The sequence below is a fragment of the Pseudomonas sp. AU12215 genome, assembly GCF_001675465.2.
Taxonomy (GTDB): domain Bacteria; phylum Pseudomonadota; class Gammaproteobacteria; order Pseudomonadales; family Pseudomonadaceae; genus Pseudomonas; species Pseudomonas nitroreducens.
This window is the reverse complement of sequence record NZ_MACM02000160.1, coordinates 56167-109804: the sequence shown is the minus strand read 5'-3', so window position 1 is coordinate 109804 and position 53638 is coordinate 56167. Positions and strand designations below refer to the sequence as shown.

The window sequence follows — 53638 nt, the reverse complement described above, 5'->3', positions numbered from 1 at the left end:
TTCCTCACTGAGGAGGATCTGGAACCTGCTCCACCGGTACTGGTTCCGGCCTTCTACGTGCAGGGCAGTGGCTGGGTTAAAGCGCAGGATATCGAGGGCGCTCGATTGATGGCGGGTTTGTAGCTAGGAATCCCCCGGCATAGTGCCGGGGTGTTTCCTGAGATCCCACTCCAATGCTTTCAGCATTGGAATGCGATTTCCACGTCAGGGGGGAGCCCCGCCACAGGGACGAATTGGCAAGTAAGTCCTTTGTTTAGGGCCTAGGCTCGCTTCCATCTATTAACGCCCCTGAGGATGCGAGCCGATGAGTGAAAAATGTGCTGTGTGTGAATTGAACAAGCCTTTCAAACTGTGGACCAAGAAACAGAAAATTGGTCTGGCTATTACCGCTGCCTTCCTTGTTCTATTTCTGTTCCTTCTGGACAGCAATGGTCCCTTGATGAAATGGGCGAGATCCGTTGACCGTGAGCAGCAAATCGAACAGATCGGCGCTCAGATGAGCGACCTAGCGGCTCAAGGTAAGCCTGACGCCATCGTCTGGATGGCCGTGAACCATCCAGGTGACCCGGAACGCCTCAAGGCGCTGGAAGCGTTAGCTGAGTCGGGAAATGGTGAAGCAATGATGACTCTCGCAACCATTAAGCATCGCTCTGACCCGTACCTCGCCAAGGTCCTAGTTAACAAGGCTGCAGCAGCGGGGCATCCCGACGCCGTCTTGGCAGTTGTTCGGCACCCCGATACCTACAAGCTGTAAGCCCAAGTCGAAATGGCCCCATCGGGGCCATTTTCGCATCTGGCATTCAAAGATTCGTACCACTTGCGGGGGCAAACTCGGGTTTATCCACTTGCTCGGTCAGAGATTATGAATCTCCCGCCGCGTCAGGATAGTTGTCGTGTGAGTTGATTCGATGAGTCTTGGTCGGTGGGCGGAAGTGAGAGCCGTGTGGCGCGTTATTCGATAGAGCATCGGGAGTGGGTGGTGCGGCAGATGATGCCGCCCTTGAACCGGACGGTGCCGGAGCTGGTGGAAGCGACAGGCATTACTGATGCCACCCTGTATGCTTGGCGCAAACAGGCCAGAGCAGCGGGAGCAGTGGTGCCGGGAGATGGACAGCAGGCCGACCAGTGGTCGAGCCAGGACAAGTTTCGGGTGGTGCTGGAAAGCGCCAGCCTCAATGCGGCTGAGCTGGCGGAGTACTGCCGGCGCAAAGGCCTGTATGTCGAGCAGATCAACGCCTGGCGCGAAGCCTGCGAGCAGGCCAACAGCCTGGCTCAGCCGATCAAGACCCGGCGCGAACGCGAAGAGGAAAAGGCCGCGAAGAAGCGCATCAAGCAGCTGGAGCGTGAACTGCGGCGCAAGGATGCGGCGCTGGCAGAAACCGCGGCTCTGCTGGTGTTACGAAAAAAAGCCGAGGCGCTCTGGGGGAAGGACGAGGACGAATGATCAGCGCCCCGGATCGCCGTGAAACGCTGCAGTTGATCGAGGACGCCGTGGCGGCGGGAGCGCGGCGGGCGCAGGCCTGCGCCGAACTGGGCCTGTCGCTGCGCAGCCTGCAGCGCTGGCAGCACTGCCCGGAGGATCGGCGTCCTTCGGCACAGCGAGCTGAGCCGGCCAACAAGCTGACCCCGCAAGAGCGCCGCCGCGTGCTGGAGGTCGCCAACCAGCCCGAGTTTGCCAGCCTGCCGCCGCAGCAGATCGTGGCGCGGCTGGCCGATCAGGGCACCTGGCTGGCCTCGGAGTCGACCTTTTACCGGTTGCTGAAGGACGCCGAACAGCAGCATCCGCGCGGCCGTAGCCGCCCACCGGTGAAACGAGCGCTGACGACCCATGTGGCCGACGGCCCGAACCAGCTGTGGTGCTGGGACATCACCTGGCTGCCGACCACGGTCAAGGGCCGTTACTTCTACTGGTACATGATCAAGGACGTCTACAGCCGGAAGCTGGTGGCCAACGAGGTGCATGAAAGTGAAAGCGCCGAGCAGGCCGCCCAGCTGCTACGCCAGGCCTGCCTACGTGAACAGCGGGCAGGCCAGCCGCTGGTACTGCACTCGGACAACGGCAGCGCGATGAAGGGCTCGACCATGCTGGCGGCCATGCAGAACCTGGGTGTGATGCCCTCGTTCAGCCGCCCGCGGGTGAGCAATGACAACGCCTATGCCGAGGCCTTGTTCCGCACGGCGAAGTACTGCCCGCTGTGGCCGGAGCGGCCCTTCGACACGCTGGAGCAGGCCAGGAACTGGGTGAACAGCTTCGTGGCCTGGTACAACCATGAACATCGCCACAGCGCCCTGAAGTTCGTGACCCCGGCGCAGCGACATACTGGCCAGGCGGAAGAGTTGCTGCGCAAGCGTATCGAGCTGTACGAGGCGGCGCGTGCACGGCACCCGGAGCGCTGGAGCGGCAACATCAGGAACTGGGTGCTGGCACCAATCGTGTGCCTGAACCCGGAGCGGGAAGCGGTACTGCAGCAAACATCAAAGGCAGCGTGACACGCTCACGCGACAACTACCTTGAAAATCGCCGATCTCAAGCATGACTAGAGCAGGCGAGAACTGTGGACGCACGAGAAAAGCTAACCAAGAGCGAATTCACCATGCTTCGCTCGTTGGGTAAGCAAGGGGGCTACATGCGGTATGACGCCCCGTTGTGGAGGATTGGCCGCCGCTGGGACACCGACCATAACTTCGAGATCGAGGCCCGCGATGCTTGTGAGTCGCTACTCAAGAAGGGCTTGGTGATCGGGCAGAGACTGCATTGCTGCAACTACCACATCAGCATGGGCGAAGAGGCCTTCTACGTGCTATCGGCACGAGGGAAGGCTTTTCTCGAAAGAGCCAACCTGCCTCGCACAATCAGCGTTTTACAACCTGAAGTTTCCCAAATCATCCCTCCCTCGCAGGCAGCCATGCCGGCCTAGATGCGATCCCTTTCCACCTGGTGGACAGGGCTATATAGGGGCTCATCTTCCAACCAAACTCAGCAAACCCCAGCGAAAGGATAATGCGATGAACAATATCAACGCCGCGACCGATGTGAGAGACCTCGTCGGCGCTTCACCTGAAATTGGCGCTGCGATCGTAGCAAATACCACTACGCGGATCCTGCTGAGCAAAGAGCATCTCAGTCAAGCCGAAGGTCAACTTGTTGAGTCGCTGCTGAACCCGCGGAGGGACGTGCTGGTCAGCCTCAAGTTCCCATCCCTGTCCGGCCATTTCAATGTTGACCTCACAGAGGACCGACCTGTAGGGCTGCTTGTGGGCGTAAGCGGTTCCGGTAAGTCAGTCGCAGCCATGGCCCTTGCTCAGCAGTACTTGGGCGAATCAGGTGGTGAGGTGGTCTTGGTCACTTGCTATGCCCCGGCGGTTCGCCATGAAACCGATTTGGGCGCCAAGATTTGGCAGAAGTGTAACGATGAGCACCCCGACCGCATCCATCTGGCCCTGATCGAGGGCTTTCGGGACGTCGCTAAGTACAACTTCCCCAAGGGGAGCCTTGTGATTGTCGACGAATTTCGAGCCCGTACAGAGGGCCTGGCTGACCTGGTAAATCGGGTAAAAGAGTGCGGGGCAGTGTTGGTGATCCTCGTGCAGACTTTTTCTGATCTGGCCGACGTACAGACCATGCTGGTGCCCAGCGTTTCCTTCTTTGCGAAGAGCGATAGAGGGCGAGGGAAATTCTGGGTTGTTCAGTCCGACGGGAGTCTTGGTAATGCTGACTTTACTGGGGTGCCCCAGTAGTTCCTGAGCCTCAGCTGCTGGCGCCCCATCTGTCACAACTGGGTCGCCACTGCAGCTCGAAGTATCTTCGTCCTCCATTACTTGCGATGACCTGGTGTCCTGCCGGATCTTGCGCTTTCGCATCCTATGAGAGCATCAGCGAAACTCTTGATCCTGGTGTTCGCATGAAAACCCTCCTTGTAAAAATTCCCGGCGACACTCGTTACTACGCGCGACTGCAAATTGGCAAACGGGAGCTAAGAGCTAAGCGGCTCAATTCCGACTCGTCAGGACCTGGATTGTTTCGCGGGTACTGGTACGGAAGAAATCCGCACAGCATAGACAGCTACGGGAAACTGATTGGGCCGCGGCGGGGGCGTGCGCACCCTCACAAGGTCGTAGGGGTTGTTAGGAGTCACTGGGGAGCAAATCGCTTCCTTCGTTAGCGACTTAAAGCGTTAAAATCTTGGATGATCCCAAAACAAAAAACCGGCCAAGAGGCCGGTTTTTTTATGCACTGCTCGTTTAGCCGCCCATCTCTTTGAGCGCCTTCGGATCGACTGTGAGCCAAAGGCTTCGTCCATCGACCTTCGTGCAAACCTTAGTGGTGCTCTCACCCATCTTGAGCAGTTCACCCTGCTCATAGACGTAGCTGGCGTAAACACATTGCCCCTGCTTAAGGTCCTGGACGTTGCGGGTGAAGGGGCGTTCCCCCGCGGTTGCCAAACAGCTCGTTGCCAGGACAAGACCCGCAGCGGCCATGTGGGGCATGATATTGCGCATATCGACATCCTTCTGTTGGTTTACGGCATCCGGTCGGACGGGACGCGTAGAGCGTCGTTAGGAGGCGTTATCGCCGGAACGCGTCCAGCTGCCCGTAGAAGTCAGCCCAGGCAGATACCAGGCCCTTAAGCCGCATGGCCTCGTCGACGAACCACTCCCGGCCAGTCGCGAGCTCAGCCATGCCTTTTTTGCCCAGGCCGTTGATCTTGGCTACCAGCTTGGCAGAGCCGGATTTGGAGTATTCCTCGATCTTCTTGCCAGTCTTTTCAAGGCTGAGTTTGTAGTCAGCGACCTTCACGAGAAGAGGCCGCACAGATCCGGCGAAGTAGGTGGAGAGGATTACTGAAAACAGGGCTTCGGCTATCTCATTCTCACGGCCCTCAATGGCCAGGTTGTAGCCGGGCCTAACCATGTCTTCAGGGGCTTCGTAAGGATGAGCTGCGAAGAAGATGCCGCCCTCGGTGATGAACATTTTCAACTCATCATGCATTTCGAGGGCGCTTTTCGTCAGGAAGTCCTGGTGAATAGCGTTGAACTCCATTGCCACAGGGCTTCCGCTGGCGGCGGCAATGGCCAGTACATCCAGGCGCTGGATGATCTCGTTGGTAACCTGGTCGGGGTACATCGGGAAGGTGTAGGCCTTCAGGCTGGTTGAGGTCTCCTCCAGCACCTCGCCGGGCACCAGTGTCCAGATGTCAGTGCCTTCCTGAAAATCTGAGCTGCTTACGCCGTGGAAGAGGCATGGCCAATCGAAGCAACTGGCCACCTCAGGCGAGGTAACTGCTACCAGAATGCCAAGGCGAGCAGGAAGGGAGCGAACGATGCAGGTGATAAGGAGCTTGCCAACCAGAGTTTCCGCATCAGGCAGATTCGAGCCAGGCCTGATTGTCTGGATTAGGCAAGCCAGGCCGAGGAGGTGTTGGCTGGTACTGCGACGGAAAGCCCCTTTTTCATGCAATGCCTTCATGAACGGGAATTCGCCCTCAACCATCTTCGCCAACTCTGGGGCAGGGGCAGCCATAGCCAGGCGATAGATCTGTTGGCAGTTGGCTGCGCCAATCTGGCGCTGCAGTGCGGCGTCCAAGTGAAGCAGGGGCATCATTTCCTGGGTGTGTAGTTTGAAAGCTACGGCTCCGCCAGTGCCGGAGTGAGCTAGGTCGGCCGCCAGCCGCATTTGGTCGAGATCAAGACGTTTTGCGAGGCGTGTAAACGGCGACATCTCCTCGAGCTTCTGTGAGTAGGAGATCTCAAGGTCGGAGAGTCTGCGGCTGGAGAGGTTTGCAGCTTTGCGGGCGTCCTTGTGAGAGCCGTACCACAGTGCCCAAGCGGCTTCCCCATTCTGGTTGCTGAGCATGTCTCCGGGGATCGCGTACGGCATCATCAGCGGACCATACATGCGCTCATCTTCGTCGTCTTTCCGGCAAGTCGACCAGTAGTCTGTGTCGCCGGTGAACAGCTCGGCTCTGGTGACTCGTGGGGTTGAAGCAATGCTGGCCTGTTGATGGGCATGCATGGAGGTAGTCCTCTGTTTCAGATGTGGCGTCCTTGAGCATATTCACTGAATTCCTCAAGTACGGTTCGTAGATCTGTACCCTGAGAGGGAGCAGTTAGGGCCTTCTAGGTACCATTGAAAGGCGACATTGCAACTGGTGAGGGCCCAATCTCACAGGGCATTGGGTGTGATCGCGCAAAGCCGCTAAGCGATGCGGGGTCGCGCTTGGGTGGCATATATTTCGGTGACAGATACACTGACCCTGCCTCCGAGGCAGCCATACCTGGTATGGCGTTGATTTTTATTGTTGAGATGAGTTCGTGAAAGAAACTGTCCTTTACCTACCGATGCTCCAGTCCCAAGCAGAGGCTCTGAGGGACACTAAAGACTCGATAGTCGATCTCCTCGCCCAGTGGGATGTGGCTCAGATTGCGTCAGCCGTCGTTATCCAGAATCTACCGAGCCTGAATGGCCGACCCAAAAGAGATGGTCTGATAGAGCTCGGGCTCGCAGAAATGATTGCCTTGGGGGTTCGTCTTAAGAGAAAGACACCGCCAGAGAGCTTTGCCAGCCTGGTTTTCGAAAAATTTGACCGGGATGCCTTCGAGCAAGGTCTCTCCCTGATGCATAAGGTAGGGATACGTTTTCTGGATGAAAAAGCTCTTGAGTCTCAGGAGTATTTGACCCTTGACGGACTATGGAACCGGAAATTCTTGGGTTTACATTCCAAAGCGATAGATCCGTTGAAGCATGAATTTTATTCAGCGAAGTCGTCATTTTCGTTAACAGACCAGCAAGCACGTGCCTTTCGTGTGCTCCAGGCGGAACCAGATGAGAGTTTGCATATTGAAGGTCGAGCAGGAACTGGCAAAACACATCTCATCACTCGGTTAATCGAGTCATTACACTCTTGTAAGCCACTGCTGCTTGCATTTACGGCTGTTCAGCTTCATGCGCTTATGGAGAGACTGGGAGCGGTCAACTCCTCTCTAAAGGGTGCTACATTTGGTGATCTTGCAAAGGATCTATTGGAGAGTTATCCAGGTTATAGGAAGCCGGGGAAACGTGGCCTTGCACGTCATCAGGTCTCGCCAAGAGAGGTGGCGTCTCGTTTAGGGTTTCTAGCAATTGGCAAGTTCAGTCCTGGACAAGTAGCGTCGATATGCGCTCAAGCAGTTGCTGCCTTTTGCCAGACTACTGACCGTGAGGTTGGTATTCAGCATATACCAAGGCGAATTTCGTTAGGCGTTGTGGATCAAAGCGTTCTTTTGCAGTACGCGAATGAGCTTTGGAGGCAGACCATTGAGCCTACATCTCCACACTATGATCTGCCCGTACGTATTTATCACCGGATCAAGCATATGACTCTGTTTTGTGAGCCTGTGATTGGTGGGGGCTATACGCATATTATCGTCGACGAAGCCCACGATTTACCTAGGCCACTGGCTGATTTCCTTGATCGGTGCACTCAGCCAATAATCACGCTGGGTGATGCATATCAGAAGCTTGATGGACGCTACTTTGAGCGTTCAGGAGCCCTTAGGAAGCAAGAGATTAACTCATCGGTCCGTGCCGGACGCCAGATTGAGAGTGTAATAAATCCTTTAATTGAGAATCACCCGGTACTTCATGCGGGAGTAATTGAGGGTAATTCCAGTTTTGACACAAGAGTGATTTTTTACGATAGGCCAGAGATACCCAAGGGAAAGGTCACGATCTTGGTTGACTCTGAATGGGGGCTCTTTGAGTGGTTCCAGCGGCTGGGGCATGCTGGTGCTAGATTCAGTCTGCTACAAGGCGCTGTCAGTTCCTTTAGACTGTTCATTACAGAATGCATTACTCTGTACCATAAAGGTGTCCGGCCAACCCACAGTGCCCTATATCGCTTTGCAAGCTGGAGTGCTCTTCAATCGGAAATGGCGAGTAATACAAGTTTCCAGAGAATTGATAGGATGCTGAGCCAGAATTATCAAATTGAAGATTTCGAATGTTCGCTTGAGAAGCTGGATCTATCTGGCGAGGCTCCGCTCAAGCTTGGGCGAGTTATGGATGCTCGAAATAGTGAAATTGATTCTGTCATGCTGGCGCCTGACCTCCTTGGCGATATCGTCTCAGGGGATCGTGTCGCCGCCAGCGTGGCATTTTCGGCGCTTTACACCGGCGGGACTCGCGCGAAGTACAGGCTGATCGTTCCTGGATACCTCCGCGACTGGGCTAGTGACGTATCCAAGATGGTTAAGGCTGAGTAAGGTCTGCTGGAAATAAAAAAGGCCCGCATCGCGGGCCTTTATTTTTGAAGAAACGAGTAGAGTAAAATTTGCAAACCTCTGCTGGCTCTTTATGAGGCTCTTAGCTCGTTATCTGCCAGCCAGGCAGCCATCTCCTCCGCTGTCGCAAACACCGGAGAAACTGGGCATCCTTCTCCTGTAACGGCCCACATCTGGTAGCCGTTTCCAGCCGGAGGTTCTGTTCTTCGCCAGGCCTGACTGGCAGCTTTGACTTCGGGAGAGGGCCAGATTTTACCGTCTTCGCAATGCTCGCATTCAAAAGAAGCCCCAAGACGGTGGCACTCAGCTTTACAGCAGATCCAGCAGTTTGAGGCGTCGTGCCCAGACGTCTCGATGTTCCAGATATTGACCTGCTCCGGAGTTGGGGCAACGTAGTTCTCTTTTGGAACATTCCCTTTTCCTGGCACGAACTCTCGGGTGAACGCCCAAAGCCTGTCGGCCTTTAGAAGGGCTGCAACATCATCAGAGTTGAGATGATTAATCCAACTGCTATTCCAAAGCGTGCAAAGTCGATTGGCTTCACGCTCGATGGCAGCCTCTCCCGTTCCGTAGTAACCACTCTCACTGAGGTTTACTAACCTTGAAGCACGTTCCCTAACATGTGGATCTGAAGGCTTTAATGGGACGCTTCCACGGTCTTCAGGGCGGAATGCAGCTTGCCCGTACCACATGGCTTCGAGTCGCCGAGCTGTGGATGAGAGCCCGGTGGCGTCGCATACCGAACAGTCTTGGGCAGATTTTTCATGTTCGTTGATAAAGCCTTCCCAAGGCTTATGAAGTGGCCAACAGAAGGATGCTGGTACGCGTTTCAAAATGAAATTCATTGGGTCTTATCTCTGCAGGGACGTGACTGCGGCCAGTTCGGTATTTGAAACGCAAATTTGGCATAGGAATCTTTGTCGCACGGCCGCATCTGTCCCTGGTTTGGGTATGAATGGCGGATCTACGGATCAGCCATCACTGAAGAGCGATTGTCCTGGCTGGGCTTCTTGGTCGTCGGGCATTCGCCAGTGAATGGCCTGATGGATTCGCTCAGCTTTCTTTGGGCCAAGCCCTGGAATCAGCCGTAGCTCATCTGCTGTAGCATTCATGAAAGCATGCACAGAGCGGAAATGATTGAGCACCTTGGTGGCGGTTGAAGGACCTACTCCGGGTGTTCCTTCGATCAGGAAAAGCGCTTCTCCGCGGCCTGGCGCGACCTTGCCTCGTCGGAAGGCAACGTCATACCCGAGGCCTTCCTGTGCATGCTTGGCCATTCTGTAAATCAAGCCTGCAGCAGCGAACTGATCTCGGACGTGCATGATGTTGCAGCCTTCGATGGCCACCAGGAAGGAGAGGGCGCCGTCGATGGCTTCGCGAGCGATCGCTGAGCGGGTGTTGTAGACGTCGCCCTCGATCAAAAATACGGGCCTGGCGAAGTTGAGTCGCATCTTCCCCGTCTGATTGAACAGTCGACCGTCGATAATTGAAGCCACGAAGTCAATGGCGGTTTTTCGCTCAACGACTAGATCGCCGCTTAGTACATAGTCACCGGTCTCCAACTCACCGACCTGGATCTTTGCACCAAGGTCTTGAAGCTTTTGAATGATGCCTGAACGCGACTCACGCATGTCGCATAAGATATTTACGTCCGTCATGGTTTTCCTATGAGCCGGTGGCTGCCAACCTTTTTTCTAATTAGGACATGGTTGTGCTCAAGCGCAACAGCTTTCTGAAGGGGCTGTGCAGGTTGCATATTCCCGCCCTATGCGAGAATTAGTTCATCGAGCTATGGAGTACTTGCTCCGGGTTTGGCCTGGCTTAAAGGGAATGTGATGGCTACCGAAAGAAAATTCCACCGCTACGAAGGGTGTGACAGAGCTGATGACAAGGTGCGCATGACCAGGGACACACTGGATGCGAAGGTCTTGCGGTTAAGTATTGGAGAGCTTGTAGGGCAATTCGAGCGCTTCCTGAACAACGAGGGCAGTGGTCCTGCGATGTACCCTTGGGCGACACGCTTCGTGTTGGGCTTCCCGCTTCCATCGTGGCAGCGCCCGCTGTGCTGGACGGCCGAGCAGAAAACCAGGTTCATTGAGTCGATATGGGCCGGCGTGGATATTGGGTCGTACCTGGTAAATGAAGCTTGGGAATACCAGGAAGACTCTCGTGGCGCCAGCGTATACAGGGAGTTCAGCGAGGTGCTTCTCGATGGGCAGCAGAGACTCACTGCGATTGAGGATTACCTGCTTGGAAAGATAGCTGTCCCTGATGATTCTGGAACGCCCAGGCTCTGGACTGACCTTCCACAGGTTGAACGTCGAAGGTTCTGCCAAATGACTTTCGCTAAGGCCTGTATCCAGTCTTGGGACGAACAGCTTCTGAGGAAGGTGTACGATCTGCGTGCATTTGGGGGTACCGCCCATACCGAGGACCAGCGTGCCTCGTGATCTCAAAGCTAACTCAAAAAGAAAAGGCCCCTGCGTATGCGCAAGGGCCTTTGTTTTTATGCGGCAACCAATGCCTCAACAGGCATCCAAAGTCTAACCGCCTGAGCGGGATTATCGGGGCCAAAGCACAGCCCATTCAGCCCTTGGTACCGTCGGGAGCGATGGTGCTCGTAGACGGACTGTCTGGCGAAGTTTTCCCCTTTATCGATATGAAGCACCTCGTCACCAGGTGATGGTAAGCAATCCGGTATAGAAACGGGATGCCAGGCCTTACTCTCGTTGGAGGTGGGCACCAGTACGAATTTCTCGATAACCGCCCCGAAAGGAATTCGAGATGACTGGAAGTAGTATTGGTGCGGAATGTCGACCCGAGTCCGGCTTACGCACCAGGTGGCGAGCAGCCAAAGCCCTCCAACCAGCACCAAGTATTGGCGACCCTCGAGAAGTGGAGGTGAGTCCGCAAAGTCGATGGTGGCCCATTCCTGGGGAGTCAGCGGGTCGATAGTCGAGCCGGTAGGATTTCCATCCGCCTTGGTCTCACTAAGCGACAGTGCGCCATCGAGCATTTGCGGCACGAAGGAGCGAGGTCCACAGGTGCTGTTGAACTTGTAATGGGAGCGAAGGATAAGTTGGTGAAGCATGGGGATTCTCCGGCAAGGAGGCCACCACGCCCCCTTAGGGCCGTGAGTGACCCTAAGGTTTTGAATTGCTGCGAACAGCTGTTCCAGGGCGCTCATTGCGCCACTGTCAGAATCGCGAATTTAGCATACTGCCGGCGGGGGAGGGATAGAGCTGTCTAGAGCGTCGACTGCTTCAGCTGTCGTGCGCGAGTTGCAGCAGAAGCGTCTTCGACCTCGCCTCGAGACGATCACCAGTGAACCGCCGAAGAATCTCGGTATTGAAGGACTCCTTAGGTTCATCCATCCCCGGTGGCGCGAGGGTGCTTACGGCATATCCTGCAGGAGCACCATGCAGAATCTCGCCTATCAGATCTGAAACGTCCCTTCGTGTGAGGTATCCCTTTTCTAGCCGCTGATTGATCTTTGTTTGAGCTGCGGGGGAGGCTAAGGGGTACTCGCGGACAAGAATGCCGTACCCGTTCGCAGTGGCTTCTCCTTCCATGACCCAGTTGGATGTCGCGGGGGTGAAAAGGACCCATACAGTGAAGGCGATGAACGCGATAGGCAGGATCGGTAATGACTTAAGAATTCTGGAGGCTTTCATGCTGCTGCAGGTTCCGGTCTGAATACGCAATTGCAATCGTCGAAGTGGGCAAGGACTTTGCCATCCTGGTCGAAGTACTTCACTTTCCAGGTGGGATGGCAGTTGTGAACGTGCTTGCCGAGCTTCAACCGATTTGTGAAGCGGACATCGAGATTGGCGCTGCTGTTCATCCCTTCGATTGTTCCGATATTGCCGTCTACCTCAACCATCATGCCGATGCGGGCAAACTCGATCCCGCGGTGCTTGATCATGTCTGCGATAAAGCGCTCTGCCTTGCTCTGTTTACGTTCTGCCATGGGCTTCTCCGGGGTTGCTAATGCTTTACGGTTCAATTGGTGCGTTCGCGCTATCTGCTGAGAGCGAGCAAGGCTGGAGCAATGAGATCTCGATATGTGCGAGCTTCCTGAACGGATTCGAGTATGTCATCCAGTGCCCGGTGGCTTCTGCGTTTCGGCGGCTCGAAGCCGCTGGAGATGGTCTTGATAAATTCCTTCACTGCGCTGATATCGAGGTTCCGGTAGTGGAGGTAAGCATTCAGTTCCGGCAGCTGGGCCTCAATGAACATTCTGTCGAAGTGAATGCCATTGCCGCACAGAGGTGAGGTGCCTGGTTCTACGCAGTTGTCGATCAGGAACGCAATGACCTGCTTCTCCGCCGTTTTGAGATCAGTGGTTGCTTTGGCGACCTCTTCAAATAGGCCATTATCAGTATGCATCTGCCTGACATTCTCGTCGCAGAGGGCAATAGCCTCGTCAACGGGATGGCGAACAACAATGTTGTGCTGAGCAACGACATTGAAGTCGCCATCGGTAACCAGTACACCAATCTCAAGGATCAGCTGCTTGTAAATGAGCTGTCGGTGCAGTTCGGTGTAGCCGGTCGTTTCCAGGTCGATCCAGGCGAGACGACGCTTTGAAGGTAAAGGGATGATGCTCACGGGTCTGTCCTCGTGTTGCTGAGGTTCCGATTATCTCATCGCTTGGTAATGCGCAAGGCGGAGTCGCACCCTGGGTTGGGGAGGTAATTTGCCAGGGGCGTGCGTTCCGGGCCGTAGATGCCCGCGATTGCATGGAAGGGTGTGAACATCACTGCTGAGCAGCTTTTAAAGTCGCTTGGAGCCTGGTAGGAGTCAACGCAGGTAGCCACGATGGTTGAGAGAAGCTCGTGGTACGGCGCCCCAGCGCGGTGCTCCTGAAGACGATAGAGACCGGCAAACAGAGCTGCCCTCTCCTTGGGAGGAAGTAACTTCGAGATATCACCAAGACCGAGGGCAAAAGTAAGGAGTTGCTTTTCTTCTTCCGACACGAGCCGAAAGGCTTCAAGGAACTTTCGCTCATCCTCTTGATTCGGATCTAGTGACGTGTCGCCAGTCCCAGTGGTCAACCACTGCATCGAGACCTGAAGCTGCTCCGTGACCACTGTCAGCATGTCCAGAGTGTAGGGAATCAGCCCAGCTGCCAGATCCACAGCGACCTGGTGAGGAATTTGAAGGATATGGCTAAGCCGATCTTCCAAGGGCAAGCCAGGGAGCGATGCTGCAGAGGCTGACAAAATGCGCCGGTTTACTTGAGCTCTCGAGCTGTCACGCTTCGCAGGTTCAAGAGAAAGAAAAGCCATGTGGCCACGGTTTGTGATTTCTGTAGGTTGAGCTTTCTTTCGTGCCATGGGCAGAGTCACTTCCCATCTTTGTTTAGTGGTTTGGATCTAGCGCTTTGGAGCGCCAGGCGGGCCTTCTCGCGTGCCGGGCCAATGAGCTGAGGCAGTGCGGATTCAAGTGCGGCAAAAAGCGCTGGAGATGCGGCCATCAGCGTTGCGTTTGCAACAGCGGTGCCTTCTTCACCTTCGGCTGAGTTGTAAACGGTTTCTACAAGTTGGCCGTCGGCTGAGTAGATGGCGTAGTCATCGCCCACGCTGACTAGTTCCCAAGGTCCTTCAGCCCATGGCGTGCTGCTCATGCGACTCCTTTATTGCGTCGAGTGGTTTGGTGGCATTCAGTTCAGATCCCTCAGCGAAGGCAGGTCCTGGGTGAAGAATCTCGATGTAGTGCCGAACGTACGACCGGCCATGCGTTTCTGCCAGGTCGTATGTGACCCCCCTGCGAATGACAAACCAATGTGCGTCGGTGGAAATGATATAGGTCTTCTGAGGGTCCAGCTGCTTCTTGAAGCGAGCAAGCGTGACTCTGTAGCCGGCAGACAGCATTTGGGTAATTTGGCATCCGAAGTCCTTCAAAAGCAGCCATGCGCCGACAGGATGGATGCCATTCACTTCATCCCACCCTCGAATGTTTTTGGCTTGAGCCAATACCTCTTCGTAAGCTTTTCCAGTGACTATGTGGACGGCATAGGGAACGCAGTCGCTCATCAGTGACAGCCATGTTGTGTGTGTCCTGGCATTTTCTCAGGATCTTCTGGAATGCAACTTGGCGGGGTTACCCTGTGACAGGTTCAGATGGGAGCGAAGCGCCTACCATCGAGAAACATGCCATCGCATACGCCATGCATGTGGAGGATGGCACTCGTACTCTACCGTTCCCCTTGGGTCGTCCCTGACAATGCGAAAAGCGAGATGGTTGCTACTGGAGCGGTTCGCCTCCAGGTGCTTCTTGCAGGCCGACTTTGCCTTTTCTTCGGATGGCCACGGTCCGGCCTGAATGCGTACCCATTCGGCTTTGATGCCATCTTCCCCGGTAAGCTGATACTCGCTAAACCACCGTTTGATCTGTTGCGTCATTTTCTCTTCCTGCCGGCGCCTATTAGCCTGCGCTCTGCGTGATTTTGGCTAACAGGGTATTGTGGATTTCCACCATGTACGCAGCCAGGGCCGCGTCCCCTTGGAAGTGCCCTATACGCACCCCGTCCTCTGCGCCTGTATCAAGGAAAATCTGGCCAGCGCAATCAGACCGCCATGGCACGCAGATCTCTGGCTCAAGCTTTGCCATAAGGGCTTTTGCCGTAGGCGGCTTTATGGCATCTACAAGTTCAGATTGGAGCCTTTCAATTTCACACCCGGCGCAGGGCGAGTACCCTCGCGCTGGATCATTTGCATGCTTCCCACAGGTGGCCATCAAGAACTCTCTGAGCAGTGAGTGGTTTGAGCGATAGGTTCTCACGGGGCGAGTAAATTGCAACGCAGTGGCACAGGCTTACCAGGCTTGATCGGCTACGACACTCGGCCGTAACCGATTGAATAGGTAGTCGTAGATGGAGTCTCTCCACTCTGAATGAAAAAGCCGGCCCTAGTGGCCGGCTTTTTTTGCCCGTCAATTCTCTGGTTCTGCCTGGTCGAACCCAAAATGCTCTTTCAGGATCGAGCACATGAAGCTGTACGCCTCGGGGCTACATTCGGCCATTCTTGCTAGTCCTGTCCCCAGTCCTGCCGCAGGGAACACCACAGTGTTGGTGAGGGCGATGCGGTAGAGCTGTCGAAGGGCTATCGCGATAGCGTTGATCTCATCATCACGGTCGGAAAAGAACGCTGATCGCTCCATCGAGGGTGCGCGCTTAGTGGGAACCCCAAAAGCGTTTGGCTCGAAACGAATTACAGCCTGGCCGGCTGTGCCTTTGCGCAGAAGGTTGTCGCCGAACACGAAAATCCTTTCAGGCTTGCTTCTCAGAAGGCCTGGTGTGTAGAGGTCATGGGTGACCTCCACTCGAACTAGGGGGTGCTCGGCCATTGATCAACTCAGCCCGTATTTGTCTTGAATCTCGACAATCCGCGCAGAGCGTTGCTGATCCTCCGTAGCCATTTGTTCTGTAGGGCTGACATGCCCGTTGAACACTGCTGCGTTGTACTGCTCGCTCTTGCGGACAAGCTCGATCAGCTCTTTCAGATCCCTTCTGATGTCGTCGAAAACCATTTCTCTCTCCTTTGCCTTGGGTGTGCATTAGTACTCTCCCACAGCACGGACATACTGCAAGCTAACAATTCAGTCGAGCAGTTCTGGAAGCAACGCTGGGCTCCAGCCTGGTGATGCTCTACGTCGACGACATCCAGCACACCCATCCCGAGTTTCTGCAGAAATTCATCTCCCTCTGCGACGGCACCCGGCGCATCGAGGGCGTGTGGAAGGGCCGCACCAAGACCTACGACATGCGCGGCAAGAAATTCTGCGTGGTGATGAGCGGCAACCCGTACACCGAGTCCGGCGACGTGTTCAAGATCCCCGACATGCTCGCCAACCGCGCCGACATCTACAACCTGGGCGACACACTGGGCGGCATGCAGGAGGCCTTCGCGCTGTCCTACATCGAGAACAGCCTGACCTCCAACCCGGTGCTGGCGCCGCTGGCCACCCGCGACATGGCTGACGTCTATCGCTTCGTCGCCAAGGCCGAGGGCAAGCCGTTCTCCGCCAATGAGCTGTCGCACACCTACAGCGCCGCCGAGATCAACGAGATCACCTCGACGCTCGAACGCCTGATGCAGGTGCGCGACGTGGTCGGCCGGGTCAACCAGCAGTACATCGTCAGTGCCGCGCAGGCCGATGCCTACCGCACTGAACCGCCGTTCAAGCTGCAGGGCAGCTACCGCAACATGAACAAGATGGCGGAGAAGATCAGCTCGGTGATGAACGACGCCGAGCTGCTGCAGCTGATCGCCGACCACTACCAGGGCGAGTCGCAACTGCTCACCACCGGCGCCGAGGAGAACCTGCTCAAGCTCGCCGAACTGCGCGGCAACCAGACCCCCGAGCAGGCCGAACGCTGGACGCAGATCAAGCGCGACTTCATGCGCAACAAGGCCATGGGCGGCAGCGACAGCGATGTCGGTGGGCGGGTGGTGGCGCAACTCAATGACCTTGTCGAGAGCGTACGTGGTCTTAGCGCCGGCAAGCCGGCCGGTGAGGTGCCGTGTGTTCCCTGGGAGCAGTTGCTGGCCGGACTGGACAACCTCGGCAAGGTGCAACCTCAGGTAGAGGTATCCGTTCAGCCAACTCCCCAAAAGGGCGTCCAGGAAGTTCTCATTCGGTTGGCTGATACCCTGGAGAACAGCTTTGTTCCTCTAATGCGGGCTATGGATAAGAAGATCGATATTGACCTGGGTACAAATCGAAAGATGAACGAAATGGCTGATCAGCTTCGTGGTCTTGGCCATTTGCTCGGGGCCCCTCATGGAGCGCCTGAGGTAAGCCAGGAATGAGGACATGGCTCAGGCCACGACTTAACACCATCGCATGCATTGCAGGTGTGATGGTGTTGCTTCAACTGCTGAACAGCGTTACGGGGAGCGCCCTGAATGGATGGGGCGTTGTTCCTCGACAACTTTCAAGCTTGCCAGGCATTTTGGCAGCCCCTTGGCTCCATGCCGGGTGGGTTCACCTGCTGAACAATCTCTCAGGGCTGGTTGTTCTTGGGTGCTTGGTAAGCCTAGGGACGGTGAAACGGTTTTTGGCGGCGAGTTGCTTCATTATCGTAACCAGGGGTGTTCTCGTGTGGCTGTTAGCCAGGCCGGGGATGCACCTGGGAGCCAGTGGCTGGGTATTCGGTCTGTGGGGGCTTTTACTAGGGCAGGCTTGGTTCACGCGGAGCGTGGGAAACCTGGTAGTAGCTCTGATCGTCATGTTCTTCTATGGAGGCCTAGTCTTTGGTCTTCTACCGAGAACAGCTATCTCTTTTGAGTATCACGTCTTTGGAGCGCTATGCGTGGTGCTGTATGCGGCGATGAGTCGGCCCGAAGTTGATGCGCGACAGGGAGCGAGGCGGAATCTCTGGAACTGATGGTGTTGGTGAAGGAATGTACGCAGGCCTCCGGGGTGGGCTAATAGGACAGTTGCACTTTGGCAAGACGCGGTACTTTTGGTTATCGCTGCAGATGAAGCAGCATCTCTAACTCAAGGGTCCGCGATGAGATCGTTACGCGCAAAAGGCGCTGGGTCGCCAGGGCAGGGCGACCTGTTCGGCATTGATCAGCTCGCCGATATCTACAAATCATCCCCTGACACTCCTCTCTCGAATGAATCACTGTACAAGCTTGTGTCGAGCAAGCTTGGCGTTTCCGAGTCCACGATAAACGAGCGTGTACCAGTAGGCGCTAGCGGTGAAAGGCACAGCATTGCGAAGCGCTCAATCCGTTGGGCCCAGCAGGAAATGAAACGCCTGGGGCTGATTGAGCGTGTTCACGGTGAAAGGGGAGTGTGGCGACTCACCCAGGAAGCAAAACGCGATCTCAATGCTGCAAAGTCGGGTGTGAAGGTACTCGGGTTTCGTACAGACCTCGGGCTGGCAATATGGGGGCCGAGTGGCGATATCTTCAAGCGCCTCACGGTACCAGTAAGCCTTTGCTTCAGTTCGCCGCCATACCCGTTATCGCGGCCGCGGGCTTACGGTAATCCTGAAGAGCGCGAGATCGTCCAGTACATCTGTGACACCCTCGAACCCATCATCGAAGCGCTCGCTGAGGACGGCAGCCTTGTGCTGAACGTTTCAAACGACATTTTCCTCACGGGTATGCCCGCCAGATCGACCTACCTTGAGCGCCTGACGCTCGAGATCTGCGATCGGTTTGGGCTGTATCTGATGGATAGGCTGATATGGGATAACCCCTCCAAAGCACCCGGTCCGGTGCTCTGGGCTAGCCGCTCGCGTCAACAGCTCAATGTGGGGTATGAGCCGGTCCTCTGGTTTGTGAAGAATCCCCTGAAGTGCAAGGCGAATAACAACCGGGTGCTCCAGGCTCACAAAGAGCGGCATCTCAAGCTCATTCAGCAGGGCGGGGAGAACCGCTACACCAACTACGGCGATGGGGCGTACAGGATCAAGCCGGGTAGCTTTGGCAATGCCACTGCCGGCACCATACCGAAGAATGTGATTACCCGCGGGCATCGTTGCTCTTACGGCCTGCAGCATCGCCGTATTGCGGAAGAGCTTGGTCTGCCAACCCATGGGGCTCCGATGCCTTTCAGCATCCCAGAATTCCTCATCCGCTTTTTGACGGAAGAGGGTGACATGGTCGTAGACCCTTGGGCAGGAAGAAACATGACGTCGCTGGCGGCCGAGCTCCTTGGAAGAGCATGGATGTCTGGTGAGCTGATGCTTCAGCACATCCGCACAGGGGCTGAGCTTTTCCGTGACCGTCAGGGCTTCTGGCTGAACCCACAGATCGACCGAGCCTTTAAGCTGTCAGCGTAGGGGTATCAGGAAGAGCGGGTTCAATTCTTCTCAGGGTTTGGATGAGTGACCCCACGGAGCATCTTCCATACGGATCTCACGCGCTTTGCCAAGGACGGCGAGGTCGCAAAGAGAACGATGGATGCGAAAGAAACCCACCACGCCAAGCGCAAACAATTCAGCAGGTACTGATTCACCCACACTTGTGCACGTCGCAGGCGGCGTCCAGTCGGGCCGAGCTCAGCTGCATTGCGGATATCCTTGACTCCATAGAGGGTGTTCATGGAGTAGCCGTTGTTCATGAAGCGCTCTGGAAAATCGACGCCAGAAGCTCTCCATTCGAGGGTGCGGAAATCGGCATGAAGCACCGACTCCCACAGAGCGAGGTCAGCAGATCGAACCTGGCAGGGATGGTCAATGTCGACCTCAAGTCCATGTTTGCGCAACAGCGCAATCATGTAGGACTGTTCAGGGATCATCTTCATGGCGCTGTAGCCGAGGTAGTTGCCGAAGGGGTTCAAGTTCGGCTTTGGATTGAAAATCTCCTCATAGGAAAAGATGTCCAAGTCCCAGAACTTCAGCATGTCTTCCCGTGTGCCGAAAATGACAAGATCACTTATGTGATACAGCATGGGGCAGCGTGCTGGGTTACGGATGAACAGGTTAGTGATGGTCAGCGGCTGGGCGAAGAGGCGACCATGACTTGCGCTGCCGGCATACTCTCCCAAGCTTGCCAGGGTCGGTGATGTGAGATTGTGGTCTGCCCGGAATTTCATGACATAGGGTCTTGTCGACGCCTGAATCCCCGCCTTCGTGGAAACCAGTTGACGGTTGGTATTCAGGACGCTTCCAGAGCAATCTCGCATAGGCCCAGGATCCTTGGACTGCAGGACCAGATCTGCATCCAATCCAGAAATATCCTCGTCAGGCCATGTCGAAACGATCACTTCTGCTCCAGGGAGGTGCCTGCGAATAGAAGCAATGCAGGCCTCAATGCCTCGGGTGGAAGAGAGCTTTCGGTACAAAGGGCCCTGGATCACTACGCTGATCAGCCCCGGCTCGATCATTCGCATCGCATCAGCCCCGCGCGATCGTTGCGTTGACGTTGCTCTTCAATTGCTCGCCAAGCATCAGGCTGAGAGCAATCACTGTGACAGTGGGGTTGCGAGAGCCGCAGCGGGGGAAAAGCGCCGAACCAGCAACGAACACGTTGTCAGTGCCCTTGAGCTTGAAGTCGGGTGCGACTACTGCACGAGGCCCGTTGCCCATTCCAAGCATCCCCACCAGGTGGTGGGTGCCGGCCGCGTTTAGATAGTGCTTCTGCTCAGCTCCCGGTAGTGGAACAGCGCCTAGCGACTTCAGCTTGGCATTGATGTCGGCGATGATTTGGTTGTACCGCACTTTGTTCTGGTGGTACCCGCTCATGTCCACATTCAACTTGCCTTCGGCATAGGACATGGAGACGTCCCATTCAGGCGGAATTTCCAGTAGCACGTAGAGGCTGATGACCGATCCCATCTCCGCGATCGCTTCCTGAAGCTTCCACTGGTTGATCTTGGCAAGATCCAGGGCAGCGGCTACGGCAGATTCGCTTGGAGGTGTCATTAGCGCCAGCGTGGTGTACTCGATTCCTGCATGGGCACCTGATAGCTCGGGGATGACCACTTGGGCTGCAGTGTTGACCTCGAAGAAAGGCACTTTGGCCCCAGGAATGATGCAGGCCAGCTCTGCGACGGCATGGTCCTGATAGTGATGTCCGAGCAGATCACGAGGGACCTCAGGCGGCAGATCGCTTTTGCACAGGAGCTTGAATGATTCCACCCCGTGAGCAGCGACCACGACTTGGTCAAAAGTAATGCTCAAAGGGCCATCTTCGGTTGAGCAGTTGGCTTCCACCGCGCGGCCGTTTTCAAACCGAAGACGATCGACCATTACGCCATTCAGTACTTCAGCACCACAATGGACATGCAGCGATCTGGTCTTCGCGTCCATAGGGCACAACTCACAGTCGCCGGCGCCCATGCAATGGCCCTGGGTAGTTGTTCCATCCATCGAGAGGTTATGAGCTTGGGCCCCGATGTAAGCCTCAGGAAAGTACTTCCCCAGTGCCTCGTGCCACTTTGAGGCTCCCTTGATCTCGGAGACAGGGTTTCGGTCGTCAGGATCTTTTGCGTCTGCACTGATGCGCAGGAGCTGTTCCGCAGTGCGGTAATAGGGCTGCATCTCGCTGGGCGTGAACGGCCAGGGGAAGTCGGACTCGCTTTGACTGAAAACGTACTCAGAGAGACGAAAGCTCAAACCACCCCAGTGGTTTGAGCACCCGCCATCCACCAAAATGTATTCGCTAGCGCAGTCCGCCCCTAATTTGTCAGGCACATTGAAGGCGTGTTTGGACTCATACGATCGGCGGATCAAGGCATCGTGACGATTGGATTTCTCCATCTGCATAAAGCGCTGGCGGCGCTCGAAGATGTTGAACTTTTCGCCTCGTTCTACGATGAGGCATTCACCTGCGAGTGATCGTGCAACAGTGCGTCCTGCGAAGCCGTTTCCAATGATCAGTGTCTTAACGTGCATGAGTTACTCGATGACTCGGTAGAAGCCAGGTACGCCGTGCTGGCGCTCATAGGCCTGTTTCACAAACAGATTGCGGTTGTGGTTGATGATCTCAGCCACTAACTGCCTTCGGTCAGCTTCAGCAACCTGCCGACTGAAGATCTTGAGCAGCATTTCTTGAGAGAGGTACTGCAGCTTGAGCCCGCTTGTTGCCTGGGCGAAAAGCTTGGGATCCATGACCGCGCCCCCGGCCGCCCCAGATATGCTTGATGTCAGGTAGTGACCGGCTAGACCGCCACCTAGAAGTAGCAGGCCACTGACGAAGGTTCTTCGCTGCATTCAATCGTTCCTTTGGGCTTTGCCGATTTATGCAGGTCTGACCAAGCGCTGGTAGACGTGCATGAACAGATGATTTAGCCGGCGAATTGGGCCAGTGAGCAGGGGTAGGCTCAGGATCACTCGTTCCATCGTCGTGGACATGAAAAGCATGTTTGTCTGGCCAGAACGGGCGATCTCGATGCTGCTGACAGGAAGGTTGTTGAATGCCTCGTTAACTGACCTGGCGTAGAAACCTACGTACAGAGGCGGGACCAGGAGTACCAGGTTTTTGTCCTGCAGCGCCCGCCCCATGAAAGCGTACCGGGAGATTTTCCGGATCAGATCGGTCGAGTTGACTGGAAGGTTCTGCTCGAAGTCGATGGCTACCCAACTGCAGGTGTTCCTGTTCAGCTTGGTGGCAAGAACGTTGCTGTCGATACAGACCACGTCATTCACAGATTGCTGACGCTGGTCGCGGAAATCGTCCAGAACGAAGGCGGCAATATCGTCCGAAGCGATGGAAGTCACGACTCCAAGGTTGTAGGTGTCCGAGACTGCAACCACAGAGGTTGCGTTGGTATCTGCAACCTCGACACAGGCTAGCTGCTGTATGAGGGACGTCAGCGATCCCGCCCCCGGTTGGGCTTTTGGGGCAAGTGCGTACTGGGAGACAACGAAGATCTTCACTTGGGCGCCTCGGTGTATGACTTGAAGGGAGTCGAGTTGTAGATGGAGCGCACCGCAGCCGGCAGGCTGGTGAAGTAGAAAACGGAGCCGTTTTTCAGGTAAACGCTGATGGCAGATAGCAGGATGCCGGGAAGTGACGCCTTGCGGCCATGAAAGAACTCGCGCAACTCGGTGTAGAACCAAGACTGCCGCGGACGTTGATAGAGCATGTTGCGCAGTTCGCTGCTGTTGATGACCAACATGCGCTTGGCCTCGGCAGGGTCTTCCAGGAATCGCAGATAGAGCGCTTCCTTCTGAGTGTTTGGAAGCTGATCGAGGAGGACCATCCGCTCGTAATCTTCGATGAAACGATGAACCGCATCCTGGGTGTTTGGGAAACTCGCCTGCTGAACTACAGAGTTCACAAGGCTTACCCAGTTGCGCGCACTGATCTTCTTCAGGCCAGTCGGGATCTGCGTAGCGTTCGGGTTAAGGTGATACATGGCAGCGAACTGGCGCAGTTTCGCCAGGGCTGTATCGGTAGAAACCTTGAATAGAGGCTTCTTAGGCAATGGCGAAAGGTAGGCAGGGCCTGTCTTAGCCAATTGACCGTCAGCTGTCTCCACTGGAGACGGTACGCCGAGGAGGGCGCGTGTTGTCACCGTCTGGCTAATTCCGTGAGGGTTCACGCGGCATGGAACGCCACCCTTGGAGGCGCGAATACCTTGCTCGATATCCTCGAACTCGACCCAAAGCAACGACTCATCCAGAGGGAATGCATTCCAGACCTCCTTGCGGCATATGTACATCGAGCCGGTTGGATAACTGGTGTCTTTGTTGTAGCGCATGGGACTGGCGAAGCAGAACCCCGTACGCTCGATCTCAGTGAAGATGGAGGGCGCAATTGAAACGGCTTCGCCGGAGCTTCGGTGCAAGCCCTTTAGCCCCTGGCCGATTTCTCCCATGGCCATGCCGTAGTCGGAATAGCGTCTTGGGCTCATGTTCAGGCGGTTGTCGAAGAACATGCTCTGCAAGGTCATGAGCGGGTAGCGCGGACCAAAGCGGCGCACCATTTCTCCGAAGTGTTTTGGTAGAAACACTCGGTCATGCAGGATGACCAGGTTGTTGTGCTTGGCTTCCTGAGCCAGCCTGTTCTTCTTCTTGCAGATCTGCACCGGAGGGGCAGTGATGTCTTCGCCCACGATCCGAACATGGTCGCTATAGGCGAAGTTGGCCCCAGGTTTTCCGCAGAGCACGATTTCCTTGTTAGGGATGTCGATCTCCAGGATGCGCTTGACCACCGCATTTAGCACGGTCGCGTCCTCGGGACCAACTGGAATTCCGAATGTCCAGCTGTCTAGGTCGTCGTCGGTCTCTGCAGGTAGTTTGGCCACCTTCTCGAACACAGCGACGGTACCGTCCTGGCGTACCACTTTCAGCCCGGCCTGGAAGTATTCACGGTCCAAGTAGAAGCCGACTGGCGAATCCTCAACGATGGTGATCTGCTGGCCGACTGCCAAGAAGTGTGCGGCGTCCCAAAGCAGCAAAGGAGCTAGGGGCGAATCGCTTTGCACGCCGTAAAAACAGAGTGAGCCACCATCGTAGATCCCCAAGGGGCGATCTGCAGCGTGGAGCTTGCGAACGACCGTGTCCGGCTTACGGCCAGGCAGCAACCTGAACGATATGAGCCGATCGCAGGGGTACATTTCGGTTACAGCCGCAGGTAGATCCCGCAAGTGTTTCGAATGGGAGTACCCCAGCCGAGGATGGTGTTGTAGATGGGTGGTCTTCTGCATGCTGTTACTCGCCCACCAGGTACTTGTCGTTTAGAGCACCGGGCTCCTTGACGACAACGGTCACGGTATCTTCAAGGCAACGGAAAGCGGTGATATCGCCTGGCTCGAGCACAACGATATCGCCAGGCCCCCAGACCTGATCGCACATCTCAACCTTGCCGGACACGATCAGCGTGGTCTCGGTAGCGATCTTGTGGAAGTGAGCTTCCTCGGTTTCGCCGGCCTTGTAGGTTTTGAGGGCGACTTCACAGCTGTTCGTATGATGTGCAGTGGGGGAGAAGGCCCCCACAAACCAGCCCTTGGTCATGTTCTCGATACGTGCAGTTTTCATCGAGTTGCCCCCATCTCGTAAGCCTGGATTTGCGTTGGGCTTTTCAGGGGGTGGTACTGCTCGGCATCGATCTTGTAGCTGGCAATACGCAAGCCGCTGAGGACGAGTTCATTCAGCGCTGGTGCGATGTAGAAGCTCTCGTCGACCTTCGTGTCTTTTCGAATCAGGTTCTTTGCGGCACTGACAAAGTGCTTCCCCCGCTTGAACCAAAATGTGCCGGCAATGGCGTTCTTGCTGATCGGATTTTTCTCCGTGGATTCGATCACGTCGCCGCGATCGTCCAGCCGAACAAACGAGTAACGCGGGTGAATCGAGTTGAAGGTGACCACCCCAGCCTTGGCATCGACTGCGCGGAAGTTGCTGACGATGGTTTCCAGGGAAACGTCGAGGTACTCGTTCGAGCCCATGATGAGCAGCTCCTCGTCGTTGTCGACCTCGCCACTGGCCAGTAGAGCAGTGCATGCAGCGCCCATGGTCTTGTCATGAACAGGGATGACGGATGCTACGGGACTGAGCTGGCTCACGAGGTTTCGCAAGTGGTACTTGGTGGTGTCTGCGCTGGAGAACAGGCAGATGATCTTTTTCGGGTTCAGCTCTGCACACTTGTTGATCAGGGTCTCCAACAAGGTTGTGCTTCCGTGCTCCGTCAGAAAATCCGGGTACTCACCTGTGTTGCGCTGTGCGTCGATCGCGGCCTTTCCGCCGGCCAAAAGGATGATGTTCAGGTCGCTCATTGATTCACCACGTTTTTCACGTTTGCCCCTTCGATCTCGGCAATACGGGCGATGATGTTTTGGTAGGTCACGTCTGCGGGTTCACCGATCACTAACACGTGCGCTCCAGATGCCTTTGCTGCCGCAATACCGTGGGGGTTGTCCTCGAGGATGAGCGTCTCATCCGGAGAAACACCAAGCATCTCCATCGCTTTCAGATAGATGTCGGGGGCCGGCTTGGCTTGGGCAACGTCTTCGTTCGAAAGCTGCAGGTCCAGGTATTGGCTCAGATGAGCTTTGTCCATCATCAGGTTCACGGTCGCACGGATAGAGTTAGATGCAACCGCGAGCTTCATGCCGTGGCGGGTCTTCAACATCGACAGGGCGTACTGATGGTTGAAGGTAGGGCGACACATCAGGGTTACCGTGTCGGCTGTGTACGCTTGCTTCATTTCGTTGATGAATCGATGGAGTGCCTGCGGCAACCCTTTCTCTGCGGTCAGCATGTGCAGCTTTTTCGCAGTCGGAAGGCCATCGTAAGACGTGAGGTGCTCATGGCGAGAAATGTTGTACCCAAACAGCGCGAGCGCACGGTTTAGGGTTTCGTAGTGCCAGTCGCGAGCGTCAATAAGCACTCCGTCCATATCGGTGATAACTGCTTTGATGGCCATCGTTCAGTTCCTGTAGCTGGAGAGTTGTTCGGGTAGGTCGGTGCAGATCATCAGCTTCTCGGCGTCCTGGATTTCCTGGATCTGCTGCCACAGAGCCAATGGCGGCCGAGAGTGAAGTTCTGGGGAGACGATGCAGACTCGCTTGCCTGAATCGAGGAGAGAGGTGATCTGGTCATTGGAGTACCATTCGCCTTCAAAACCATCGAGCCAGACGCCCGTAGAGCGGTCCAGCCATGCAGGCTGCTGCTCCACTTCGGACATGCGTGTGTAGGTGGAAATGCCCAACTCGAGATAGCTGCGCATGTCCGGTACCGCCATGTCGAAGACGAACCAGTTGGTGTGGCCACGGTCCTCGAACTTAGCCTTTAAGGCATGGGCGAGGCCGTCTGCTTTCACGTTTATGGCCAAGGGCAGATTCCTGCCTGACATGATGTCAAGCAGGTCGTCCAGGGTGAGCTCGTCCCCCGAGGGCATGTCGTGCGAGATCACCAGTTTTCCTGCAATGTCACGGACGTCTGTTTCAGTGCCCAGGCCTAGGTCGAAAGACCGCTTGAAGGCGACTGCCTGGTTTCGCTCGCACTTTTCCTTCCAGTAACCGCGGTGGCTAATGATCTGCATGATCAGGCTGCCTTCGCCGAAGTAGCGCGATGGCTCACTGGCAGTGACAGGAACAGGTTCAGGTCGGCTGGAATGCCGAGGCCATACATACCATTGCCTTCAGAACCAATGCTGTAATGGATGACCTTGCCCTGGGCACCGATGATTTCGTTGTATGCCGGAGCGACGTAGAACTCGCCGTTCACACGAAGCTCCTTTGCAAGCATGGTTTCCATCGCGGAAACCATCTGTTTGCCGGAGCGGAAGTTGTAGATGCCGACGGTGGCTTCGTCCGATATCACTTCCTTCTCGACCACGTTGTTGACCAGGCCTTGTTCGTCGAAACCTACAAACGACCATTTGGGGTCATCTGCTTTCATGGTCATGATGAGGCCGTCGGCGCCGGCGTCGTCCATAGCCTGCAGGTAGTCGTTGATGTCGAGATCGCAGTACTGATCAGAGTTGACGATCATTGTTGGGTGATCGTTGTCGATCAGATGTTTGGCTTTGAGCACCGTGCAGGCTGCACCCTCTGTCAGGTCATCAATTTCGACGATCTCGCAGCCGGGAGCCCATGAGGAGAGTTTTTCTCGGAGACCATACTGGGCGACGTGCTTGGCCTGGCAGATGAAGATGAACTTGTGGTCTCGCTCCGGGGTGTTGTTGTCGATAACAACTTTGATCATGGGTACGCCATGCACCGGGATTAGCGGCTTCGGGTCTTGATAACCGGCATTTGCGAAGCGGCTACCTGCGCCGGCCATGGGAACGATGATTTGCAGCACTTAACTACTCCTTGAAGTGACGATGAAGAGGGAAGGGACTGAAGATCTACAGGTGGCCCTGATCCACGACCCGACCTTTCTCCAGCGTCAGGAAGCGCTGGCAGAAGTGCCTTGCTTGGTCATGGGAGTGAGTTACAAGCACCAGGGCCATGCCTTCGTCCTGCATGTCGCGAATGCGCTGGAAGCACTTCCCCTGAAACTCGGCGTCGCCGACGGCAAGAACCTCGTCTGCGAGCAGGGTTTGCGGATCCACATGAACGGCGACTGAGAACCCCAGCCGCATGTACATGCCCGACGAATAGTTCTTCACCGGCGTATCGATGAAGTCGCCCAGTCCAGAGAAGTCGACGATGCGGTTGAAGCGAGCTCGAGTCTCTTTGTTCTTCAGGCCGTAGAGGCTCGCGTTCAGATAGATGTTTTCAGCGCCGGTGAGCTCGTGGTGAAAACCAACGCCAAGTTCAATCAAAGGTGCGATTCGGCCTGTGCTCTGAACGCTTCCGGACGAAGGTTTCAGGATGCCGCTGGCCAGCTGCAGTAACGTGCTCTTGCCGGACCCGTTATGGCCGATTAACGCCAGTGACTCGCCCTTGGAGAGGGTGAAGCTGACGTCTGAAACGGCGTGGAATTTTTCTTTCCGCTCCCGGTATCTGGGATTGAACATCCCCACCAGTTTCTGCTTCAAGCCGCCCCGGTTATGTCGAAGCACGAACTGCTTGCTGAGCCCGTCGGCCCTGAGAACTACCTGACTCATAGATGCTCCACTACGCTGTCAGCCTTCTTGAAGACTGCGAGGCCTGTTGCCAGTGCGCCCAGGCCGAGAGTGATGCAAAGCAGCAGTTGAAAAGGCTCAGGCGCGACCCCCTGATGGAGGATCGAAGAGAAGGCATTGAAGAAGGGAGCAACCGGGTTGTAAGCGACGATGTTCCGTACTTCAGCGGGTAGGCTTGTCGTTACCCAAACGATCGGCGTGAACCAGAAGAGCAGGGGGACAAAAACATCAACCAAGTGTTTGATGTCTCGATGAGCAACCTGAAGAACGCTTAGGGCGAGGCCCGTACCAACCACCAGCGCGATAAATGAGGCCAGGACAATTGGGTACCAAATCAGGGCCTGTGTTACGACGCCCCCAAGAAGAGGGAAAAGTGCCCAGTAGACTGCCAAGGCAACTGTCCAGAAAACGCCTACGGTGAGGGCGCCAGAGACAGGCAGGAGCAACCGAGGAAAATGGAGCTTCTGGATCAGGGTGTGATTGTTGATCAACCACTCGCAGCTCTGAGTGATGATCTGCTGCAGAAGCATCCAGTGCACCACGCCCGTGACCAGGTGAAGAGCAAACCTGTCCTGCCCGCTAGGCAGGATGAAGGTGAAGACCGCGTAGTAGGTGAGGGTGACTACAAGAGGGTTGCCAAGGGACCAGGCAAAGCCCAGCACGGCTCCCATGTAACGAACCTTGATTTCCTTGGCGACCAGGTTGCGAACCAAATCGCTCCAGCCGAGAATTCCTCGAGCATGACCTACTGACATAGATGTACCGCCTAAGCGGGTCCTTTGTGCGTGATGGGTAATGCAGGCGGTCTTAGCCGCTACCGATCTCGCACTACCTTCGCATCAAATTGGATCCAGAAAGGTCCAGTCCGACCCTGTTGTGGGGTCGAACAACGTCCTGCTTTTTCTCATTTGAATCCAGTTTTGGGATGTCGACGAAGGCACTTCGTCCCTATCCAGACTTGGAATGTCCGATCTGCGGGAAAGTTGGACGGTGGCTTGAAGTGCCCAGGAAGAGGGGCGGATTACGTGCTCTCTTTCAATATGGTTCACGACAATAGTCACTGTGTTTGAACCATTTGAAACTGGAGAAGCTGATGGGCACGATCAACCAAATTGACGCGAGCAAACCGCTTGCTTTCTATCCCACCGTACAGGGAAAGATCGACGATCCAGTCATGGTCGATTTAGCTAAAAGGCTTAACAACGCCAACCTCCTGAAGTGCGAGTATCCCATAGAGGGGATCGAGTTCGCCGTGAGCGAAGGTGAGGTAGTTCAGAGGGTTCTGGATTGGCTTAAGGGCCATTCACGATGGAAGGAGGCGATTGAACATACCCTCCAGTGCCTGGCAGAGGACAAGGATGGGCGCCCCTTTCTAACTGCCTTCATGGGCATCGATGAGTTCACTGAGTTGGCTGTCGATCTAGCTGGGAGTGGAATTCTTCCAGGGATTCAAGAAGCCGTCGCCCACTGGCGAGAAATGGGAGCTACCTCGTGTAACTTTGAGGGCTACCGACTTCAGCCATCCAGCTCCGATTGCCGTTCTTCGTAAAAGAGAGGTCTTTTGAGGGTGTTAGCCGTCAGTAACTTCCTATTATCGATCTGCAGTCATGCATGGCTCGTGCTGACGTTTAAGCATCGTGGCGAGGGGCTATCCACTTTGTCTGCTGGGGCCCGGTTGGCCTTGGTGATCTTGGCGGGTGTGATCATAGGTCTCTGCACCTATTTTGCCCCTGGTGATGGGCGAGCGACTGCTGCGCTGATGGCAGTTGTTCACTTTGGGATTTTCTCTGCGCTAATGGGGCATGGGGAAGACGGGGCGCCACGCCAAGCGATGTTTGCGGTCCTGATGGTGGTTACAGAGCCGTTAGGGCTGTCATTTCGGTGGGCACCAGGTCTCTACTTCATGGATCAGATATTGACCGTATGGGTGCTGGTTGCTGGAGTCACTTTCATTATGAGGTCAGCGGACAAGTCGCCCTCCCGCTGACATAGGGCGGCTGCAGATGGATTGCAATCACTCCTCCCAGGCGGTGAGTTCGGCCAGGCCCTCGGCAAAGAGAGTGGCTCCGCCATTGGCAGGATGACGCACTGCTCCGGCTGCATTCACTCCGGCGGCAGCCAAAAGTCCTTCTGCTTTTTTTCCAATTGCCACCCACCGGGCGAGGGGGAATGCTTCCTGCAGAATTCGAATCGCAGCGTGGCCGAGCTCGAGTTCTGCTGGCGTAGGCGTCCTGTTGGACTTCGGCTCCCCAGCTCTAAAGGGGTGCAACTGCAGTGCGTTCCAAAGAACGGTGTTCTCGGCCAAACCCAGCTTGTAGAGGTTCTTCCATACGATGGTGGCGCTCGGTTCGGAATACGGCAGCCAACGATCCGTAAGACGGCCAGGTGCCGCATCTACGCGTGGTATCGCACCATCGATCAGTAGCTTCTCACTACTGAAAGCAACGCCTGAGTAGCGAGCTCCCTGATAGCCAGGGGCCTCCCCAACCAAGATGAGACTCGCGGTGCATGATAGGTGCTGGGCTAGCCTGGTAAGGCGTTCCTCCGGCCCGTTTAGTTGGCTGTCATGCACGCATCTGTCGGTCCAGGGATTGAAAAGGCGATCGCTCCCGCGGGGCAGGGTTTTGACTAGGGCAGATGCTAGTTCCATGTTCATGGGGCGATTTGCTCCATCGCTAGATCTGTCTTCAGCAGCTGTTCAGATTTCATGTACGCCCCATTGCATGTCGCCGACCGGATAGACCCCGTCAGCCCTGATCTCGATAGCCGTATATTGGGTCTCTTCATCACCGGCCAGGGATAGCTGGATAGCCGTGCTAATTGCTGACTCCAGGCTTGAGCCCGCGGTACCGGGCACAATCGACCAAACTTCCCCATCGTCAATGCCTTTGAGGGCCACTGCATGCACAGGGCTCACTTTTGGAAGCCGGCCAATTTCGATCTCACTTGGCTGTTTACCTGTTGGTTCAGGCTGCAGCCAGGGACCGTAATAGCGCTTGGAGAGGGGTTCATGCCATAGGGTGTCGCCATGGTCGATGCATCGAGTCATGTGTTTTACAGGGCAGTACCAGACCCACGCCCCAGGGAATTCAGCCCAATACCAGGCCTTCGGTTGGGTCCGCATTTCGTTGCAGCTATGCCAGTCCATTGGTTGGCCAGAGTTCGGCGGTACGCTCATTTTCAGTATCTCCAATCGTATGTCACGACGGTACCGTTAATCCCCAAGAGCGCAACGATCGATGGCACGGCGCTCTGGAGGTAGGCGGTCACTTGAAGAGCGAACCTTGCTTCGAATGGCGACTTGTAACTCTTCGATGTTCGCGATGGAGGAAGGGGGAGCCTTAAGGGCCCTGATCTCGTCTGCCTGGGCGTTACAGAGCTTCACCAGCCGCTCCTTCTCGCGAATAGCCTGATTGATGGTCCTTTTCACTTTGTCAGGATCGTCGATCCTGGCCATGACCCTCACTAACATCCAGGTTTCTCTTGCCAGGTTCCTTTGGTGCTTCCAGGGCTCGCTAGCTTTTGCAAACGTTCCGCTATTCTTCGATAGCGCCACTGGACCAAGTTTCGGCTCTATCCTTCCTCGCTGGTCCACCCAGAGAAGCCCCCATCGTTCAGGAACCTCGTCTGGGGAAATCAGCCCGGCCGGGCACATGTAGTAGCGGAAAAGCCCGATTCCGTTACCAGCCTCTCTGTGGGGTTTCCTGGCATCCGCGAGGAAATCGCCCCTCGATACCTTTACCTCGACCAGTACGGTTTCGGTTTCATCGGTGACTGCTCGAAACCCGATTGCATCAGGCATTTCACCGGTATCTCCGGAGCGGCATTCCGTAAGCGCGACATGGCACCCATGCCCCTGCTTGCTGTTGGGCCGAAGCAGCCATTTTCTAGCCACCTCACAGAGGGCTGCATGAGTGAGCCTATTCACCACCACCCCTAGCGTGCCGAGGCGATAAGGCTGTCAATTCCGCGGCCTTGGTTGAGGACGAGATCGCGCCTGATACGGCGGCAGAGATTGACTACATCCGACAGGTTCTTCAGTTTCAGCTCAGCTACCGTGCTTATCAGGTGGCGAACATCGTTGCCTGGTGTCCGGGATGTACAAAGCTCGATGCTGGCGGTTCGGCTACGCATATCTGTGTCGGGGCTCGGGATCTCCAGCGATAGGTCAAAGCGACGCAAGATAGCCTTGTCGACGAGCTGCTGGCTGTTAGTGGCTGCGACAAAAAGGCAGTGAGCTGGGAGCTGATCCAACGAGATCAAGAGTTGGTTTGTTACGCGGCGCATTTCTGTGACATCTCGAGCCCCATCACGTGCGATCGCGACGCCATCGAACTCGTCCAGAAAAAGCACGCACGGCGCCGTGGCCGCGTATTCGAACAACTTATCGATATTCTTGCCGGTACCACCCATATAGCTGTCTACTAGACCGCTGTATTTTGCACGAAGGAAAGGCAGCTCAAGCTCGCTTGCCAGCGCTTCGGCCAGCATCGTTTTCCCGTTGCCTGGCTCACCATGAAGCAGTACCCGATGTCGGGGTTGCAGATCGTAAGCGGCTAGCTCTTCGCTTCGTAGCGTCTCTGCGATAAGGCCCGATATCTCTTCTTCTACATGTGGGCTGAGAACCACATTCTTGAGTGCAAGTTGCGGCTGTTCGAGAACAACGAGATCCTTCGGGACGGTGAGCAACGCAGAGGGTTTCAGAGTTGATACTCGGAGTAGCTTCGTCAGCTGCTTGTGGACAACGGGGTGCGCCACTTCGGTCGCATCGAGGAGTGACAGGCAAATTTCCCGAGCCTTTTCGTCCTGCCTCCAGGCGTAAGCTTCCAGAAGTTTGGGGATTGTCCGAATGATCGAGCTATCCCCCATTTTCCGGCTGCGCTTTTGCTCTACAGGGGAAAGCTCGTTGGGGATTTCGGCTATCTGGTTCATGGTCGTACCTAAAGATGCTGAGTAGAAGTGATTTTCACGGATGGCTAGTGGAACTAGGGGGCAATTCGCCCCGGTGCAGGTGCTCGACGTTTCGTTGTCTAGGCGTTGGGCACGTGGGCTGGCCAATTGCAGTCGAATGGGGTTTCTTCAAGCCGGCCGGCAGAAGGGCAGAACATGTCCCTCTGCGACTGTGTGTGGTTGACTGCGGCCGAAAGCCTGGGAAGGGTGTTTGCGAAGCGTGTAGCGCTTGTCCCGTCTATTGAGTTGGCCCCTGCAGCGGCACACAGCGCGATGCGCTTGGCGCTGTTCACTCGGCCTACATGTAGGTGGCAACATCTCCGGCGGGCCAAGGCGCCCCAAGAGTTGACGGTGGCCAGCTTCCAGTCAGTGCAACCCCCAACGAACAAGCCAACCGCCGGCGATAAGTACTCTCGAACATCATCCGGCTCCATGCCGTTTTGGACTGCGAGAAGTAGCTTCGTAGGAATCCCCTTCAGCCGTTCAAGCCAACGGAGGGAAAACTCTAGCGAAGGCATACCGCCGGCGACGATATCGGGCAGTACGATCCAGTCAGCACCCACGCCGAGCAGGTCAACGGCCTTCCCAAACGCAATTTCGTCAAACGGCTCGCCTTGGGTAAAGGCAGTCCATGCACCGTTATCCAGTGCATATCTAAAGCCCTCTGTGCGAAGCGCACCTTTGGCAGAGACGAGTAACCTCCAGCCTGCAGCGCGAAGCTCAGCAAGATTTCTCTTAGTCCCTGTTCTGCTGGCGTAAGAAACCATCGGCCCAGGTTGGTATGGAAGGCGCTCTTCTACGGACTCATCCATGTCAGCGCTTCCGTCCGTTCCGTAGTATTCGGCATAGGCCATGACGCTTTGTGCGTAGCCGTTGCGCTCTCCGCGCTGGTACGGAGCCATCCAGGCTGGTGTCTTATAGGACTCGAGGGCTTTCATGTTTGGGATCTGCAGTCAGGGTGTGGTAGGCGTTGACTCACACCTAGCTTCCCACTGATCCAAAAACTGCAACTGGTTCAGGTCTGTGAGAAAACACGTGCACTTAAGGGCGGGGAGGTAGAATTCCCGCTTGCCGTGTTCGTTCAGAAGCACAAAGGTCCTTCGTCTCAACGCCCAAAGGAAGCTGGCATGCGCCAGGAGAAAAAAGCTCGGTACAGCATCTACCCCTCTGCATTGAACAAGCTGGTGAAGCAGGCACGATCGAAAATGCCTGCAGCTATTGCTAAGCGCATGGGTGACCAAGACATCCTGAAAAGGTTGCTGGACGGTGGTGAGGCCGGGGTGGGAAGCAATACTTGGATGGTGTTGGCCGAGGAGCATTTCTGGGGCCTACAGGAGGCCGTTACACTGTTTCCGTCACATGATCTCCTCGGGAACCTTCGGACTGCCCATTTCAGGATGGACTCGTCAGCCGGCTACGAATTGCCGTTTGAAAGCTTCATCCTAGCCTTGCCGCTGGGCTTCGAAATTGGCGGAGTGGCGTTGCCAAGTCTTCTGGTTACCTGGCTTACCGACCAGGTAAGGCATGAGCATGTTTATGCCGAGCTTTGCCGGTACGCGGGGTGCGGCAGTAGAGCCTATTCAGGGCAGAAACCTGAAGAACGGTGGTTGTCGATCACCTATCGAGCGGATGAGAGTTCCTATTCTAGAACCCTCCTATGCGAGCACGATTTGCCGAGCCTCTTGAGCAGCCGAAGCCTTGATGATTTCAAGCGAGAGGTGGGCAAGTACTCCGGTGGCATTTCTCTCTCTGATACAGAAGCGGCAATCCAATACCAGGCACTGAAATTAGTCGGTGCAATTGGGGTGTACAACCTGGCCACAGATGGTGACAAGCTTGCACCTGGTTTCCCGGAAGGCTCTACTCCGAAGATTGAAGGGAAGGGGGCAGATCAAAGGCTGACAAGCTACCACCTCCAAAATGCTATTCCCGTGGTGGTGGCGGATCGGGAGGTTGCAGACTCGTACTACCGCGGCTGGTTTTTCAGACAGCTTCGAGCAGCGCGGTACTACAAGGGCGAGTATTCCCGTAGAGCTGTAGGGTCCCGATACACGCTAGTCGGCCCAGCAGTGGTGGGGCAGAGGAGCACTCCGCACGTGCTTGAGTGAGAGTGGTGTGAGGGTGTAGGAAAGACCTTCGCGCGGATGTATCATCGAGCGATCCTGCCCCGTCCTGTTATCGACGGATCTAATTTTGGGCGCAGTTTGCACTGCAACCAAGATGGTAGCTGGACCATAAGCCAGCAATCTCAACCCTAGGGAATCAAGCCCTGGGAAGGGCTCTCCAGGATTCTGGAGGCCTTTTCTCTAGTCTGCTCCCGCGCTGCTCCAGTTAGACAATGTCTTAGGGGGCTATCGCCAACCCCTGTCTTTGCGAAAGGACAGGATAAGTTCTTGAGTTGTTGCTCAAGATGTCAACCGCCTGCCGGGCATATCCCCCCGGTAGGGTGGATGTGCCTGCAAGTTCTACTTGGAGGTACAAATCATGTCTCATCAATCCGATGCTCTCTTCTGCGGTTTCGAAACCTTGGCTGCTGCTGCATCTCACCGAGCCCAGTTTGGAGGCTGGATTTTCCATGCCTTCGAGGGCCGTGCGATCTGGTTCAATCCTCGGTTTACTCCGTCGTCGATTATCGTCCACCACGCAACTGCCGGCTTGTCTGGCAAGTTGGTGTGATCATGGAAGTTGAAATCGTCACGCAGCTTCCTCAGGAGGATTGTGGGCTTCAGCACTCGATAGTCCGCTTTCATAACGGCAACATTGACTCTAAGCGAAAGGACAAATCCCGGTTCTTCCGTCGTGAGCCGCTTATCATCCGAAATCCAGAAAATGGTGCTCGGGTTTTGCGCTATGCGATGGGAAACCCAGGGACGTTGTCCATCGTGAAGAAAGGCATCGCTGTCGACTACGATGCAGTGGACGTTCTCGGCGTTCGCTTCAATCGGGAGGTAAAGCTGGAGGTTCGAAGGGCCTCCAGTTTTGAAATCTACCGTTGGTTCTGGCAGCACCCTGATATGGGAATCCGGCTATCCATCCGCCTGGGTGTGATGGGAGGTGTTCTAGGGGTGATGGGGTTCCTAGTAGGCATTATGGGAGTTGCACCCTTGCTGCTGGGTTAAACCGCCTGCAGGTAGAACTGAAAAGCCCGGCTTCGGCCGGGCTTTTTTAATGGTGTGCCCGCGTTAGGCTTTAGTTTTACTACCACCCCTGAGCAATGCAGGGTCGAATGCGTCTTCTGGTACATCTACTCCCCACCACTCCCTGACTTTTTCTCTGAAAAGTTCCCAGTCGGCAAGGCTGGGCATGCCATGAGTGCATAGCCGGCACTGTGGGGATCCCTCCATCATCTCGGTGATCGTGTTGTGCAGGTCAACCCCCATCCGCCCAAACCGCCCAACCGTAGATCCGTCGCTGCAGTGGATCCAAACGGCAGAGTTGTTGTCGGCGATCTGCAGTGAGTAAGAGACTCGTTCTTCATGCCCCATTACACGTGGTCCTGTTCTAGCGCAGCCCGTGTATCACGGCCTGCGTGTCTGTCTTTCCGTTTCCTTCCCAGGTTCAACGGCGCCTTTCTTTTTTAGCTTCTCGTCGAGGGCTATTTCCCTTTCAGCGATATCGGCCAGCAGCTGGTCCAGTTTTGTGCGGGTGTCCTTCGAGAGCCGCTTGTAGCCAGGATCCTGGGTGATGGATTTAGCGGCCTCATAAAGGCTGCTAGCCTGGCGCTTAACCAGCTTTTGCAGAGCCGCACCGGGTAGATAACTACTGGTGACGCGGCTTTTACCGGAGGCCTTGGCGGATGTGAGCCCCTGCCTGAGAATTTCTACAGCTTTCCCGCGGTGTTTGCGCATCATCTCGACTGCAAAGGTGGCCGCCACTTCGCCGTTTTGCACCATGGTGATAATCGACAGCGGGGCGGAAACCAACTCCAGCAACATGTTCACATAGGCTTCGCCAAAGGCAAGTCGCTCAGCGATCTGTGCTTCCTTCCAGCCATAGCTAAACAGGCGCTTGCAGACTAGCGCCGTCTCGTAAGTAGTCAGTGGCTTCCCAGTGTTGTTGGTCACTAGGCCGGCGACCAGGTCCTGAAGAGAAGTGCCTTTTGAGGGGAGCGCGATGCAGGGGATCTGTTTGATCTCTGCACCTTCTTCAATTGCAATTTTGACGGCGGCCAGGCGGCAGTGACCGTCGGTGACAACCAAGCGGCTTTCGCCGCCTTCTTCCAGGACTATGACCTCAAGTGGTTTAGAGGCCTTGAAGCCCTCGGCCTTCATCTTGTTTGCGAGGTCGCGGATATGCTCCTGGAGAGCCTTGTCCTTGATTCGGACATTAAGGCCTTCTAGAACATGGAGCTTCTCGATGTCCTCTGTGCTGATCATCCAGAGGTCGCGAGACTTGACTCCCTCCATGGCACTCTTGATGCCTCCGAGCAAAAGATCGAAATTGAACTCTGCAGGGGGGATGGCGGACTGCTTGAGGATCACTTCCTGGTTGCTCATCGTGAGTCTCCATCAGGAAATCGTGTAGGTAGGCTTCTAGCCTGCGAGGGATGCCCTTCGGACGTCTACAGAAAAGCGGAATGACGAGGCTATTCCGCAGCCTGGTATGGCGACCAGAGCAGACGAGGCTAACCGAGCTGCGCGCTGATCTCAATGATGCAGCGCGCCGCTGGTAGTGTCAGTTATCAGGGGATGGTGTCGCCGGAGAGTGTGCTTCCTGGTCAGGGAGCAAGCATTGATCTACTTGACGTGGGTCTGCTTTGTAAAGAGAACCAAAATCTCGTCGCCTAGGGCTAGCCCTGGAAGACCATTCATGCGGGTGGAGCTTTCCACCAGAGTTACCGGGGCCTCGATTCGCTCAATGCCGTCGCAGCTAATAACTCCGACAGAGGCATAGTGCCGTTTCGACTTGGCGTCCCACGTCAGAGGAAAGCCTACAGCGCATTTGCCCTTAATGAGCTCTGCACTTACAGATGCCTGGACCTGTTCAAAGATGCTTTGGGTTGATGTGGCGGGAAGGAACTCGCCGATCAGCGTGTCCCCGATGTGGTTCACCTTCACCGTGAGTACGACCCCCGGAAGTATCGTTACATCAGGTTTGTTCGGGTGATCGCAGCCGGCAAGCATTGCAGTCGATAGTAGTAGCGTGGAAAGGGTTTTGAATTTCAATCTTTGATCCTCTATTGCGGGCTAGCGTGCCAGGAAGGCATGGGGAAGTTCGCCCAGTGGGTCGGCTGGTAGTCATCATCGATGAGTAATTCACTGCAAGCCCAAGTGCCTTTCTCGCTCAGGTATAGCGAGTCGTTACAGCTCCCCCAGAACCATTCGCCTCCATCCTCACCGCGGCCGCCAAGCCAAGGCTCTCTACCTGGCTCGAAAAGCCAAACTGGCTGCCCCACTGCAGGCAGGCGCTCGTCAACAGGGATTCGAATCATTTGCTCGCTTGGGAGCTGTAGATCAGGAGTTGATGTGGTCATGTCTCTCGCCTGGCTACCGGCACCGTTTTCGGCGGTTCTTGGCTTTTTCACCCTTCGACCGGATTGCAGGCTGAAAGGGATCCTTCTTTCGCTTTTCGTTTTGGGTAACGAAGGAGTTTCTTAGCTCAATGATGCTTTGGAAGACCATCGACGTCAGGCCTCGAGTTGATATGGGTTGGCTGCTTGGGGCTTCAGAAATCAATTGAATGGCTCTGGAGCCCGTTCTCTAACGGGAAGGCGCAAGGGACGTCCAGCGTCGCGAGTCTGATCGGAGGACGGACAAACACGCGAAGGCGTGGCGTCAGGGTTTGCAGACTTAGTCCAGCGACATCGATTCTGGATTCATCGTCAGGCATGAAGGGGGAATCCTGCAGCAAGGAGATCATGACGTCGTACTTTCGGGCCCGAAGCATGAAAAATCTCAGGGCATGCACTTGAGACTCCGACAGGGAATCGGTCTCTTTCCCGTCGAGCTTTTGCAGGACCTGCCGCGGGTAGAAATTTCGCTTTTTCATGTAGCTTTTCCGTCTTGCCGTAGCGCCCTTGCGATCTCTCGGAACATCTCACGGCGAGCGCCATGCTCTAGCCCCGAAAGAGCGTTGACGATCTCTTTGAAATCACTTTCTGGAGACGTGGTGCCAAAGAGGTCTGGGTATCGTGAGGCGAAAATGTAGAAGTGTTGAACCGCCTCTTCAGCTAGCTTGGCATCGGTAAGAATAGTGAGATCGTCATGCTCGGCCATCTGTTCGAAAACAGTTGCGTAATGCTCCCGCCACATCCGTCGATCGTCGCTAGCAGGCATGAGACCTACAAGCTCTGCCGCCAAATTCTTTCTTGAGTCGGGCATTGGCTATCACTCCGTACCAGTGAGCCAGCCAGGCTCTGTTTTAGAGGCTAACCACTCTCTGGCCGTCCCGATCGCAATGCCAGGTTGCTCCTCATTTGCCCAGGGTGTATCCAGCTGCGTTTCAGACGCTTCCGATACGTCGAACTCGACTGTGAGGCTTTCATCGATCTCACCAGAAAGGGCGTGATGTAGCTCCAAGGCGTGTGCAGCCGAGTGTGCCGCGTACCACTCATGGTCGGCCACGATGAATACTTTAAGGGGCAGGGTTTCCGGTGGGGTTTGCGAGAGTTGGTCCAACTTTGAAGCTCCCTCTAGGTGTAAACCAAAACGTTCTGGCCAGGCCTACGGCTCAAGCCAGGGAATTCTCCCAGATGGTGGCAAACTGCAATGGTCTAACCGTCCCTCAAATGGGGGCAAATAGCCATTTGGCTAGTCGAGATTGCCTTGGTTTTGCCGATCGGGCAGTATTGACGTGTTTTCAGCTTGAATGCTCAAGCTGATCTACTAGCTGGATTCCAGCACCTCACTATCCCTACCAGGGCCTTGCCCCTGATAGGGGTGCGGCTCTGTCAACTCGGAGTCGTACCATGCAAAACCAACTCATCTCCACTCAAGTCACTGCGCTTGTTGTCGGCAATCGCGTCGACCTGGCGTCTTGTCCCCATCTGTCGGGCAGTCCGCATGCTGCTTATGCATATGGCATTGTTTCGTCGGTGGAAAAGGAAACCGAAAACTGCGTAGCGGTGAGCTACGAGGATATCGACGTCGTCGGTTATCCCATTGACACCATGCTAATGGTGAAAGCTCCTCGCGATGTACCTGACCCCGTTGCGAAAGTCCGTTCGATCGCTAGTGATGTTGAATGGGAGGAATGGCGAATTTCGCAAAACCTCACTGATCGCTGGGGTGAGATCAACTACTACAACGCCGAAAACAAACCTCTTGAGCTACTGGAATTCAACCAGCCGCTGCTCGAAAGACTGATTCAGCAAATGTGGGCAGAAGAGACGTTCGTCGTCCGCAAGGATGGGCGGTTTGGGATCCTTTTCGAACTCGAAATGACTTCGCTGGAAAGCGATGGACATGAAAATTCTGAGAGCGACCCGGAGTGCGCAAGCAATAACAAGCTTCGGCCAGCGGAGGAGGTTGTTGCTTACCTCAAAACGGCACTCGCAGAGATCACACCACGCTTCCCTGGGGTGGAGTTCTGTGTCCCTGACCAAAGCGAGATTTGTAACGATCGTCCAGCTGCATGGGCTTTCGTTGTAGATGGTCTTCTGACAGATGATCAGCGTGATGCACTCGGCACGGCATTGGCTTCCCTTTAAATCAAACCCTGGCAGGGCCTTGCTCCTGCAAGGGGTAAGGCAGCCAGTGTCTGGAGCTGAAATATGGACTACAAGCTTGAAGTGGGCCTTTACGGAAATGGTCGCCCTGCAATTCAGGTGTATGACGACGAGGGGGCTCCGTTCTGCACCCTGTCTGTCAACATTCTCGATGCGGTCCTGGAGGAAGATGAAATTTGCATTAAAGCCTGGGACCTTCCCAGTGACTTCCTGCAGATGATCTTAGCCAGCGGCAAGTTTGACGAAACAGGCAAACAAGAACCGGCTGGCTACACGTCGGCGCCGGTATGGAGAATCCGCTGCCCTGAGCTCCTCCGAGCTATCGAGCAGTTTCAAGAAACGACTCGCTAACGCGATCAACCTAAACCCTTGCGGGGCCATCCCGTAAGGGCTGGCTCCGTCTCAGTTCTGGAGCTGAATATGTCAGGTAGTGAAAATACTCGTGGTGAATCTGCGATGGTGCCGGCAGCTGTTGTCCGCGCCCTTGACCATGTGCGGAGCATTTTCCCCGAGGTGACCCACGTCGTGTACACACGAGAGTGCAAATGGCTCTACATGAGCGATGAAGGTGCAATGCCAACTTTCAACGGTCTGGTGGATGTCGGCATCCTCGAGGATGCTTGCGACGCAGTAGCTTCCTTCCCTTGCGTGTTCTGCGTGCAAGGCGAGGCTTATTGATACGGACAAGAGGTGGGGCTTCCCACCTCGAGTCTTCTTACGAAAGACGGATTTCTTAAGAAGATTCTTCTGTCGGCCATGTGGCTGCCAGAGAAAGCCAGCTGGGGTTTCCAGCACATGACATTACCCCCGCGGGGCTTCATGGCCCCTTGTAGGGGCCATGGTTCCGCTCTACTTGGAGCAAAACCATGCAAGCTAAAAAACCCTTTATCTGCCTGTTCAAGAACTCGGCTGTTGAGTTGAAGACCTCTGTCACGGCCGTCGATCTACGTGACGCTGTGGCTCGTTTCTTCACCTCCGACGTCGGTATGCCGCTGGCTCATGCCAACAGCATTCCGGTCGATCTGATTCAGGACGTTCCGGCAAACTTCGAGACTCGCTACACCCTGGCTCAGGACGGCTGGTCGCTGCACGTTAATGCGGCGGACTCCGACCCAGCCGGTGAGACGAAGTCTCGTCTTGGTGACATCTATGTCCCTGAAGGCACGGTCCGCAACACAATCCTCGCTGCTCTGCGGCTCTACCAGGAGATGGGGATGGGTGACCCGGCTAATCGCTCGGATCACATCCACGACATCGCTACCAATGGTGACGATGACATCAGCATGGATGAGTGGGGCATTGAGAAACTGTGCCAAAGCATTAACTTTGCAGTGGCCGATCCTTGCGCAAAGCCTCTGGTCATTGTTCGAAGCACCAGTAACGATGAAATCCTGGTGCAGGCCAGCCACGCGGTGAAGGTCCTGTATCTCGAGGACAATGAGACTGGTGACGACTCTGATGACCTGGTTGTGCTGGGCGACATTGAAATGTGGAAGCAGGAGTTCGATGTGGTGCCAAGCGACTTGGGCGACCTCATCCCTCAGCTGAAACTGTCCAGCTCAGTCGAAGAGTGCGATATGGGAACTGTGGTGCTGGAGATCAACGGCGGCGTGGTGAACAGTGTTCGAAGCGATCGCCCTGTACGGGTTCTCATCCTGGATGAGGACTGCGAGGGTGGCGATAGTGAAAACATTCAAGAGGTAAACGGCCAGGAGGTTTACGTAAGTGACTTCCAGCTAACGGCGCTCGATGCCGGCGGCAATGGGATTGACCCTGAGTTCTGTCGTGCGGTGCAGGAGCAAATCCTGGGCTGATCGATAGCCACAAAATAGGCCAGCAGAGAGATCTGTTGGCCATCCTTTCAAACCCCATCAGGGCCACCCCTGATGGGGCGGCCCCATTTACTGGAGCTGTATCATGACTAGCATTTCAATCAACCTGGACTACTGCTGCAAATTCTGTCTGCGTTCTGCCCCTATCTCATTTGCCCCTGCGGCCAAGCTGGTCCCTGTTGCAGATGAAGAGGGTGGGCCCATTTTCATGGTGCCGGTCTGTCAATTCCATGCGGATGACTGCGGCGCCGATGGAGAAGAGCCTCTGGGACGCAGTGAGCTTGCGCGGAATCTCGCACAGGGTAATCCTCCTCGTGAGGTTCTCCTGGCGCCGATCCGTGGACCTGTCGACATTCCTGACTCTCCGGATTTCCTCGCTCTCGAGATTAAGCCGGAGTTGAGGGCCCTGGTGTTCAAGCTGGTTGAGGTAGCAGCGCAACATCGGCTGAATGCCGTCACTCAGACCTACTACCCGGCAAACTGGCTGAAGGGTGATTTAGTTGGGTGGAGCTCAGGGGCTGAGGAAGCCTCGTACGATTGCCCCGAAATCAATGTCTCTGAGAATGAGTTTTGGTTTACAGCTATCGCTAGCCACACAGATGACGTCTTCAGAACGGACCGCATCCCAGTCTCAGCTTTGGCTGATATGGAGATATCCTTCGGTAGAGGCCAGGTCGAGTTGAAACCGGGCGTTATCCAAATGAAAGGTGGTGAGAACCTTATCAAAGCATTGGGTAATCACCTGATGGAACCGACAACGTCTCTTGGCGCCATGGGCGTCAGCTGACATATCTGTGATCAAGGCGGCCAAGCGAAAGCTTGTGCCGCCTTTTTTTGTTTCTCGACTGGCATGCTGCTCCGAATCGACCTCTCGAGGACATGGCAAGAAGGCTCTCCGGCTTACGGGTGCATGCGCAGGCCAAACTGAAATGGCCTGATCGGTTCAGGCTAGCTTTACAGGTCCTTAGGTGACACTAGGTCGTGGTTGCCTATCGCGCATTTGAAGTCCTATTGCTGCTGCCGCGTACCACACCGCACGCCTGGCTGCTGGACGAAAGTCTTCCTCGCCTTCTTGCGCACCTTCTTCGATCACTATCGAGTTTTGGTCTGTTGCAATCCAGCAGTGACGCTCATCGTCAAATCGGACCTCTAGTTTAAGTTCTACCAGGAGACGGAAGCTGTCGCCGTCGCTATCACGAGGATCCCAGGTGGCTCGATGAAAGACCGGATCAATGTCGATTCCAAAACGCGGATCGTGGAAATCGTCATCGTCAACAAAAGGACCTTCGAGCCCAATCGCTAGAGCGGCAAGCTCGACCAAGTCTTTTTGTGTCCGAAGTCGAATGTCAGTCATCGCCGCCACCTTCAAGATTGGCTGCATTTGCGCGGCGCAGAGAAAGATATCCCTCCAGGATCTGTTTGGTGTCGGGATCCTTAGAGTGTTCGATAAGGCGCTCCAGGTTCGATTCCGTGAGGGCGCACAGGAATCGACCCTTGAACTCGCCGGAAAGGATCTCGCCATCAACGGTGCCCGTTCTGCTGTTGATCCACATCGACACATACTCCGTCTTGAGTGATGCGCTCTCTGGAATCTGGCCATACTTTTTCAGAAGCGATGTTACCCGCTGAAGCTTCCGCTTTTGCTCCCGGTCTCGGTTAGATTCATCGATATCGGCGGCGACAGCTTTGATCTGGTTCTCAAGCACCCACAGGAGTCCGATTCCGATTGCCGTCGGTACCGGTGCAGCTATTGCAGCAACGACGATCCCCACGTCGACCATCCAGGACACTGTGCCCTTCACGCCATAGTAGGTCTTGGCCACAGTGCCTGTGATCTGGTTTGTCCTATTGAGGACAGCATCCTTTGCGCCAACCGCGGTGGCTTCGACCCGGCACGACACCTCGTTCCGAGCTCGATCTAATGCTCCAAGTGCACGACTGAATGTTTCCTTCATGGAACCGCATCCTTTTTGCTTTAGTGGTCCTGGAGGCTTGACCACCTCCCATAGAGACCAGGATTTTGCCACCTCGGTGATATATGCAACCGGCAATTAGGGACGTCTAAGGGGCCAGTTCAACTGCAATCAAGCTGCTCAATGCTTGAGCACGGGATGCCACGCTATTGAAGCCAAGTTTGTGGTAGCCAACCCGGTGCGCATCGTGTGCGACAATTGCTGCTTTCCACAGGCTCACAGGTTCGGCGGATGAGAGAGGTTTTAAACCCCATAGCACTACGGGCGTTGGCTGCTGCTCGCGCCTCAATGCCCCAGCGACCCATCTACAGGTCCAGGACTGCTGATAAATTCGTGATAAGGGCGTCGACCGAACTGCTCAAGGCCATGACTGAGCTTGGAAAGGTTCAGGGCCGGAGTGCCAACTCTGAAATTATCTGCGCTGTGCTGGAGTCTCTTGAGGGGCGTCGCAAGGCTAATGTCACTCGCAAGGTCTACGTGGCGTACCTCGGCGAGGAAATGGTTGCGCACTTGATGGGGGACGTTGCGTTCTTCAGTGAGGACCATATTCGTGGTGAGGCGAAAAGCGTTATTCGTCTGCCTGACGGCATAAGGGGAGCGGTAGCTAGAGAGGTTGATAGGCAGCGATCGGAGGGCGGTGAGCTACGGTCCATGCAGCTCTGGGTGCTAGATGCCTTGGTGTGGTGGATCAATACCCAGAGAGCAAACTACGCGATGCTTGGGGCGTGCGTATCGATGGATGCTGAAGAGTCTGCTGAATCCGAAGGCCTATTTCCGTGACCCTTTATCGGGGCAGATAGGGCGCTTGGTTTATGTGATTACTGGAATCCTCATGACTGCCATTGATTGTCAGAGGTTTCCCAATGCTCATCCATGTCACACCCAAAATCTATGCCGGCAGGAACAACCGATCCGTGGATGTCTCTCTTGTGGATCTCAAGATCCCCGAGTTCGGTTTGTCGTTGCGCGGCGGTGAACACCTTGCGGGTAGAAAGCCATATCCCAACAAGTTCTATACCGTGGCATGCCGAAAGCAGGGGCGGGAAGCGGTAGAAGGGCTGTTTTTCGAGGTTGGTGGACGCGTGAAGGACTTCACTGTAATCACTCGCTGGGCGCTACAGGCAGAAATGGTCGTCCAGCACGTGGTGAAATACCACGTTCTGGATGAAGACTTCGATACCGTTACCGACAGCATGGTTCTCTGGCATGGTAGGTGGCCTGAATCTGCCAAGGACTGCACGCCAGCGTCGCACCAGCCTCGGATGGATGTGTTTTCAGACAACGGTCGAAAAGGGGACTTCCACGATACCGTGAACTCCAGCGGTATCGTCCTGGAGCGACATGAGACGTTCCGCATTCCCACGATTGCGAAGGAACGTCTCGAGCGTCAAAACTCGTTGTCGAACCGGCTGCCGCACTTCGATAGCGCGATCAAGCTTTGATGCGTGGGAGGCGACAGGCCTTCTAGTCTGTCGCCTTCATCGGCCGTGATCCTTCATCACGCCGAAAGACCTTCTCGGTGTGCGCTACCGGTTTCTTCCTTCCACGCGGACACTTCTTCTCTGAAGCTCTGCCCCCGCCACAGCCAGGCATTTTGCGAAGGGGAATAGAAAGCCCCCTTCAGAATGCTAGAGTCTGACAGTTGAATGCTCACCGGAACGCTTTCCGGTGGATAGTCATCTGCGTCCTCAATATCTTCGATGGCCATCCACCCCTCCTGATCCGTCGCGAGCTGCTCCACCTTGCTGACTACGTCAGGGATCTCGAAATCGCGACCACTCATGCCAACAAGGCCGCAGATTGTGCGGATGCCCACCTCCCACCTGTCCTTCCGAACAAGTGCTCCATCCGCACGAAATTCATAGTCCTCGACCTTGGCGTCTCGGTACTCAGGTTTGCGAAAATCCAACTCTGTAACTGCCCGTCCGGCCATAAAATTACCCTTTTTGCACCCCAACATTCTGGTCGATTATCTCTGGTCTGGGTTTTCTGCAACGTGAGATCCGGCCCCGAACCTGGGTGGATTGGGCCGTCTCAGTTAACGATCTCGCCCGTCAATAGGCGAAATTCTTAAGAAAAGTGCTGAGCAGTCGGTTGCAGATTCTTAAAATAAGGGACAATGCAAGCTGCATCGAAGAAAGGGGTACTTTGGCTGCTTCTGGATCGTGTGTGCGGCCATAGCTAGCAGCCTGAGATTCATTGGCTGGTGTGTAGGGTGTTCCCCTGTGCGCTTAACCTTGCATCAAGGAATAGAATCGTGTCGAGGAAGCACAACCTCAGCCCAGTAGGGGAGGGCTATGGGGCTCAAATAAAGAGCCTGCCATTGTCCTTGGATGACGTCTCGGAACAGACTCTGCGAGCTTTACTGAAGGCCGTGGAGGACGACGAGGTTGCGCTGCCCACCTTGCCGGAAGTAGCGCTAAAAGTCAGAGAGGCGGCAGAGCTGCCCGATGTCACGATAGCCCGGCTTGCGGGGGTTATTGGGACGGACACTGCGCTCACCGCTAGGATGCTAAAGGTGGTGAATAGCCCGCTGCTGCGTTCGGGCTGGGAGATAACTGACCTACAAGCCGCAATCGGCCGTTTGGGCGTTATCTATACCAGCAATCTTGCCGTTGGCCTGGCAATGGAGCAGATGTTCCGTAGCAAGTCGAAAGCGCTCGACAAGAAGCTACGAGAGGTCTGGCGTAAGAGCCTGGTTGTGGCCGGTGTTTGCCATGCTATTTGTAAGCGACGGTCAGACTTGAGTGCTGACCAAGCGATTCTGGCAGGGCTAGTCCACATGATAGGTGTGCTTCCGATCCTCACCTATATCGATAAGCACAGCCTCCGCGTAAGCCCTGCTGAGCTTGACTACGTCATCAACCATGTCCACCCAGTTATAGGGCACAGGATTCTTGCCCAATGGGATTTCCCGGCTCAGTTGGCGGATGTTCCTAGCAGCTTCTCTGACCTAAGCAGAAGATCGGAACAGCTCGATTACGTGGATGTCGTTCAGGCCGCGTGTATCATTTCGAACCAGGGCAGCTCTGGACCATTTGGTGGTGTTGACTGGGAAACGAGTCATGCGTTGCTGGCGCTGGGCTTGAAACGAAGTGATGCGGGCCTGTACCTGGAAGAGGCATCAGTGCTCGCCGGCTAGCGAATACGGCTCAATCAAGGGGCTTTCTTTTGAGGGTGAGGAGGGGCTTACCCGTAGGTTTCTGTGGTGCCTGGCCCCTGGGCTTTTGACAGCGACAGTCATCGGTATTGCCCACTTGGTTGAGAGGCTTGCTCAGGATTTTGAATCCGGACTGGCGGAGCTCATCAAGGTGTACACGATCGTCGCTGCTCATAAAGCGTTCAATGCAAAAAAGCCCGGTGCCCTGGCAACTGGGGCACAGCGCTAAAACTGCAGGCTCATCGAGTTGAATTACGCGTTGCTTGGCCATCTAAAGTTCCTACTACAAGGACGGCTAGGCTTTTAGCAGGAAAGGGAGCTCCTAGCCAATTTCTTGGCTCTCGTCGAATTATGCTAGTCCCAGTCTGGGACAGATCGCTGCAGGAGTTGTAGACCTCCTGCAGCGCTGGTGCCTATCAGTTGCGTACTACTTTGCCAGTGGCAGCTGAGTGAACACTTTCGATTCCTTGAAGGCGCATTGCGTTTTTGGACACTGGCGTGTCATTCACCGGCCTGACGGTGATAATCACAGAGGCCTGCTCTGACCAGGCTCCCTCCACATCCCGCGCCCTGTAGGTGACTGTCGACGTGCCGTGCCAATCAGGGGCCGGCTCAAAGCGGAGCTTGTCGCCTTCAACGAACGCTGTCCCGTGATCGCTTTGGGCCTGTTTTTCCAGGGCGAAGGTGAAAACCTGGACGCTATCTATATCAGTTGCGATTAGGAGAACTTCTCCAGGCACATCTTCGTCGATGGTCAAATTTCTTGGCTGGGCAACGGGGGCGTCATTCACTGGGGTTACGGTGATGCTGATGGTCGCACTGTTTGACCAGGCTCCAGCGTCGTCTTTTGCCCGGTATGTGATTGAAGTAGAACCAGACCAGTTCGGCGCGGGCGTGAAGGTGAGGGCAGAGCCGGTTATGGAGGCGCTCCCGTTTGCGGGCTGTCCAATAACCTCAAACGTGAAGGAGCTGCTGTCGATATCACTCGCACTCAGGGTAAGGGTTGCAGGAGTATCTTCGAGAGTGGAAAGGCTCCGGTTCGCAACAACAGGTGGGTCGTTGACAGGGCGAACTACCACGGTGACCGTTGCCGGTGCCGACCATGCGCCAGCGCTGTCTTGGGCCCGGTAGGTGAGAGTAGTGGTTCCATACCAGTTCGCCGCGGGAGTGAAAGCTAGCGTTGCGCCGCTTAGGGTCACAGTCCCGTAAGCAGGATTCGGGGCTGAAATAATCTGGAAAATGGTCGGTGCCGGAGAGTCAATGTCAGTAGCTTGCAGCACCACGCTTCCATAAGAGTCTTCATCCAGGGTGAGACTCATGTCTGCGGCGACAGGCGCATCGTTTACTGGGTTAACAGTGATGGTAATCACTGCGGAATTGGAAACAGCGCCCTGGCTATCGGTCGCCTGATAGGTAAGAGAGGCTGTGCCATACCAGTTTGGCTTAGGTGTGAAGATCAGAGTGCTCCCAGAAATGTATGCCGATCCAGCCGCAGGCGCGGGCTGAGAGAGAAGGACAAACGTGTGGCTGTCGCCTGCGTCTGGGTCGTACACCGAAAGCGGAAAGCTGCCGGTGGTATCTTCATTCGTGCTGAAAGAAAGAGCGTATGCGGTTGGGGCTGTGTTTGCGGCAACGCAGGTGTCGCCGATCTTTGTCCAGGTGTTGTACGTGGAATTTTGACCGGGCGCCTTTAGCCTGGAACAGTATCCAGCCTCTTGCTGGTTGGCTACCCGTCCTTCGAAGTTCCAGATTTGATAGCCGGTTTGGCCGGCAGGACAAGATGCGAACTTGAGGTTATAGCATTTGACTTGGACGGTCCCCCCGTCAGCGAGGCCGGTCAACGGCACCATCAGCATTGAAATCAGTAGAGCCGCCGCGATGGCGAGTGACCCAAAGGTTGAGCCCGTTGTAGCCAGTCGCCTGGCCCGGCCTTTCGCAGTTCCGCTGGTCATAAATTTCCCCGCAAAGCAGTGGTGGTAAACATCTGTTCACTGGCAATTCTTGCGCATGCCGTAACGATGCAGGCCTTCGATCTGCACCCTCTTCTGGGCAGCAGTAGGGGCGGCACATTCACGGCATGGTTGCTTTTGATCAGCCAGAAAGTCTTCTGCACCTAAACGAGGGACGGATCACCTCCAACGCAAGGGCACGGGCCGGGATACTCCATGTGGTGGATCCTTGTGGAGTACATCTATGAACAATGGCCGTCACGTCGGTGCATCTCGCAGGCTGACACTACTGAAGCGATTTGCGCGTTCTCTTGACTTGCTTTTCCTGTATTCGGACCGTGCAAAGCGCTCTCGCCAGGCGGCGTCCGCGCTTGGAATTGAGAATGTCGAACTTATGTACGACGGTGGGCTTGAAGTGGGGACTGGCGCTCTTATTCACCAGTTCAACACTGGAGCTCCACCAGGTGAGGCTCCCTACCCAATTGTTGTCGGAGTTATCGAGGATGACGGTCACTTCGCAACCTTCAAAGCTACTTATATTCCTCAAGAAGATCTTCTGGTAGCGAGCTGGGGAAAAAGACCAAGAAAGCCGCAAGACTTATGGGTTCCTGTCGCTGAGTTCCCCAAGGCACTTCATCAAGCGATAGAGCTTTCAAAGCAAAAGTCTTGCGTGATCAACTTCTGAAAGTGAGTTTGTCAATGAGTAGCATTGAATCGGTTAGTGGCGAGCGTCGCCAGTTCACAATTCATCCCGCAGTAATTAAAACTTTAATCAATGAGCAGGCAGGGTCACTCAGCAAGGCATTCGCTGAACTGGTGATGAACGCTGTTGATGCTGGTGCAACCAGCGTTTGCATAGCCGCTGACCCCAAAGAGGGTACGTTCCAGATATCGGATAATGGGCGTGGCTTTAGATCGCGTGAAGAGATTGAGCAGTTCTTCGAATCATTTGGCACCCCACATGTCGAGGGAGATGCTGTATATGGGCGCTTTCGGATCGGCCGCGGCCAAGTCATGTCTTATGCAAAGACTGTCTGGAGAAGCGGGTACTTCGAAATGCACGTTGACTTGGAGAATGAAGAAACCTTCGGGTATCACCTGATAGAGCATGAGGTGTCTCATCCGGGATGTACTATCAGTGGTACGATTTATCCAGGGAAAAAGCATCTGATTGATGCGGAAATTCTTGCGGGGATCGTTGAGTGTAATTATCGATATCTCGGCGACTATGATTCATGCTTCAAGGAAATGATTAGGTTTGTCGCGGTTCCGATTACAGTGAACGGAATAGATGCGAATGAGCCACCTGCGGCCGGCAAGTGGAACATCGAGGATGAATATGCTTGGTATAAGTTTTCCCGTGAGGAGCAGGTGTTAAGCATATACAACCAAGGTGTGTTTGTTTGTGCAATTCCCGCCCGAAAATTCGGTGCCGGCGGTGTTGTGACTACAAAGAAACCCCTTCGCATTAACCTGGCGCGCAATAGCATTATCGAGCATCAATGCGACACCTGGCAGCACGTACGGAAGGTCATGGCTGAGCGATTTGAATTGCAAATGGGCAAGCTCAAGAAGCTTACTGATACAGAGGCAGCAGCGCTTCTTAAAGATCTGATTTTCACAGATAGAGTTTTTAGCAGTGAGACGCTGGGCAGCATTTGCAAGGCAAAGTTCATTCCTGATGTATTTGGCGAGGTTAAAGCGCCGAACGATTATCTAAGGGCCCAGCGATATACACTCTTTGATGGTGAGCACATGGCCATTGCTGAGCAGGTACAAAACAGCGGGATGGCGACCGTGGTTATGCCGCTTCTGTTGCATCGGGCAAAGGCGGACGTCACAGAGAAAAATACAGTCGCAGTAATTGCTAGACTCCGGGAGCGATTGGGATGGAGTCGAGATATTTCCTTTCACCCGTTCGATGATTATGTTCGGGAGTTGAGTAGCACATCGAATCTCCTCTCTGACGACGATCTAGATTCTGAGGAAAGGCTAGTTTTAAATGAGCTAAGGGATATAAATAAATCAGTAGCTATGCTCGTAATGAGCAATGGCGGCCGAGCCCGAAGACTGGTTGCAGGAGTGTCCGACTGCATGGAAGGCTGGACTGACGGGGCTTCATATATCGCTATCCATAGGCGTCTTTTGAAGGGTGTCAGAGGGGTCAATACACGTCGGCGTAGTCTGCGGCAGGGTGCTATCCGGGAGAAAGACAGGAGTGGTAGTCCAGCGAAGTTAGTGAATCTCCTCATTCACGAATATGCGCACGATGACAGCAGTTTAGGCGATCACCACCACAGTCGTGAATTTTATGTCAGATACCACGAGGCTACTATGCATCGTGAATACGGCAAGACAATCGACCAGCTCTTCCGTGGATACATAGCCGGTATTTCTAAGCTTCAGATCGTGCCATCGGGAGAGCACAGTGCTCACTTAAAAGTTCTGACAGGGCATGTGGACAAGCTTGCCAAGAAGGGCGGGGGTAAGGAAGAGGAATAGTTGGGTTGATCTAGTGATAAAGAGGGGGGCTTTGCCCCCTCTTTATTTTGCTTGCCACGCTACTGGATGTCTGTGATCCGCCACAATCTAAGACGCAAGGGCGGATAACTGACTAGTTTGAAACCTTTACATTCTGGGTTTTCGGCTTGCTTTCCAGTGTTGTTATGTGAATCGCCGTGGCTGGGGTTGGCTCATCATTAATAGGGCGCACTTTTACCGTTACCTGAGCGGGCAGCGACCAGGCGCCCTCAACATCACGAGCACGGTAGCTTAGCGTCGTAGATCCATTCCAGTTCGCAGCTGGTGTGAAATTGAGTTGATTGCCCTGGACCTGTGCCACGCCGGCATCTGTTGCTGCGTTACCCACGATCTCGAAGGAAAATGTTTGGACGCTGTCGATGTCGGTAGCTTGCAGGGGCACAGAACCCGGAGAGTCCTCATCGATTTCAAGAGTAAGGGGTTGTGCTACTGGCGGGTCATTTACCGGACTCACAGTAATGGTGATGGTAGCCACGTTAGACCAGGCCCCTGCATCATCCTTGGCCCTATACGTTAAGCTCGTAACCCCATTCCAATCAGATGCTGGTGTGAACGTCAGGGTGGAGCCAGAGACGCTGGCGACGCCATTGGCTGGGGGGCTGACGATTTCAAATATAAAGACGGAGCTGTCGACGTCGGCCGCAGTAAGGGTCAGCGTCGCCGAAGTATCTTCGGGCGTGATCAGGTTCCTGGCGCTTACGGCTGGGGCGTCATTGACTGGGCGAACAGTGATCGAGACTGTTGCCGGTGCCGACCAGGCTCCACTGCTGTCTTGGGCTCGGTAGGTCAAGCTCGTTGTGCCATTCCAGTTCTCCACAGGCGTGAAGGTCAGAGTACTTCCTACGATTGATGCGGAGCCATGTGCTGCGTTCGGTGGGGACACGATTTGAAAGACAGACGGACTGGGCGAGTCGATGTCTGTCGCCGACAGCGTTACAGATCCCGAAGTGTCTTCGTCGATAGTTAGGGATTTGTCGTGGGCTACTGGCGGGTCGTTGACCGGTGTCACGGTGATCGTGACGGTCGCAATGTTTGACGTAGCTCCCCTGGAGTCTGTCGCCCTGTAGGTGAGGCTGGTTACCCCATTCCAGTCCTGACGGGGTTTAAAAATGAGCTGGTTCCCTGCGATCACTGCCGATCCGTGTTGGGCGTCCGGCGCGGTGACAATCGTGTAGCTTGCGAAATCCCCTACGTCTGGATCTATCACGCTCAGAGGAATGGCGACCTGAGTATCCTCCAGAGTGGTTGCAGATCTATCGCTCACGATCGGGGCAGTGTTGTCGGGGAGGATGTTTACTGTGAGGTACTTTGTGAGGTTGATTT

The 53638-nt window shown here is 55.2% G+C and carries 64 protein-coding genes and 1 pseudogene (2 of these 65 running past the window's edge); 24 read left to right on the top strand and 41 right to left on the bottom strand.

Annotation, left to right across the window (positions count from 1 at the left end; translation table 11 throughout):
• From A9513_RS25340 to A9513_RS25315, 5 genes are all read left to right on the top strand, one after another.
• On the top strand, positions 1-123 hold the 3' portion of the coding sequence (locus A9513_RS25340; RefSeq protein ID WP_065085911.1) for a hypothetical protein. It extends 333 nt beyond the left edge of the window; 123 of the gene's 456 nt are visible here — the last part of the coding sequence; its start codon lies off the left edge, out of view; it ends in the stop codon at positions 121-123.
• A gap of 181 nt (positions 124-304) precedes the next feature.
• On the top strand, positions 305-754 hold the full coding sequence (locus A9513_RS25335; RefSeq protein WP_065085910.1) for a hypothetical protein: 450 nt from the start codon (positions 305-307) through the stop codon (positions 752-754).
• Positions 755-943: 189 nt separating this feature from the next.
• Positions 944-2490 (top strand): IS3 family transposase gene (locus A9513_RS25325; RefSeq protein WP_086937305.1). Its coding sequence is split into 2 segments (ribosomal slippage): positions 944-1430 and positions 1430-2490, totalling 1548 coding nucleotides; the frame shifts between segments, so codons are not numbered across the junction.
• 65 nt (positions 2491-2555) lie between these two features.
• Positions 2556-2918, top strand: coding sequence for a hypothetical protein (locus tag A9513_RS25320; protein WP_141678526.1), 363 nt, complete (start codon positions 2556-2558; stop codon positions 2916-2918).
• A gap of 88 nt (positions 2919-3006) precedes the next feature.
• Positions 3007-3738 carry an ATP-binding protein gene (locus tag A9513_RS25315; protein ID WP_065085908.1) on the top strand — a complete coding sequence of 244 codons (732 nt, stop codon included), beginning with the start codon at positions 3007-3009 and terminating at the stop codon, positions 3736-3738.
• 504 nt (positions 3739-4242) lie between these two features.
• On the opposite strand, the gene A9513_RS25310 is transcribed toward A9513_RS25315, so the two are convergent.
• Positions 4243-4500: a hypothetical protein gene (locus A9513_RS25310; RefSeq protein WP_065085907.1), complete on the bottom strand. Its 258-nt coding sequence runs from the start codon at positions 4498-4500 to the stop codon at positions 4243-4245.
• 67 nt (positions 4501-4567) lie between these two features.
• The gene (locus A9513_RS25305) at positions 4568-6013 is read right to left on the bottom strand and encodes a hypothetical protein (RefSeq protein ID WP_065085906.1); all 1446 of its coding nucleotides are present in this window, start codon (positions 6011-6013) and stop codon (positions 4568-4570) included.
• Positions 6014-6312: 299 nt separating this feature from the next.
• On the opposite strand from A9513_RS25305, the gene A9513_RS25300 reads away from it, so the two are divergent.
• Entirely contained in the window at positions 6313-8241 is a 1929-nt protein-coding gene (locus tag A9513_RS25300; RefSeq protein WP_065085905.1) for a helicase, read from the top strand.
• 89 nt (positions 8242-8330) lie between these two features.
• On the opposite strand, the gene A9513_RS35840 is transcribed toward A9513_RS25300, so the two are convergent.
• Both A9513_RS35840 and A9513_RS25295 read right to left on the bottom strand, forming a co-directional pair.
• Complete coding sequence (locus A9513_RS35840) at positions 8331-9104, bottom strand: hypothetical protein (protein ID WP_141678525.1); 774 nt, start codon at positions 9102-9104, stop codon at positions 8331-8333.
• Positions 9105-9230: 126 nt separating this feature from the next.
• A complete protein-coding gene (locus tag A9513_RS25295; protein ID WP_065085904.1) occupies positions 9231-9917 on the bottom strand; it encodes an ERCC4 domain-containing protein in 687 nt (228 codons plus the stop codon).
• 177 nt (positions 9918-10094) lie between these two features.
• Here A9513_RS25295 and A9513_RS25290 point away from each other — a divergent pair, with 177 nt between their 5' ends.
• Positions 10095-10709, top strand: coding sequence for a DUF262 domain-containing protein (locus A9513_RS25290; RefSeq protein WP_255302891.1), 615 nt, complete (start codon positions 10095-10097; stop codon positions 10707-10709).
• A 56-nt stretch (positions 10710-10765) separates the two neighbouring features.
• Here the strand turns inward: A9513_RS25290 and A9513_RS25285 are convergent, their stop codons facing one another.
• The 9 genes from A9513_RS25285 to A9513_RS25245 all read right to left on the bottom strand — a co-directional run bounded on the left by A9513_RS25285 (position 10766) and on the right by A9513_RS25245 (position 15792).
• Positions 10766-11350 (bottom strand): hypothetical protein, encoded by a 585-nt coding sequence (locus A9513_RS25285; RefSeq protein ID WP_065085903.1) that lies wholly within the window; start codon positions 11348-11350, stop codon positions 10766-10768.
• A gap of 172 nt (positions 11351-11522) precedes the next feature.
• Complete coding sequence (locus A9513_RS25280) at positions 11523-11933, bottom strand: hypothetical protein (protein WP_065085902.1); 411 nt, start codon at positions 11931-11933, stop codon at positions 11523-11525.
• Positions 11930-12229 carry a hypothetical protein gene (locus A9513_RS25275; protein WP_083196216.1) on the bottom strand — a complete coding sequence of 100 codons (300 nt, stop codon included), beginning with the start codon at positions 12227-12229 and terminating at the stop codon, positions 11930-11932. The genes A9513_RS25280 and A9513_RS25275 overlap by 4 nt, the downstream gene beginning before the upstream one ends.
• Before the next feature lie 50 nt (positions 12230-12279).
• On the bottom strand, positions 12280-12870 hold the full coding sequence (orn, locus tag A9513_RS25270) for an oligoribonuclease (protein WP_065085901.1): 591 nt from the start codon (positions 12868-12870) through the stop codon (positions 12280-12282).
• 35 nt (positions 12871-12905) lie between these two features.
• Entirely contained in the window at positions 12906-13598 is a 693-nt protein-coding gene (locus tag A9513_RS25265) for a hypothetical protein (RefSeq protein WP_141678524.1), read from the bottom strand.
• An 8-nt stretch (positions 13599-13606) separates the two neighbouring features.
• On the bottom strand, positions 13607-13888 hold the full coding sequence (locus A9513_RS35835) for a hypothetical protein (protein WP_141678523.1): 282 nt from the start codon (positions 13886-13888) through the stop codon (positions 13607-13609).
• Entirely contained in the window at positions 13866-14297 is a 432-nt protein-coding gene (locus A9513_RS25260; RefSeq protein WP_065085899.1) for a hypothetical protein, read from the bottom strand. Before A9513_RS25260 ends, A9513_RS35835 begins: the two co-directional genes overlap by 23 nt.
• Before the next feature lie 898 nt (positions 14298-15195).
• On the bottom strand, positions 15196-15609 hold the full coding sequence (locus A9513_RS25250) for a hypothetical protein (protein WP_065085897.1): 414 nt from the start codon (positions 15607-15609) through the stop codon (positions 15196-15198).
• Between the two features lie 3 nt (positions 15610-15612).
• On the bottom strand, positions 15613-15792 hold the full coding sequence (locus A9513_RS25245) for a hypothetical protein (protein WP_065085896.1): 180 nt from the start codon (positions 15790-15792) through the stop codon (positions 15613-15615).
• Between the two features lie 95 nt (positions 15793-15887).
• On the opposite strand from A9513_RS25245, the pseudogene A9513_RS25240 reads away from it, so the two are divergent.
• The 3 genes and pseudogenes from A9513_RS25240 to A9513_RS25235 form a co-directional block, all read left to right on the top strand.
• Positions 15888-17075 (top strand): annotated as a pseudogene (locus A9513_RS25240) (DNA repair protein); the annotation flags it as partial.
• A complete protein-coding gene (locus A9513_RS35225; protein WP_083196215.1) occupies positions 17072-17653 on the top strand; it encodes a rhomboid family intramembrane serine protease in 582 nt (193 codons plus the stop codon). The pseudogene A9513_RS25240 and the gene A9513_RS35225, both read left to right, overlap by 4 nt.
• Positions 17654-17779: 126 nt before the next feature.
• Positions 17780-19063: a site-specific DNA-methyltransferase gene (locus A9513_RS25235; protein WP_065085894.1), complete on the top strand. Its 1284-nt coding sequence runs from the start codon at positions 17780-17782 to the stop codon at positions 19061-19063.
• Between the two features lie 20 nt (positions 19064-19083).
• Here A9513_RS25235 and A9513_RS25230 read toward each other — a convergent pair whose 3' ends face one another.
• From A9513_RS25230 to A9513_RS25175, 12 genes are read right to left on the bottom strand one after another with little or no spacing between them, the layout of a single operon-like run.
• Positions 19084-20115, bottom strand: coding sequence for a WavE lipopolysaccharide synthesis family protein (locus A9513_RS25230; protein WP_065085893.1), 1032 nt, complete (start codon positions 20113-20115; stop codon positions 19084-19086).
• Positions 20116-20119: 4 nt separating this feature from the next.
• Positions 20120-21619, bottom strand: a complete 1500-nt coding sequence (locus A9513_RS25225; protein WP_065085892.1) for a GMC oxidoreductase — start codon at positions 21617-21619, stop codon at positions 20120-20122.
• A gap of 3 nt (positions 21620-21622) precedes the next feature.
• Positions 21623-21937: a hypothetical protein gene (locus A9513_RS25220; RefSeq protein WP_065085891.1), complete on the bottom strand. Its 315-nt coding sequence runs from the start codon at positions 21935-21937 to the stop codon at positions 21623-21625.
• A 27-nt stretch (positions 21938-21964) separates the two neighbouring features.
• Positions 21965-22603: a hypothetical protein gene (locus A9513_RS25215; protein ID WP_065085890.1), complete on the bottom strand. Its 639-nt coding sequence runs from the start codon at positions 22601-22603 to the stop codon at positions 21965-21967.
• Positions 22600-24378, bottom strand: coding sequence for a hypothetical protein (locus A9513_RS25210; protein WP_065085889.1), 1779 nt, complete (start codon positions 24376-24378; stop codon positions 22600-22602). Before A9513_RS25210 ends, A9513_RS25215 begins: the two co-directional genes overlap by 4 nt.
• Before the next feature lie 4 nt (positions 24379-24382).
• Positions 24383-24709, bottom strand: a complete 327-nt coding sequence (locus A9513_RS25205) for a cupin domain-containing protein (protein ID WP_065085888.1) — start codon at positions 24707-24709, stop codon at positions 24383-24385.
• On the bottom strand, positions 24706-25443 hold the full coding sequence (locus tag A9513_RS25200; protein ID WP_065085887.1) for a glycosyltransferase family 2 protein: 738 nt from the start codon (positions 25441-25443) through the stop codon (positions 24706-24708). The genes A9513_RS25205 and A9513_RS25200 overlap by 4 nt, the downstream gene beginning before the upstream one ends.
• Positions 25440-26093, bottom strand: a complete 654-nt coding sequence (locus tag A9513_RS25195; RefSeq protein ID WP_065085886.1) for an HAD family phosphatase — start codon at positions 26091-26093, stop codon at positions 25440-25442. Before A9513_RS25195 ends, A9513_RS25200 begins: the two co-directional genes overlap by 4 nt.
• A 3-nt stretch (positions 26094-26096) precedes the next feature.
• The gene (locus tag A9513_RS25190) at positions 26097-26711 is read right to left on the bottom strand and encodes a phosphodiesterase (protein ID WP_065085885.1); all 615 of its coding nucleotides are present in this window, start codon (positions 26709-26711) and stop codon (positions 26097-26099) included.
• Between the two features lie 2 nt (positions 26712-26713).
• The gene (locus A9513_RS25185; RefSeq protein WP_065085884.1) at positions 26714-27475 is read right to left on the bottom strand and encodes a glycosyltransferase family 2 protein; all 762 of its coding nucleotides are present in this window, start codon (positions 27473-27475) and stop codon (positions 26714-26716) included.
• 46 nt (positions 27476-27521) lie between these two features.
• A complete protein-coding gene (locus A9513_RS25180; protein WP_065085883.1) occupies positions 27522-28226 on the bottom strand; it encodes an ABC transporter ATP-binding protein in 705 nt (234 codons plus the stop codon).
• On the bottom strand, positions 28223-28999 hold the full coding sequence (locus A9513_RS25175; RefSeq protein ID WP_065085882.1) for an ABC transporter permease: 777 nt from the start codon (positions 28997-28999) through the stop codon (positions 28223-28225). Before A9513_RS25175 ends, A9513_RS25180 begins: the two co-directional genes overlap by 4 nt.
• Before the next feature lie 338 nt (positions 29000-29337).
• Here A9513_RS25175 and A9513_RS25170 point away from each other — a divergent pair, with 338 nt between their 5' ends.
• Positions 29338-29793 carry a hypothetical protein gene (locus tag A9513_RS25170; protein ID WP_065085881.1) on the top strand — a complete coding sequence of 152 codons (456 nt, stop codon included), beginning with the start codon at positions 29338-29340 and terminating at the stop codon, positions 29791-29793.
• 465 nt (positions 29794-30258) lie between these two features.
• Here the strand turns inward: A9513_RS25170 and A9513_RS25160 are convergent, their stop codons facing one another.
• The 5 genes from A9513_RS25160 to A9513_RS25140 form a co-directional block, all read right to left on the bottom strand.
• Positions 30259-30894, bottom strand: coding sequence for a uracil-DNA glycosylase (locus A9513_RS25160; protein ID WP_368036335.1), 636 nt, complete (start codon positions 30892-30894; stop codon positions 30259-30261).
• A gap of 48 nt (positions 30895-30942) precedes the next feature.
• Entirely contained in the window at positions 30943-31422 is a 480-nt protein-coding gene (locus tag A9513_RS35830) for a hypothetical protein (protein WP_141678522.1), read from the bottom strand.
• A gap of 36 nt (positions 31423-31458) precedes the next feature.
• Positions 31459-32046 (bottom strand): hypothetical protein, encoded by a 588-nt coding sequence (locus tag A9513_RS25150; protein WP_065085877.1) that lies wholly within the window; start codon positions 32044-32046, stop codon positions 31459-31461.
• A 134-nt stretch (positions 32047-32180) separates the two neighbouring features.
• Positions 32181-33176, bottom strand: a complete 996-nt coding sequence (locus A9513_RS25145; protein ID WP_065085876.1) for an AAA family ATPase — start codon at positions 33174-33176, stop codon at positions 32181-32183.
• Between the two features lie 98 nt (positions 33177-33274).
• Entirely contained in the window at positions 33275-34132 is an 858-nt protein-coding gene (locus A9513_RS25140) for a hypothetical protein (RefSeq protein ID WP_083196214.1), read from the bottom strand.
• A 189-nt stretch (positions 34133-34321) separates the two neighbouring features.
• On the opposite strand from A9513_RS25140, the gene A9513_RS25135 reads away from it, so the two are divergent.
• From A9513_RS25135 to A9513_RS25130, 3 genes are all read left to right on the top strand, one after another.
• Positions 34322-35302: a hypothetical protein gene (locus tag A9513_RS25135; RefSeq protein ID WP_065085874.1), complete on the top strand. Its 981-nt coding sequence runs from the start codon at positions 34322-34324 to the stop codon at positions 35300-35302.
• 376 nt (positions 35303-35678) lie between these two features.
• Positions 35679-35870, top strand: coding sequence for a hypothetical protein (locus A9513_RS35825; RefSeq protein ID WP_141678521.1), 192 nt, complete (start codon positions 35679-35681; stop codon positions 35868-35870).
• A 2-nt stretch (positions 35871-35872) separates the two neighbouring features.
• Positions 35873-36313, top strand: a complete 441-nt coding sequence (locus tag A9513_RS25130; RefSeq protein ID WP_065085940.1) for a hypothetical protein — start codon at positions 35873-35875, stop codon at positions 36311-36313.
• Positions 36314-36712: 399 nt separating this feature from the next.
• Here A9513_RS25130 and A9513_RS25120 read toward each other — a convergent pair whose 3' ends face one another.
• The 5 genes from A9513_RS25120 to A9513_RS25100 form a co-directional block, all read right to left on the bottom strand.
• Positions 36713-37690, bottom strand: a complete 978-nt coding sequence (locus tag A9513_RS25120) for a ParB/RepB/Spo0J family partition protein (protein ID WP_065085873.1) — start codon at positions 37688-37690, stop codon at positions 36713-36715.
• A gap of 240 nt (positions 37691-37930) precedes the next feature.
• The gene (locus A9513_RS25115) at positions 37931-38359 is read right to left on the bottom strand and encodes a hypothetical protein (protein WP_065327866.1); all 429 of its coding nucleotides are present in this window, start codon (positions 38357-38359) and stop codon (positions 37931-37933) included.
• 499 nt (positions 38360-38858) lie between these two features.
• Positions 38859-39182 (bottom strand): hypothetical protein, encoded by a 324-nt coding sequence (locus A9513_RS25110; protein WP_065085871.1) that lies wholly within the window; start codon positions 39180-39182, stop codon positions 38859-38861.
• Complete coding sequence (locus A9513_RS25105) at positions 39179-39514, bottom strand: hypothetical protein (protein ID WP_065085870.1); 336 nt, start codon at positions 39512-39514, stop codon at positions 39179-39181. Before A9513_RS25105 ends, A9513_RS25110 begins: the two co-directional genes overlap by 4 nt.
• A 6-nt stretch (positions 39515-39520) precedes the next feature.
• The gene (locus tag A9513_RS25100; RefSeq protein WP_065085869.1) at positions 39521-39811 is read right to left on the bottom strand and encodes a hypothetical protein; all 291 of its coding nucleotides are present in this window, start codon (positions 39809-39811) and stop codon (positions 39521-39523) included.
• A 290-nt stretch (positions 39812-40101) separates the two neighbouring features.
• On the opposite strand from A9513_RS25100, the gene A9513_RS25095 reads away from it, so the two are divergent.
• The 5 genes from A9513_RS25095 to A9513_RS25075 all read left to right on the top strand — a co-directional run bounded on the left by A9513_RS25095 (position 40102) and on the right by A9513_RS25075 (position 43479).
• Positions 40102-40842: a hypothetical protein gene (locus tag A9513_RS25095; RefSeq protein WP_065327865.1), complete on the top strand. Its 741-nt coding sequence runs from the start codon at positions 40102-40104 to the stop codon at positions 40840-40842.
• Between the two features lie 63 nt (positions 40843-40905).
• Positions 40906-41211 (top strand): hypothetical protein, encoded by a 306-nt coding sequence (locus tag A9513_RS25090; RefSeq protein WP_065085867.1) that lies wholly within the window; start codon positions 40906-40908, stop codon positions 41209-41211.
• 69 nt (positions 41212-41280) lie between these two features.
• The gene (locus A9513_RS25085; RefSeq protein ID WP_065327864.1) at positions 41281-41538 is read left to right on the top strand and encodes a hypothetical protein; all 258 of its coding nucleotides are present in this window, start codon (positions 41281-41283) and stop codon (positions 41536-41538) included.
• A gap of 188 nt (positions 41539-41726) precedes the next feature.
• The gene (locus tag A9513_RS25080) at positions 41727-42674 is read left to right on the top strand and encodes a hypothetical protein (protein WP_065085865.1); all 948 of its coding nucleotides are present in this window, start codon (positions 41727-41729) and stop codon (positions 42672-42674) included.
• A gap of 103 nt (positions 42675-42777) precedes the next feature.
• Positions 42778-43479, top strand: a complete 702-nt coding sequence (locus A9513_RS25075; RefSeq protein ID WP_065085864.1) for a hypothetical protein — start codon at positions 42778-42780, stop codon at positions 43477-43479.
• A 177-nt stretch (positions 43480-43656) separates the two neighbouring features.
• Here A9513_RS25075 and A9513_RS35820 read toward each other — a convergent pair whose 3' ends face one another.
• Both A9513_RS35820 and A9513_RS25070 read right to left on the bottom strand, forming a co-directional pair.
• The gene (locus tag A9513_RS35820) at positions 43657-44046 is read right to left on the bottom strand and encodes a hypothetical protein (protein ID WP_141678520.1); all 390 of its coding nucleotides are present in this window, start codon (positions 44044-44046) and stop codon (positions 43657-43659) included.
• Positions 44039-44647 (bottom strand): hypothetical protein, encoded by a 609-nt coding sequence (locus A9513_RS25070; RefSeq protein WP_065085863.1) that lies wholly within the window; start codon positions 44645-44647, stop codon positions 44039-44041. Before A9513_RS25070 ends, A9513_RS35820 begins: the two co-directional genes overlap by 8 nt.
• Before the next feature lie 249 nt (positions 44648-44896).
• On the opposite strand from A9513_RS25070, the gene A9513_RS25065 reads away from it, so the two are divergent.
• Both A9513_RS25065 and A9513_RS25060 read left to right on the top strand, forming a co-directional pair.
• The gene (locus A9513_RS25065) at positions 44897-45445 is read left to right on the top strand and encodes an Arc family DNA-binding protein (RefSeq protein WP_065085862.1); all 549 of its coding nucleotides are present in this window, start codon (positions 44897-44899) and stop codon (positions 45443-45445) included.
• Between the two features lie 83 nt (positions 45446-45528).
• Positions 45529-46107 carry a DUF6012 family protein gene (locus A9513_RS25060; protein WP_065085861.1) on the top strand — a complete coding sequence of 193 codons (579 nt, stop codon included), beginning with the start codon at positions 45529-45531 and terminating at the stop codon, positions 46105-46107.
• 56 nt (positions 46108-46163) lie between these two features.
• Here A9513_RS25060 and A9513_RS36345 read toward each other — a convergent pair whose 3' ends face one another.
• Positions 46164-46598, bottom strand: a complete 435-nt coding sequence (locus tag A9513_RS36345) for a hypothetical protein (protein ID WP_065085860.1) — start codon at positions 46596-46598, stop codon at positions 46164-46166.
• 324 nt (positions 46599-46922) lie between these two features.
• Here A9513_RS36345 and A9513_RS25050 point away from each other — a divergent pair, with 324 nt between their 5' ends.
• Positions 46923-47807 carry an HDOD domain-containing protein gene (locus A9513_RS25050; RefSeq protein WP_176707283.1) on the top strand — a complete coding sequence of 295 codons (885 nt, stop codon included), beginning with the start codon at positions 46923-46925 and terminating at the stop codon, positions 47805-47807.
• A 10-nt stretch (positions 47808-47817) separates the two neighbouring features.
• On the opposite strand, the gene A9513_RS35815 is transcribed toward A9513_RS25050, so the two are convergent.
• A complete protein-coding gene (locus A9513_RS35815) occupies positions 47818-48096 on the bottom strand; it encodes a hypothetical protein (protein WP_141678519.1) in 279 nt (92 codons plus the stop codon).
• A gap of 145 nt (positions 48097-48241) precedes the next feature.
• Positions 48242-49675: an Ig-like domain-containing protein gene (locus A9513_RS25040; protein ID WP_176707282.1), complete on the bottom strand. Its 1434-nt coding sequence runs from the start codon at positions 49673-49675 to the stop codon at positions 48242-48244.
• Between the two features lie 343 nt (positions 49676-50018).
• Here A9513_RS25040 and A9513_RS35810 point away from each other — a divergent pair, with 343 nt between their 5' ends.
• On the top strand, positions 50019-50459 hold the full coding sequence (locus tag A9513_RS35810; protein WP_141678518.1) for a hypothetical protein: 441 nt from the start codon (positions 50019-50021) through the stop codon (positions 50457-50459).
• A 14-nt stretch (positions 50460-50473) separates the two neighbouring features.
• Complete coding sequence (locus A9513_RS25030) at positions 50474-52276, top strand: ATP-binding protein (RefSeq protein WP_065085856.1); 1803 nt, start codon at positions 50474-50476, stop codon at positions 52274-52276.
• A gap of 112 nt (positions 52277-52388) precedes the next feature.
• Here the strand turns inward: A9513_RS25030 and A9513_RS25025 are convergent, their stop codons facing one another.
• Positions 52389-53638, bottom strand: the 3' portion of a protein-coding gene (locus A9513_RS25025; protein ID WP_141678517.1) for an Ig-like domain-containing protein. Its footprint extends 727 nt past the window's final position; only the last 1250 of its 1977 coding nucleotides appear in the window; the start codon falls outside the window, past its right edge — the gene reads right to left on this strand; it ends in the stop codon at positions 52389-52391.

Excerpts from the sequence above, each read along its gene's own strand:
- A9513_RS25335 (WP_065085910.1), top strand. The coding sequence starts at position 305 with ATGAGTGAAAAATGTGCTGTGTGTGAATTGAACAAGCCTTTCAAACTG.
- A9513_RS25315 (WP_065085908.1), top strand. The coding sequence starts at position 3,007 with ATGAACAATATCAACGCCGCGACCGATGTGAGAGACCTCGTCGGCGCT.
- A9513_RS25310 (WP_065085907.1), bottom strand. The coding sequence starts at position 4,500 with ATGCGCAATATCATGCCCCACATGGCCGCTGCGGGTCTTGTCCTGGCA.
- A9513_RS25305 (WP_065085906.1), bottom strand. The coding sequence starts at position 6,013 with ATGCATGCCCATCAACAGGCCAGCATTGCTTCAACCCCACGAGTCACC.
- A9513_RS35840 (WP_141678525.1), bottom strand. The coding sequence starts at position 9,104 with ATGAATTTCATTTTGAAACGCGTACCAGCATCCTTCTGTTGGCCACTT.
- A9513_RS25295 (WP_065085904.1), bottom strand. The coding sequence starts at position 9,917 with ATGACGGACGTAAATATCTTATGCGACATGCGTGAGTCGCGTTCAGGC.
- A9513_RS25290 (WP_255302891.1), top strand. The coding sequence starts at position 10,095 with ATGGCTACCGAAAGAAAATTCCACCGCTACGAAGGGTGTGACAGAGCT.
- A9513_RS25285 (WP_065085903.1), bottom strand. The coding sequence starts at position 11,350 with ATGCTTCACCAACTTATCCTTCGCTCCCATTACAAGTTCAACAGCACC.
- A9513_RS25280 (WP_065085902.1), bottom strand. The coding sequence starts at position 11,933 with ATGAAAGCCTCCAGAATTCTTAAGTCATTACCGATCCTGCCTATCGCG.
- A9513_RS25275 (WP_083196216.1), bottom strand. The coding sequence starts at position 12,229 with ATGGCAGAACGTAAACAGAGCAAGGCAGAGCGCTTTATCGCAGACATG.
- A9513_RS25265 (WP_141678524.1), bottom strand. The coding sequence starts at position 13,598 with ATGGCACGAAAGAAAGCTCAACCTACAGAAATCACAAACCGTGGCCAC.
- A9513_RS35835 (WP_141678523.1), bottom strand. The coding sequence starts at position 13,888 with ATGAGCAGCACGCCATGGGCTGAAGGACCTTGGGAACTAGTCAGCGTG.
- A9513_RS25260 (WP_065085899.1), bottom strand. The coding sequence starts at position 14,297 with ATGAGCGACTGCGTTCCCTATGCCGTCCACATAGTCACTGGAAAAGCT.
- A9513_RS25250 (WP_065085897.1), bottom strand. The coding sequence starts at position 15,609 with ATGGCCGAGCACCCCCTAGTTCGAGTGGAGGTCACCCATGACCTCTAC.
- A9513_RS25245 (WP_065085896.1), bottom strand. The coding sequence starts at position 15,792 with ATGGTTTTCGACGACATCAGAAGGGATCTGAAAGAGCTGATCGAGCTT.
- A9513_RS35225 (WP_083196215.1), top strand. The coding sequence starts at position 17,072 with ATGAGGACATGGCTCAGGCCACGACTTAACACCATCGCATGCATTGCA.
- A9513_RS25235 (WP_065085894.1), top strand. The coding sequence starts at position 17,780 with ATGAGATCGTTACGCGCAAAAGGCGCTGGGTCGCCAGGGCAGGGCGAC.
- A9513_RS25230 (WP_065085893.1), bottom strand. The coding sequence starts at position 20,115 with ATGCGAATGATCGAGCCGGGGCTGATCAGCGTAGTGATCCAGGGCCCT.
- A9513_RS25225 (WP_065085892.1), bottom strand. The coding sequence starts at position 21,619 with ATGCACGTTAAGACACTGATCATTGGAAACGGCTTCGCAGGACGCACT.
- A9513_RS25220 (WP_065085891.1), bottom strand. The coding sequence starts at position 21,937 with ATGCAGCGAAGAACCTTCGTCAGTGGCCTGCTACTTCTAGGTGGCGGT.
- A9513_RS25210 (WP_065085889.1), bottom strand. The coding sequence starts at position 24,378 with ATGCAGAAGACCACCCATCTACAACACCATCCTCGGCTGGGGTACTCC.
- A9513_RS25205 (WP_065085888.1), bottom strand. The coding sequence starts at position 24,709 with ATGAAAACTGCACGTATCGAGAACATGACCAAGGGCTGGTTTGTGGGG.
- A9513_RS25200 (WP_065085887.1), bottom strand. The coding sequence starts at position 25,443 with ATGAGCGACCTGAACATCATCCTTTTGGCCGGCGGAAAGGCCGCGATC.
- A9513_RS25195 (WP_065085886.1), bottom strand. The coding sequence starts at position 26,093 with ATGGCCATCAAAGCAGTTATCACCGATATGGACGGAGTGCTTATTGAC.
- A9513_RS25190 (WP_065085885.1), bottom strand. The coding sequence starts at position 26,711 with ATGCAGATCATTAGCCACCGCGGTTACTGGAAGGAAAAGTGCGAGCGA.
- A9513_RS25180 (WP_065085883.1), bottom strand. The coding sequence starts at position 28,226 with ATGAGTCAGGTAGTTCTCAGGGCCGACGGGCTCAGCAAGCAGTTCGTG.
- A9513_RS25175 (WP_065085882.1), bottom strand. The coding sequence starts at position 28,999 with ATGTCAGTAGGTCATGCTCGAGGAATTCTCGGCTGGAGCGATTTGGTT.
- A9513_RS25170 (WP_065085881.1), top strand. The coding sequence starts at position 29,338 with ATGGGCACGATCAACCAAATTGACGCGAGCAAACCGCTTGCTTTCTAT.
- A9513_RS25160 (WP_368036335.1), bottom strand. The coding sequence starts at position 30,894 with ATGGAACTAGCATCTGCCCTAGTCAAAACCCTGCCCCGCGGGAGCGAT.
- A9513_RS35830 (WP_141678522.1), bottom strand. The coding sequence starts at position 31,422 with ATGAGCGTACCGCCGAACTCTGGCCAACCAATGGACTGGCATAGCTGC.
- A9513_RS25150 (WP_065085877.1), bottom strand. The coding sequence starts at position 32,046 with ATGCCTGATGCAATCGGGTTTCGAGCAGTCACCGATGAAACCGAAACC.
- A9513_RS25145 (WP_065085876.1), bottom strand. The coding sequence starts at position 33,176 with ATGAACCAGATAGCCGAAATCCCCAACGAGCTTTCCCCTGTAGAGCAA.
- A9513_RS25140 (WP_083196214.1), bottom strand. The coding sequence starts at position 34,132 with ATGAAAGCCCTCGAGTCCTATAAGACACCAGCCTGGATGGCTCCGTAC.
- A9513_RS25135 (WP_065085874.1), top strand. The coding sequence starts at position 34,322 with ATGCGCCAGGAGAAAAAAGCTCGGTACAGCATCTACCCCTCTGCATTG.
- A9513_RS35825 (WP_141678521.1), top strand. The coding sequence starts at position 35,679 with ATGTCTCATCAATCCGATGCTCTCTTCTGCGGTTTCGAAACCTTGGCT.
- A9513_RS25130 (WP_065085940.1), top strand. The coding sequence starts at position 35,873 with ATGGAAGTTGAAATCGTCACGCAGCTTCCTCAGGAGGATTGTGGGCTT.
- A9513_RS25120 (WP_065085873.1), bottom strand. The coding sequence starts at position 37,690 with ATGAGCAACCAGGAAGTGATCCTCAAGCAGTCCGCCATCCCCCCTGCA.
- A9513_RS25110 (WP_065085871.1), bottom strand. The coding sequence starts at position 39,182 with ATGAAAAAGCGAAATTTCTACCCGCGGCAGGTCCTGCAAAAGCTCGAC.
- A9513_RS25105 (WP_065085870.1), bottom strand. The coding sequence starts at position 39,514 with ATGCCCGACTCAAGAAAGAATTTGGCGGCAGAGCTTGTAGGTCTCATG.
- A9513_RS25095 (WP_065327865.1), top strand. The coding sequence starts at position 40,102 with ATGCAAAACCAACTCATCTCCACTCAAGTCACTGCGCTTGTTGTCGGC.
- A9513_RS25090 (WP_065085867.1), top strand. The coding sequence starts at position 40,906 with ATGGACTACAAGCTTGAAGTGGGCCTTTACGGAAATGGTCGCCCTGCA.
- A9513_RS25085 (WP_065327864.1), top strand. The coding sequence starts at position 41,281 with ATGTCAGGTAGTGAAAATACTCGTGGTGAATCTGCGATGGTGCCGGCA.
- A9513_RS25080 (WP_065085865.1), top strand. The coding sequence starts at position 41,727 with ATGCAAGCTAAAAAACCCTTTATCTGCCTGTTCAAGAACTCGGCTGTT.
- A9513_RS25075 (WP_065085864.1), top strand. The coding sequence starts at position 42,778 with ATGACTAGCATTTCAATCAACCTGGACTACTGCTGCAAATTCTGTCTG.
- A9513_RS35820 (WP_141678520.1), bottom strand. The coding sequence starts at position 44,046 with ATGACTGACATTCGACTTCGGACACAAAAAGACTTGGTCGAGCTTGCC.
- A9513_RS25070 (WP_065085863.1), bottom strand. The coding sequence starts at position 44,647 with ATGAAGGAAACATTCAGTCGTGCACTTGGAGCATTAGATCGAGCTCGG.
- A9513_RS25065 (WP_065085862.1), top strand. The coding sequence starts at position 44,897 with ATGAGAGAGGTTTTAAACCCCATAGCACTACGGGCGTTGGCTGCTGCT.
- A9513_RS25060 (WP_065085861.1), top strand. The coding sequence starts at position 45,529 with ATGCTCATCCATGTCACACCCAAAATCTATGCCGGCAGGAACAACCGA.
- A9513_RS36345 (WP_065085860.1), bottom strand. The coding sequence starts at position 46,598 with ATGGCCGGACGGGCAGTTACAGAGTTGGATTTTCGCAAACCTGAGTAC.
- A9513_RS35815 (WP_141678519.1), bottom strand. The coding sequence starts at position 48,096 with ATGGCCAAGCAACGCGTAATTCAACTCGATGAGCCTGCAGTTTTAGCG.
- A9513_RS25040 (WP_176707282.1), bottom strand. The coding sequence starts at position 49,675 with ATGGTGCCGTTGACCGGCCTCGCTGACGGGGGGACCGTCCAAGTCAAA.
- A9513_RS35810 (WP_141678518.1), top strand. The coding sequence starts at position 50,019 with ATGAACAATGGCCGTCACGTCGGTGCATCTCGCAGGCTGACACTACTG.
- A9513_RS25030 (WP_065085856.1), top strand. The coding sequence starts at position 50,474 with ATGAGTAGCATTGAATCGGTTAGTGGCGAGCGTCGCCAGTTCACAATT.